This is a genomic window from Tessaracoccus sp. SD287 (assembly GCF_017355265.1).
Lineage (GTDB): Bacteria > Actinomycetota > Actinomycetes > Propionibacteriales > Propionibacteriaceae > Aestuariimicrobium.
In genome coordinates, this window is record NZ_JADIJQ010000027.1 from 1 (window position 1) to 44,495 (window position 44,495).

Sequence of the window (44,495 nt, forward strand, 5' to 3'; positions counted from 1 at the left end):
GGTCGGCCGGATGACCGGACGTTGTGCCCTGTGCGTCACGAGTGCTGCCGGGATTGGCCCGATCCGGACGTCGTACCCGTCCGCCACGTGTGGTTTGGACGACGCATCCGCATAGGGTGGCGGACGTGAAGATCCGCGAACTGCTCGGGTGGGCCCTGCTGCCGGCGCTGCTCGTCATGCAGTTCTTCGACCTGCGCCGCGGGCTGCTCGGCCCCGACTGGACGTGGAGCGCCTTCCTGCTCGGCTACGCGCTGGTCGTCGCCCTCGGGTTGCCGCTGGCCTGGGGGGCGCTGAAGGACCTGCGCCGGCCCGGCTGGGTCGGGATGGGCGCCTTCACGGCCGTCCTGCTGTATGCCGCCGTCTCGGCCCTGGTCAGCGGCGAGTCGCTGGTCACCTCCCGCACCACGCCCTCCGCCGTCCCACCCGACACCTGGACCCACCCGATGCTGGCGCACCGGCTCGTCCCGCTGCTGACGGCGTGGCTGACCATGGCCGCCGGTGTCATCGTGGTGGTGCTCATCCCGCCCGCCCAACGGGTGGCACGCCTGTGGTGGGCCGGCTGGCTGCTGATCGTCAGCTCGCTGGCCGCCTGGCCACGGGCTGTCGGGGTGCACGACTCACCACGGCTGGCCACCGGGATGGGCGGGTCGGCAACCATTCACCTGGTCTTCCTGCTGTGCACCGGACTGTTCCTGAGCGCCGCCTGGCAGGGACACCGGCGCCGCTGGTCGCTGGTCGGCGCCGCCGCCTCGATCCTCTGCCTGCTGCTCACCGGGTCACGCTCCGGCCTGCTGAGCCTGGCCGTGCTGGCCGTGCTGGTGCTGGTCTGGTTGGGCCGGCGGATCAGCACCCGGCTGGCCGCGGCCGCGTTGGCCGCCGTCGTCGCCATCGGCGCCCTGATGGTTGCCCTCGTCCCCGCCGCCCGCCGGCTGCTCGTCTTCGGCGACGAGCTGCGGGCCGACAACCTGGCCACGGCCTGGCACGTCTTCACCAGCGACCCGCTGACGGCAATTCTTGGCGTCGGCTCGGGACGGCTGTGGCCGTGGTACGCCTTTGACGCCCGCTACTGGACGGTGCCGTGGCGCGGGCAGGTGCACACCAGTGAGGGCGACGTGCTCACCAACCCGCACTCGGTGCTGCTCGGCGTCGGCGTCGAACTCGGGATCGTCGGCCTGGCCCTAATGGGGGTGCTGGTCGGGGTCATCCTGGCCCGACTGGCCACGGCATGGCGGCACCGTCCCGCAGCGGGGTTCGGCACCATCGGCGACGGACTCGTCCTGGCCCTGGTCGCCGGATTCGTGGCCTGGGTCTTCGACTACTACTTGTTCAAGAACTACGCCGTCAGTTTCTGGTGGTGGGCCTGCTTCACCGCGGTCTTCACGATTCCGCACGCTCCACCCGCAGGGGACGCGACCGCACGTCCACCTCACCCAGCACCCGAGTGATCTCACGGACGCGTCCGGCCCAGGAGTGGTCCTCCCGCACCGCGAGCACCCGTTCGCGGGCCTGGTCGATCAGCTCGGGGTGGGCGTCCAGCTCGCCCAGCAGCTCGCTGAACGCCTCCCGCCGGTAGGGGACCGTCCAGCCGAGCCCGTGCTCGGCGACGAACCGGCCCGCCAGCGAACCCTCACTGGCGATGATCGGCAGTCCGTGGCCCAGGTACTCATAGACCTTCAGGGGCGCGGCGAAGTTCCAGTACTCCTGGGGTTCGGTCGCCACCACCGCCACGTTGGCCGCCGTGAAGTACGGCGTGGTCTCGGGCCCATTGGCGTGCACGACGTTGATGTTGTCGGCCAGGAACTCCGCGTAGCCCGCCCGGGCGTTGGACCATTCCTCGGCCCGGGTGCACACCACCATGGACACCTCGGGACGCGCCTGCACCGCGGCCAGGAACTCGTGCAACCGGTAGTTCGACTTCGTGCCGCCGACGTAGAACAGCCGCACCGGATGGTTGGGCCGGTCACCGACCAACTCCTCACCGCTCTCGTGGCCCCCGTATTCGTGACCCGGGGGCAGCGCCGAGACCGGCACCGACCGGGGCAGCGGCACGTAGGCGGCCATCTCGACGCTCGGCAGGAACAGGTGGTCCACCGTGCGGCCATAGGCCAGCAGGTCGTAGCGGTAGGCCGCCTTCGCGGCCACCCGCTTGGGCAGACTGGTGCCCTCCTTGTACATCGGGAAGCGCCAATGGATGTCGCGATAGAACAAACCCACCGGCACGTGATGGCGGCGCAACTGGCCGAAGAATGAGAAGTCGAGCAGCGGGTGAGTGGGCAGGTGGTGGGTCTCGGTCAGCGCGGTCGGCATCGTCGATGACTCCGAATAGCAGAACTCATAGAAGACCCCGGCCCGGATGGAGGCCATCACTTCACCGATCGCGGCCCGGCGTTCGGCGGCGGTGCCGGCGACCACGGCAACCTCGTAGCGTTCCTGCAACGCCCGCAACATCTTCACCGGCCGCACCCCACCGCCGGTCGGGTTGCTGAACTGCAGCGGATAGGGCACGTGGTAGATGACGCGGGCCTTCGACATGGCCCGAGTCTAGGGGGCCGGGGCAGCCCAGCGATGTGCACCGCGTGAGCCTCATGGGCCGCCCTGCGACGAAAATCGCCCACTGGGTGCACGTTGCTGGGGGCCGCCGTCGGTTGATGTACGCCTCGGAGTCGGCGCCCGTGCGCATTCGTCGAACCGCATCGTCGAGCCATCCCCCCTGACGCGGAGGGCTCCGCACCCCCGGGACAGACCGTCACTAGACTCGAAACCATGTCGAGCGTCGTGTTCCTGCTGACCAATGTCTTCCCCTTCGCCAAGGGGGAGGAGTTCCTGGAGAACGAGATCGGCCATCTGGCGGCCCGTTTCGACCGGGTGGTGGTCGTGGCCACCCAGACCAGTCAGGACGCCACCCAGACCCGGGCCGTGCCCGACAACTGCACGGTGCTGCGCGCCGGGTCGCCCCGCCCCAGCGGCGTCGCCGCGGCCCCCGCCATCCTGCGTGGGCTCCGCCACACCGCAACCAGGGTGGCCCACAGCCCGCTGCATCCCGGCAAGGCCGCCATGGAGGCGCTGTTCGAGGGTCGCGCCCAGGACAGCCTGAAGCACCTGGTGGACCAACTCGACGGTCTCAAGCTCGCCGCCGGCGACCAGGTGGTCATCTACTCCTACTGGCTGCACGTCACCGCACGGGTCGGGATGCTGCTCGCCGAGGCCCTGCGAGGACGAGGCATCCCGGTCGCCAAACTGGTCAGTAGGGCCCACCGCTACGACCTGTACCCCGAGGAATCACCGTTCGGCCACCTGCCCGCGAGACGCCTGCTGCTCGAGGCCTACGACGAAGTGCATCCCGTCTCCGACCACGGCACCGACCTGCTGCGCCGCAGCCACCCGCGCTACGCACCCAAGATCACCACCCGGCGGCTCGGTACCAGAGACCCGGGCGCGCCGGTCCAATGCCAGCAGGACCCGGCCCTGGTGGTGAGCTGCTCCTTCGTGCTGCCCGTCAAGCGCGTCGACCGCATCCCCGCGATCCTGCACCGGGCCAGCGAGGCCGGCCACGACATTGGCTGGACCCATTTCGGCTCGGGTGACCAGGTGGCGGCGGTGAAGGCGGCCGCCGACCAGGTGCTGCCCCCCGACATGGTCGATCTGCCCGGGTACGTGCCCAACACCGAACTGCCCGACCGCTACCGCCAGCTGCGGCCAGTGGCCTTCGTGAACGTGTCGGAGTCCGAGGGGGTTCCGGTCTCGATCATGGAGGCGATCGCCCTGGGCATTCCGGTGGTGGCCACCGACGTCGGTGGCGTCGCCGAGATCGTCCGCGACGGGGTCAACGGCTACCTGCTGCCCAAGGAGTTCACCGACCTGGAGGCCGCCGCCGCACTGAACTCCCTGGTCACCGCGCCAGCCGAGCGGTACCAGGATTTCTGCCGCGCCGCCCGTCAGCGCTGGGAGTCCGAGTTCAATGAGGCGATCGTCTACCCCGCCTTCGCCGAGGAACTCACCCGTCCGGCGCTGCGCTCGGGCCGTCCGCTGCCCAACGTGGGCGCCTAGCCGCTCAGCGGTCCAGCGGCTCCTCGCCGGTGACCTGCTGCTCGGCCTGCTCCACCTCGACGTCGACCTCGTCGGCCCGGAACCCGAAACCGCGGTCGTACTGCCAGCTCACCAGCAGCGCCAGCAGCAGGAAGACCACCAGCAGCCCCGCCATCGCCCACGAGACCTGCGCCATGGTGGTCAGCAGGTCACCGGCGAAGAAGCCCAGGATGGACAGCGGCACCACCATGTAGGCGATGGAGAACAGCAGCATGGTGAGCTGGCGGTGCACGGTGACGAAGACCGTGCTGATCGGTGAGGTGATGAAGTTCAGGTACAGCCACGGCACCAGCACCCGCGAGATCTCGCCGGCCAACGTCCAGTCCCCGCCCAGCACGAACGGCAGGATCCACGGCCCCAGCGACCAGATCAGCGCGAATGGGACGATGCCGATCACCATGGAACGCACGATCGCCATCCGCACGATGCCGGTCATCTGGCCGCGCTCCACGGTGGCCAGGCGCTGGAAGAAGACCTGCGCCACGGCGGCATTGATCAGCCCCATTGGCGCCTGCAACAACCGCCACGCCATGCCGAACTGGCCCACCGGGCCGGCTGCGTAGTTCGCACCCACGAGGGCGTTGATGCCGTTGAGGCGCACCGAGTCGACCACCGCATTCGGCCCGTTCAGGGCCGGCATCTTGACGTAGCGCCGGGCCAGTTCCCGCTTGCTGCGCGCCGGACCGTCGATGCGGTACTGCCCCCGGGTCTTGCGCAGCAGGTTCCACAGCGACGCGGCGTAGCCGACGATGGTGGCGATGACCAGACCCGAGACGCCCATGCCGACCGCCCCGGTGCCGACCTGCAGGCCCGAGACCGAGACAGACTGGTAGATCTTGTTCTGGGCCACCTGGCGGAAGTTCCGGGTGCGGGTCAGCCAGTACGACATCACCCCCAATTGGGTGACCAGGAAGACCATGGGCCCGGTGAAGTACAACCAGAAACGCAGCCCCGCCTCAATGCTGGCGGCATCTGCCTGGGACTGGTCGGTCATCAGGCGCGCCAGCCAGGGGCTGATCACCAGCATCACGGCGATGGTGGCCAGGCTGACGGCGACATTGATCCAGGTGCACAACCGCAGCAACTGCCGGGCGTCGTTGTCGCGGCGCGGCAGCACGATCGCCAACTCGTAGCGTCCGGCAGCGATCGGCACCACCGCCGAGACCGCCGACATCACCAGCACGTAGACACCGAACTCGGCGGCGGTGAACAGGCGTCCGACGAAGATCATGGCCAGGAACTGCAGCACCTGCGCCGACGCCGTCCCCGTCATCAGGGTCAGCACGTTCTTGAGGAAGTCCTGACCGGCGAGCCTGGCCCGAACCCTGCCGATGACCCCGGACGGCGCCGGTGGGGGCGTCTCGTCGACGGGCGGGGCCACCTCGGTCGGGCGGGAGTCATCACTCACCTCGCCATGCTACTGGGGTGGCAGACTGACACCCATGCACGTGCTCGTCGCGACCCGCGCCTTCCCGTACCCGCCGGGGGAGCAGTTCGTCGCCGCCGAGGCGGCGCACTGGGCCGAGGGCGGTCGCACCGTCACCGTCATGCCCTGGTCGGCCCACGGTGAGGCCGCGGACGTGCCGGGGGTCGCCGTCGACCTGACCCTGGCCCGCGCCGGAACCGCCGCCAGGCTGCGGGCAAGCCTGAAGGCGCTGGTCAGCCCGCTGTGGTGGCGCGACCTGAACTGGTTGCGCAGCAACCACCGATTGACGATGGCGACGGCGAAGGAGGCGCTGCAGGCCACCCGCAATGCCCTCCTCGTGCGTGACCTGCTCATCACCTGGGCCCGCCGCCACCACCCCATCGACGTCGTCTACAGCTACTGGTTCGACGTGTGGACGCTGGGGGCGCTGCTGGCCAAGGGACGCGGCGTGCATGCCGTCGCGACCCGCGTGCACGGCTACGACCTGCACGAGAGTCGGCACCCGGCGGGGTTCCATGGGCTCAAGCGGCAACTCGCGCCCGGTCTGGACGGGTTGTTCGCCGTCAGCCGCAGCGGCGCCCGCCTGGCCGTCGAAACGTTCGGGGTGCCCGCCGAGGTCGCCCACCATGCCCCGCTCGGCACCCGGGTCCCGGACGCGCCGAGCGCCACCTCGCCAGCGGGTCAGCTGCACCTGCTCAGCGTCGCCAGCGCGCTGCCCGTCAAGCGCATCGACCGGCTGGTCGACGCCTGCCGCGCCCTGGCTGCATCCCGTCCCGATCTCACCATCGCCTGGACGCACCTGGGCGGGGGACCGCTGCTGGCCAGCCTGCAGGCCAGCGCCGCCGACCTGCCCGCCAACCTGCGCATCACCTGGGCCGGTCAGGTCAGCCCCGACCAGGTGCGCGCCCACCTGGCCGGCCAACCGGTGGACCTGTTCGTCAACACCTCGGAGTCCGAAGGCGTCCCGGTCTCGATCATGGAGGCCATGGCGCACGGGGTGCCCACCATCGCCCCTCGGGTCGGGGCCATCGACGAGATCGTCCCCGGGCAGGGCCCCGGCGGTGCGCTGATGTCGGCGACGCCCACCGCCGACGAAATTGCCGCCACGTGTGCGGACTGGGCCGAGCGATCCAAGGACCCGGCCCAGCGACAGGCGGCCCGTAGGATCGTGGCTGACCGTTACGATGCCGACGCCAACGCCCGGCAGTTGATGACCCTGCTGGACGACCTGGGCCAGCGCCCCAGCAGGAGGAACCCGTGAGCCAGACCAGCCTGCCGATGGTGCGCCGGCGCCGTGACGCCACGATCCTGCTGGCGGTGGTGGCCGTGTTCCTCATCCTGCGGCTGCCGCTGAGCGTGGTGCTGGCCGGGCTGCTGCCGATCGCGGTCCTCGTCTGGGACGGCATCCGCTGGCCGTCGCGCCAGTCGACTCTGATGTGGGTCTTCCTGCTCACCGCCTTGGTGCTCTCGACCTACGCCTGGCTCAGCAACCCGGGCGTCCCGCTGGTGAACAACGCCACCATCATGCTGGTGATGATGGCGATGGTCGCCGCCGTCACCTGCACCTCGGCCACCCGCAAAGCGTTCAAGCACCTCATGGACGGCATGCTGCTGGGATTGTGGATCTGCCTGCTCAGCGCCATCTTCGAGGTCGTCTCGGGAATCAAGCTGCTGCCGCTGATCTATCCCGACGCCAACACCGCCGCCGCCGTCGCCGGCAACCGGTTCATCGTCGCCTCGTTCTTCCCCAACTACAACGACTTCTCGGTGGCCATGGCGATCTTCGGCGTCATCCTGACCGCCCAACTGCTGCTGGGCACCCGCAAGGGGCCGCTGGTCAAGATCTGTCGCATCGGGGCCCTGCTGGTGCTGACCTTCTTCATCGTGGTGATCGGTTCACGTGGCGCGCTGATCGGTCTGGTCGTCGGCATGGCGCTGGTCGCGTTCATCGCTGCCCGGATGACCCGACGGCGGCTGCTCTCGGTGCCCCACATGCTGCTGCTGGTGCTGTGCGCCCTGGCGGCCGGCATGTTCCTGATGGCCACCCCGTTCGTCCAGAACTCCTCGACGGCGCTGCGCGGCGACATTATCGGCAACACCATCGAGATGCTGCTCGCCGAGCCGGCCCGGCTGTGGGCCGGGTGGAGCAACATGGTGCTGTTCCGCGAGGACGCCGGGGCGCTGTACCCGAACATGTTGATGGACCCGCACAACCTGCTGCTGGAACTGGTCACCATGTACGGGCTGCCCGCAGCCATCACCTACCTCCTGGTGTGGGTGCAGATCGCCTACCGCGGCCTGTGGCAGTTGCGCATCACCGCCGGTTGGCGGGAGGTCTCGGCGGTGGCCGTCAGCGTGCTCATGCCCGTCATCGGCATCGTCCCCAGTTCGTCGCTGCGCTACTACTGGGTGTTCCTGTTCATGGCGGCCGCGATCGCCGCGCTGCAGATGCAGGCCAAGCGCCGCGAGACCCTCACTGCCACCGCCCGGACGCTGGTCAGGCAGCCCTAGCCCGGCGGCGCTGGCGGCGTCCCACGGTCACGTCGAGGGCGACGGCGACCAGGAAGCCCACGGCGATGGCTCCCACCAGCGAGACGGCCAGCAGTTCCGGGGTGGTGGACGGCTCGGGCTCGACGGGGCCCTGCTGCAGATAGATCACCTTGGCGCCCAGGGCGACCCCACCGGTGGCCTCGGTGGCCTGCGGCACGGTCTCGACGAAGGTGTTGGCGATGGTGGTGACCCGTCGGATGGCCTCCTGCGACGAGTCCGCCTTGACCGCAAAGGTCAGCACCAGCGAGTTGCTGGGCCAGCCGACGGTCAGGCCCTGCTTGAGGAGCCCGCCGGTCATGTCGCCGGAGGGGTCCAATTGCTTGGCGGCGGCGTCCAGGACCAGTGGTGAGTTCGCCAACTGGGAATAGCTGCGCGCCACCATCGGCAGCATCGCCGCCTGCTGGGTGGCGTCGGCCTCGGTCTCGACCGGTCCCGGCACCAGACTGACGGTGGCCTCGGCGACATAGGTGTCGGGGCGGGTCAACGCGAACGCGCTGCCCAGCACCAGCACCAAGGCGGCGACGATGGCCGCCGGCACCAGGTAGCGCTTCAGCGACATCAGGTAGCCGATGACGTCCAGCGCCTTGTCGTCCTCGTAGAGGGTGTCAACGGCCGAAGGAGTTGCCGGGGTGCGGGTCACGTCAGTCACCCCGCCATCGTAGATGCTCGCCCGTCGTGGCGGGGGACCGGCACGTCCGTGCACCCGGTGACGCCGCCGAGGTGGCGTCCGGTCATCGGTTCACTGCCGCGCGTGGTTGGGTCGTACCCTTGTCCCCATGGCCAGGCGACCGCAGCTTTCGCACAGCAGTCCCCTGGCGCAGGCCATCACCTGGTACGGGTGGGCCTTCGTGGCGTGGCTGTCGGTCATGTCCCTGGTCAACTTCGAGTCCCCGGTGTGGGGTCTTGGCCAGGTGACGATGTTCACGGTCGTCTCCCCCCTGTTCGTCCTCGTCGGCGTCGTGCTGATGGTGGTCCGGTTCCGCCAGGAGCAGGGCGGGGCCCTGGGACGCATCTCGGTGGCGGCGTGGGCCTGCCTGGCCGCGGCCACCGGCCTGTTCGGTTATGCGATGCTGACCACGCTGTGGAGCGATCCGATCATCTGGGTCGGCCAGGCCCACGTGGTCACCCCCGTCCCCGAGGCCACGGTCCTGGTGCCGCTGCTGAACGCGTTGTTCGGCATGTGGGCCGGGTTCGTGGTGATGGCGCTCACCCCCCGACTCGGACGCCTGCGGCTGCTCTGGTGGGTGTCATTGGCGCTGATCCCGTTCTCGGTGCTCGGCTGGCTGCGGGTCTCGATCACCCAGGGCGACCTGGAGCCGCGGTTGTGGACACAGGTCGGCGGGTCGGCGGTCTATCCGGTGGTGCTGGTCATCGCCGGCGCCATCGCGCTGGCCAACTTCCTCAACCAGTACCGGCCGCGGCTCTCGTTGTGGATGACGGTGGCCCACCTGGTCCTGGTGCTGCTCACCGGGTCCCGCGGTGGCCTGCTGATGGTGGGCGTGCTCGTCGTCCTGCTGGTCATCCGTCTCGGTCGCCAGCACACCGGCGCCGGTGAACGGCTCCGCAACCTGCCGCCCAGCGTGTACGTCCTGGGTGGCATCGCGGTGCTGGTGGCGATTGTCTCGTCCCCGATCCTGGGGCGCCTGGACGAGCGTTCGGCGGGGCGCCTGATGACCTGGCGGGTCGGCATCGACAACTGGGACAACCATCCGCTGACCGTGCTGTTCGGGCTCGGCAGCGGCGTCATCTGGCCGTGGTTCAGCTACGAGTCGGGGTGGCAGCCGCACCCGTGGCGAAGCCGGGTCACCTCGCCGCTGGGCTACACGCTGTACCACTCGCACTCCTTGTACCTCGAGGTGATCGCCGAACTGGGGATCCTCGGCCTGATCCTGTTGATCGCGGTGGTCTGGCCGCTCGCGGCGCGGTGGCTGAAGGGTGGCAGCGCCGCCAATGTGGTGGTCACCTCGGCCGTGTGCGCGTGCCTGGTCGGGTTCAACTTCGACCTGTTCCTGTTCAAGAACTTCGCGGTCTCGCTGGTCTGGTGGTGCGCGGCCTTCGGAGTGCTGCTCAGCGGCATCGACACACGGGCCACGACAGCCCTGCCAGCGCGTTCCGAGGGGGATGTCACCCCGGCGGCAAAGGCGACGTGACAGAATGACTCGCGTGCCAGGGGCTGCCCGGCCGCGTGGAAGTGGAGGAACTGTGAGCAACGCTCGAATCCAGCCGTCGGCTGATCTTGATGATGGCGTCCAGATCGGTGATGGCTCATCGGTGTGGCATCTCGCGCAGGTGCGCGGCGGAGCGGTGATCGGCGAGAACGTCGTCATCGGTCGTGGCGCCTACATCGGCAGCGGTGTGCACGTCGGTGACAACTGCAAGATCCAGAACTACGCCCTGGTCTACGAACCGGCCCACCTCGAGGACGGCGTGTTCATCGGCCCGGCGGCCGTGCTCACCAACGACACCTTCCCGCGCGCCATCAACCCCGACGGCACCGCCAAGAGCGCCGACGACTGGGAGGCCGTGGGCGTGACCCTGAGGCAGGGCAGTTCGGTGGGCGCGCGCGCCGTGTGCGTCGCGCCGGTCACCATCGGGCGCTGGGCCACCGTGGCCGCCGGCGCCGTCGTGACCAAGGACGTGCCCGACTACGCTCTGGTGGCCGGTGTCCCTGCCCGCCGCATCAAGTGGGTGGGCCGCTCGGGCCTGCCGCTGGAGGCGGTCGGCGAGCGCCGCTGGCAGGACCCCAGGACGGGCGATGAATTCGTCGAGGACAACGAGCAACTCACTCTGGTGGAGGAAACGAAGTGAACCCCATGAACCACGCAGCCCAGCCGATTCCCGCAGCCAAGCCGATCATCGGTGACGACGAGCGGGCCGCCGTCGATCGGGTGCTGCGCAGCGGCATGATCGCCCAGGGCCCCGAGGTGAAGACCTTTGAGGAGGAGTTCGCCCAGGTGATGACGGCCGGACGCACCTGCGTCGCCGTCAACTCCGGCACCTCCGGTCTGCACCTGGGTCTGTTGGCCAACGGCATCGGCCCCGGCGACGAGGTGCTGGTGCCCTCGTTCACCTTTGCCGCGACCGCGAACTCGGTGGCCATCACCGGCGCCACCCCCGTCTTCGTCGACATCGAGCCTGACTACTACTGCATGGACCCGGCCGACGCCGAGGCCAAGATCACCGAACGCACCAAGGCGATCATGCCGGTGCACCTGTACGGCCACCCCTTCAACGTGGACGCCTTCCAGGCGTTGGCCACCAAGCACGGCCTGATGCTGTTCGAGGATGCCGCCCAGGCCCATGCCGCCAGTTGGAACGGGGCGCCGGTCGGCACCTTCGGAGAGTTCGGCATGTTCTCGCTGTACCCGACGAAGAACATGACCTCGGGTGAGGGTGGCATGGTCTCGTGCGCCACCGACGAGATCGCCCGCCAGGTGCGGCTGCTGCGCAACCAGGGCATGGAGAAGCAGTACGCCAACGAGGTCGTCGGACTGAACAACCGGATGACCGACGTGCATGCCGCCATCGGACGGGTGCAGTTGACCAAGGTGCTGGGCTGGACGGCGACCCGCCGGGCCAATGCCGCCTTCCTGGACGAGAACCTGCAGGGCGTCATCACCCCGAAGGTTGCCCCCGAGGCCACCCACGTCTACCACCAGTACACGATCCGCGTCACCGAGGACCGTGACCGCATCGTCGAGGTGCTGCGCAACGAGTACCAGGTCGGCTGCGGGGTGTACTACCCGATTCCGAACCACCGCCTGGAGACGTTCAAGAGCCCGGAGCACCTGGAGCAGACTGAGCGTGCCGCCGCCGAGGTCATCTCGCTGCCGGTGCACCCCTCGTTGTCCCAGGATGATCTGGAGCGCATCGTCACCGCCGTGAACGCGGCAGTGAAGGCAGGTGCCTGATGGCGAACCTTCGCGCCGGACTCATCGGCATCGGCTCGATGGGCAAGAACCACGCCCGCAACCTGCGTGCCATTGACGGGGTCGAGCTGGTCGCCGTCGCCGACGCCTCCGGACAGGACCCGTTCGGGGTGGCCGGCGACCTGCCCGTGCTGCCCGACGTCGATGCCCTGCTCGAGGTCGACCTCGACTACGTGGTGGTCGCCGCGCCGACATTCACCCACGAGGAGATCGGCCTGAAGCTCGCCGAGGCCGGCGTGCATGCCCTGATCGAGAAGCCACTGGCCGCCTCGGCCCAGGCCGCCCGCAGCCTGGCCGAAGCCTTTGAGTCGAAGGGACTGATCGGCGCCGTTGGGCACATCGAACGCTTCAACCCTGCGCTGCAGAGCCTGCGCAAGCGGCTCGAGAATGGTGACCTGGGCGACCTGTACCAGATCGTCACCCGGCGTCAGGGTCCCTTCCCCAACAGGATCGCCGACGTCGGCGTCATCAAGGACCTGGCCAGCCACGACATTGACCTGACCGCCTGGGTCACCCAGCGCAAGTACGAAATGGTCGCCGCCCGATCGATGTTCAAGTCGGGCCGCCAGTACGAGGACATGGTCAGCGCCACCTGCACCCTGTCGGGAGGCCTGATGAGCAACCACCTGGTCAACTGGCTCTCGCCGACCAAGGAGAGATTGACCGTGGTCACCGGTGAACGAGGCATGTTCGTCGCCGACACCCTGACCGCCGACCTGACCTTCTTCAGCAACGGCACCGTCGAGACCACCTGGGACGACATCGCCAACTTCCGTGGCGTCTCCGAGGGTGACATGACCCGGTTCGCCATCCCGAAGCCGGAGCCGCTGCGCACCGAGCACGAGAACTTCCGCGACGCGGTGCTCGGCAAGGAGGGCGCGACCATCGTCACCCTCGACGAGGGCGCACGGGTGGTCGAGGTCTGCGAGGCGATGATCGAGTCGTCGCGCACGAACCAGTTCGTCGCCATCAGCTGAGAGACCCGGACCGGCGGGCCTGTGGTCCGCCGGCGCCATTTTCTGAGTCCATTCGGTGCAATTCTCAGGCCCCGATTAGGATTGCCCCAGCACGGTCGATTACCCTCAAAGGGCGGTTCCCCTCATCCCCTCGGAGTTTTTTTCATGCGTCGCGCCCTCGCCCTGTTGGTATCCCTGTGTCTCTCAATCGGCCTCTTGGCCGGCTCACCGCTGCCGGCGCCCGCGCTGACAGCCGGTCCATCCGTGTTCGGCACCGGAGCCCAGGTCGGTGAGGTGGGCGGTGGTCGCGTGCTGTCGCCGGTCACCGGTTTCGGCAAGGACGCCTCGGGCCGTCACCTGGCCTACTTCGTCACCTCCGGCAACGCCCAGGTGACCGCCAACTTCCAGGTCATTGACGTGGTCACCGGTGACCGGGTGTTCATGGCCCGGGTGCCGGAGGGCATCGACGCCTGGGGCCTGGTCGTGGTCGGACGCACCGTCACCTTCGCGGTCAACACCGCCACCGGTGCCCGGTTGTACAGCTGGACGACGGGCACCAGCACGCTCAAGGACCACGGCTCCCCGTTCGGACGCGACACCGTCTGGTCGATGAGTGCTGCCCCCGATGGCGCCATCTTCGTCGGTACCTACCCGTCGGGTGCCCTGTGGCAGTGGACCGGTTCGTCAGCGGTGAAGCTCGGCGTGCCCAACAAGGGTGAGATCTACGCCCGTTCCATCGCCGCCGACGCCACCACCGTCTACGTCGGCTCGCTGGGCACCGGACGACTGGCCGCCTACAACCGCAGCACGAAGCAGTTCAGCTCGATCACCATCCCGTCCACCGGGACCGGCACCAACGAGCAGGTGATGGGGCTGGAGCGCCGCGGCAAGTGGTTGACCGTCTGGACCCAGACGTCGAACAACATGTACTTCTACGACACCACCACCCGTCGGTTCTCGAGCACCGTGGTCACCAACGTCTCCTCCGGTGAGGTCTCGCCCGTCGACCCCAGCGGGAAGTACATCTACCTGCAGCGTGCCAACTTCGGCATCGGACGGCTGTCGCTGTCGGACCTGTCGCTGGTCCGCAGTGGGTACAGTGCCCAGCCGTCGGTGCGTGACTGGGCCTGGATCGCCCTGCCCGGTGCCAACTACCCTGAGCCGACCTTGGCCGCAGCGGGTGCGACCGGCAGCCTGTGGGCCTACGACATGTCCCACGACCCGACCCGCACCAGCATCAGCCAGCCGCACTCCATGTCGCTGACCGCCATGGTGGTCGGTGCCCCCAGCGCCATCCGGTCGCTGGGCGCCGGGCCCGACGGCAAGGTCTACCTGGGTGGCATGCAGAACCCCACCGGCCTGCGCACCTACGACCCCGACACCAACACCTTTGACGAGATCCTCGGCGTCCCCCAGATCGAGGCCTTCGGCAGCCAGGGCAGCAAGCTGTTCGCCGGCGGCTACCCCGGGGGACGCATCTTCGTCCACGACACCTCCCAGTCGGTGACCTACGATCCGCGGACCGCGGCCGCCGACGACCAGTCGCAGAACCCCTTCTTCCATGTGCTGTCGCCGAGCCAGGAGCGTCCCTTCGCGTTCGCCGACGTCGGCAACCGGCGCATGGCCATCGGAACCGTCGCCAACAAGAACACCAGCGGCGGGGCGCTGTCGTTCTGGCGTCCCGGCGCACCGGCCCAGGTGATCCGCAACCCCGTCGGCGACCAGAGCGTCGTCTCGCTGCTGTCCAAGGGATCCATCCTGGTGGCCGGCAGCTCGATCCACGGCGGCACCGGCTACGACCCCACCACCCTGCGGGCGCAGGTGTTCACCGTCAACCCGACCACCGGGGCCGTCATCGACCGCCTGGTGCCGTCCTTCGAGGGGAAGGTGACCTGGATCAACGGGTTGACCACCAACCCCCACGACGGCACCGTCTGGGGCATCGCCGGCGCCAACCTGTTCCAGGTGAGCGTTGACGGGGCCGGCAAGCTCACCCTGCTGCGCACCGAGCCGATCTTCACCGGCAACGCCGGGTGGTACGGCAATGACTACTCCCTGCAGTTCCACAACGGCATCCTCTACGCCGCCGCTGGCGGCGACCTGGTGGCCATCAACCCCGAGACGTTCGCGAAGACCACCCTGGCCGAGAGCGGCATCACCGACATGGTCAAGGTCGGCAATGCGCTCTACTTCGTCAAGGACGAGGGCTCCCTGTACCGCTGGAATCTGCCGGCGTCCGCTTCCTACGCTCCGCAACTGGGCTCCCACGCCGAGGGCGACGACTACGTGCCCGGCCCGACCAGCATCTCGGGTGTCGGCCAACCGGGATCGTCGGTGACCGTGCGGATCGACGGCACCCGCGTCGGTTCGGCCACCGTCGGCAGCACGGGACGCTGGAGCCTGTCCAATGTCGACGTGGCCCGTGGGACGCACACCGTCGCGCTGTCCTCGGTGATCTCCGGCAGGACGAGCCCCACGGTCAGCTACAGCGTGAACTTCAACGCCGCCCTGATCGAGCCGCCCCGCACGCAGCCCAAGGTCACCGGCATGACCGGCGACCACACCGGCGAAGGCCTGGCCGACGTCTACGGGGTGGACGGCCAGGGCCGGTTGCAGTTCTACGCCGGCACGGCCACCGGTACCTTCCGCTACCAGGGCCAGGTCGACACCGGCTGGGACGACAAGACCCACCTCGCCCAGATCGCCGACATCAACGGCGACCGCCGCTCCGACGTGCTCGCCCGCCGTGGCAGCGACCACTCCCTGTGGATCCATCACGGCACCGGCTACGGCTGGCTGTCGTCGGGACAGCAGGCCGGCAAGAACTGGGGCGGGATGGACCAGATCGTCCCGGTTGGCAGCCTGACCGGCGGCTCGACCCAGTACGTGGTGGCGCGCCGTGCCAGCGACGGGGCCCTGTTCCGCTACACCCTGACCCCCAGCGGGTTGACCGGCATCGCCCAGATCGGGTGGCGCTGGAACGGTATGCGCCAGATCCTGGGCGTCGGTGACTTCTCGGGTGACGGTCGCGGTGACGTGCTGGCCATCCGCAATGACGGCACGCTGTGGGTCTACCTGGGCACCGCCTCGGGCACCATCGGGTCGGGACGCCAGGTCGGGCATGGCTGGAACACGTTCGCCCGCGCCTTCAGCCCCGGCGACTTCACCGGTGACAAGAAGTTCGACCTGATCGGCCAGCGACTCGACGGCACTGTCTATGCCTACAAGAACCTGGGTGGCAGATGGGACGCCGCGCGGCGCGTCATGAGTGGAACGCAGGACTGGAAGCTGATGGCCTGAGACCGGGCACCCCCGGTTCAGGTCGCCAGCAGATCGCTTCGACCACGGCGGTGCGCCTTCGACCACGGCGGTGCGCCTTCGACCACGGTCTAGCCTGGTCGAGGCGCACCCATCCTGTTCGAAGCGTCGGCAAGCGCGGTCCTCAGCCAGGCCACGATCGCGCCGGGCCGGCGCAGCAGGTCGTCCCAGGTCCATCGGACGACGCACAGGCCACGACGCCGCAGCCTGTCCTCGCGCAGTTTCTCGCGCCACACCACCTCCTCAGGTGTCATCCCGGGCCGAGCGTTCGACTGGTACTTGCCCCTGCCATCGAACTCACCGACGACGCCCACGTCCCACCAGAAGTCGACGCGGTCGATTCCTGCGGCGTGGGGGAACTCCTTCTGCACATCGTCTGGTGCCAGCCCCGCGTTGACGAGCAGCCAACGGCTCAGCGACTCACCCGGGCTTTCCGAGCGCTCGTCTGCCACACCGATGACCCGACGCGCGGCCCGCACCCCCGGGATTCCGCCGGCACGGTCAAGGGCCGCGTGCATCTCGTCCAGCGCACACATCCCGTCGGACAAGGCGAGGTCGGCGGCGGCCAGGGCCCATCCCGGGTCCGCATCGCGCCCGAGGTCGACGATCGTTCGGGCAACGGAGGTCACCGTGAGTGCGTTCACCGTGGTGAGGTCCGCCGGTGTCAACGAGGCAGTGGTCACTCGGATCCCGGGCCGGTTGCCGCCGCCCGGGCGTCCGGGCTGGATGAGGTTGACGTGTGACAGCCTCTTGCGCTGGACCGGAAGGCCGTGGACGACGGCAGCCGAGGTGTGTCCCACCACGACTGGTGTGGTGGCCGATCGCACCACCGCCTGGGTCAGCATCAGGTGACGGTGGTTTTCGGGATGGGCGGCAGGCTCGGTGCTGAGGTGGCTCCATGCGTACGTCCCTCGATGCAGGCGCACCAGGGTTCCGGTCCGGAGCATTCGACGAATCTCTGACGGTGCGTAGCCCTGTTGCTTGAGGTCGGCCCAGCCGATCAGTGTGGTCATGACTGCATCCTGACCGTCCGCAGAGGGTAATCCGAGGACGGGCCAGCGACCTGTGGACGACGACGGGCCGGGCACGCTGACCTGTGGACAACGCTGATTGATCGCTCCGATGTGCTCGCTGACGCGGCGTCGAACACGCTGCTGCCGCCTCGACCAACGTCTACCGGTGTCGAACTGGCAGTACCGTGTTCGAAGCCCACGAACGCCGCCGTGCACCCCCACGGTAGGCTGAGTTCGCTCATACCACCCGCACAAGGAGTGCCGAATGAAGATCGCTGTTGTCGCCCTGGGCAAGATCGGCCTGCCACTGGCTGTGCAGTTTGCCGACAAGGGCCATGAGGTCATCGGCATCGACGTCCAGCAGACGGTCGTCGACACGGTCAACGCCGGCAATCAGCCCTTCCCCGGCGAGGCACACCTGCAGCAGAAGCTGTCCGAGTTGGTGCCCGCCGGCAAGCTGCGCGCCACGACGGACTACGCCGAGGCCATTCCCGGGGTGGACGCCATCGTCATCGTGGTGCCGCTGTTCGTCAACGACGAGACCTGGCAGCCCGACTTCGGCTGGATGGAGGCCGCGACCCGCAGCTTCAGTGAGCACATCACCCCCGGCACCCTGGTCAGCTACGAGACCACCCTGCCGGTCGGCACCACCCGCAACCGCTGGAAGCCGATGATCGAAGAGATCTCGGGGCTGAGCGAGGGCACCGACTTCCACCTGATCTTCAGCCCCGAGCGGGTGCTCACCGGCCGGGTGTTCGAGGACCTGCGCAAGTACCCGAAGCTGGTCGGTGGCCTCTCGGATGAGGGCGCCGCCAAGGGCGTGGAGTTCTACCAGCAGGTGCTGGACTTCGACGAACGCCCCGACCTGGCCCCCCGGACCAACGGCGTGTGGGACCTTGGCAGCGCCGAGGCAGCTGAGATGGCCAAGCTCGCCGAGACCACCTACCGCGACGTCAACATCGGGCTGGCCAACCAGTTCGGCAAGTTCGCCGAGAAGAACGGCATCGACGTCTTCAAGGTGATCGAGGCCTCCAACAGCCAGCCCTTCAGTCACATCCACCGTCCCGGCATCGCCGTCGGTGGCCACTGCATCCCGGTCTACCCGCGGCTGTACCTGTACACCGACCCGGACGCCACCATCGTGCGCACCGCCCGCGAGGCGAACATGACCATGCCCGAGCACACCATCAGCAAGCTCGAGGACGGCTTCGGCGGTGACCTGGCCGGCAAGCGTGTCGTCGTGCTGGGAGCCTCGTACCGCGGCAAGGTCAAGGAGACCGCCTTCTCGGGCGTCTTCCCCGCCGTCGCAGCGCTGGTGGCCCGTGGCGCCGAGACCCTGGTGCACGACCCCATGTTCACCGCCGAGGAGCTCGCCACGTTCGGTTTCACCGCCTACGAGATGGGCCAGCCCGTCGACGGCGCCGTCATCCAGGCCGATCACCCGGAGTACCAGGAACTGACGTCCGCGTCGCTTCCCGGCATCCAGGTGCTGGTCGACGGTCGCAACATGACCACCGCGGCCAACTGGCCCGGCGTCACCCGCTTCGTGATTGGCGACGGGCAGGCCTGAGCAGCACCTGATGATCCTGATCGACCCGCCGGTGTGGCCGGCGCACGGGACGGTGTTCAGCCATCTGGTGTCCGACACCTCCCTGTCCGAACTGCACGCCTTCGCGTCCTCCGCCGGGCTGCCCGAGCGGGCCTTCGACCATGATCATTACGACGTCCCCCTGTCACGCCACGATGACCTGATCGCTCGTGGGGCAGCGCTGGTGCCGGCCTCGGAGTTGGTGCGTCGGCTGATCGCCTCCGGTCTGCGGATGCGCACCTCCGAACGCACCCCCAAGCGCGGCGTGGCGCTGCAGCGGTTGGGGGAGTCCTGGCAGGCCCTGCTGCCCGGTCACGAGGCGCTCGGGGCCGAGTTGGTCGAACGCTGGACCGAACCGCACCGGTACTACCACGACGTCCGCCACCTGCACCAGGTGCTGCACGCGCTCGACCTGCTCGGGGCGGGCCCGGACGGCCGGCTGCTGCGGTTGGCGGCCTGGTTCCATGACGCGGTCTACCAGGGCAGCCCCGACGACGAGGAGCAGTCCGCCCAGCTCGCCGAGACACTGCTGGCCCGGGTGCTGCCCGTCGACGAGGTGGACGAGGTGGCCCGGTTGGTGCGGCTGACCCGCACCCACGACCCGCACCCCGACGACGCCAGCGGGGCGCACCTGGTCGATGCCGACCTGTCCATCCTGGGCCTGCGTCCCGGACGCTATGACGTCTACGTCCGTGATGTGCGCTCTGACTTCGCCCATGTGGACGATGACCAATGGAGGCTGGGTCGGGTGCAGGTGCTCGACCATCTGCTGGGACTGGAGCCCCTGTTCCGCACCGAGGTAGGACAGGAGTTGTGGGCGCGGCAAGCCGCTGCGAACCTTCGGGCCGAACGGGAGCGCTGGCTGCTCCGTTGAGTGGTGTCGGTGCCGGCGGGACGTCGCCGGCTCCGGATCGTCAGCCCTTCAGGGCAGCCAGGAAGGTTGCGGCCAGCTTGTCGTAGGCATGGTGCTCCCGGACGAAGGACGTCTCCTTGGCGCGGATCTCCACCCGCTGGGTGGCATCCAGGTTGACCACCTCACGGATGGCGCGGGCAATGTCGACCGGGTCCTTCGCCCGCGCCGTCACCGAGCAGTCGGCGTAGCGCAGGGGAGTGTGCTCGGAGTCGAGGGCGTCGATGATCGGCACCCCGGTCAGCATGTAGTCGAAGATCTTGTTGGCGCTGAACCCGTAACGGTAGAGCCGCGACTTCTCTGAGCCGATGTAGAGGCCGTCCATGGCCGCCAGGGTGCTGTGCACGGCGGCCTTCGGGATCGAACCGGTGAAGTACACGTTGCCCAGGTCCAGTGAGGCGACCAGCGCCTCCAGGTCGGCCCGGTCCTTGCCGTCGCCGACGATGACCGCCGAGATGGGCTCCTGGCGCAGCTCGGCCATGGCCCTGACCAGGTCGTCCATGGCATTGGAGACCGACAGCCCACCGGCGTACCCGATGACGTCGTGGCCGCTGGCCTGCAGCTTCTTCACCAATGCCAGCACCTGCTCGTCGCCGGCCGCATGCTCGCCGTCGAGCTGGACACCGTTGGGGACGTTGACCACGCGGGTGTCGATGCCCAGGCTGCGGACGTGCTCCTCGGCGTTCGGCAGGATCGAGACGATCACGTCGGAGTTCTCGTAGGCGGAACGTTCCGCCCGGGCCATGGTGGCGATGAACGGGTGCCGGTCGGAGTAGCCCCCCAGTTCCTGGGGGGTCAGCGGCCACAGGTCGTGGATCTCGTGCACCAGTCGGGCGCCGGTGAGCCTGGCCACCTTCTGGGCGAGGTAGGTGTCGAAGGGGTAGGTGGACGACGCGATCACCGCGTCCGGCAGGGTGGCGTGAGCGATCCGGGTGGCGTCGCGCAGACCCTTGCCGACGAACTCGGCCATGCTGACCACCCGCTGGGCGCCGTTGCCCTGGTAGGCGCGGGTCCGGATGAACCGGAACGGCACACCGTCGATGACCTGCACCTCACCGGTGCGTTCCACCGTCGGGTTGACCTTGCGTAAATGGCTGTAGGAACCGGCCAGGATCGTCGTCCGCACCCCGAGCTTGGCCCATTCCTGGGCCATCAGGTGCGGCCGGAACTCCATGCCCAGCGTCGGTGAGCCCGCGTAGTGGTCGATGTAGAGAACGCGCACATTTCCTCCAGGGTTGGCTCACAGTCACTCTAGTGGGCACGGACCGTCAGTTATCCTGAGCGCGAGGGGGCAGTCATGAAGGCATGGAAGATGGTCGCGGGGGCCCTGGTGCTCGCGCTCATGGCCGTGCTGGCGTTGGGATGGTCGGGACGACTGCCGCACTCCCTGGACCCGTTCGCGGACCCCAACGAGTCGAGCAACACCCAGGTGGTCCACGCCGTGCAGCGGCAGGAGAAGGTGGTGTTGCTGAGCCTGGGCGTCCAGGGGCTGGCCGAGGAGAACACCCGCAGGACCATCCTGGGCAAGGACGTCCCCGGGACGGGCCGCACCATCTTCCTGCAGTACACCTACAAGGCCATGCTGGGCATCGACGGCAGCGACGTGACCGTGGAAGCGACCGGCGAGAACAGCTACCGGGTGATGATCCCGGAGTTCATCTTCATCGGGTCAAGCGAGCACACCTTCAAGACCGCGATCGAGGACAACGGCATCCTCAGCTGGGTCACCCCCGAGATCGACACCACCGCCATGATCGCCCGGATCCTCGACGACCAGGCCAAGGACAAGCACATCAACGACAACGTGTCCCTCTTGCAGGAGCAGGCACAATCTTTCTACGGCGGCATCATCAGGGCCGTCAGCCCCGAGGCCACCGTCGAGTTCAGATTCGTCACCGCCCGATAGGGTCACCCGCCGACCGCAGGGTCACCCTCGGGTGCTCGCCGCCTATAGTGACATGCAGTGATGACCCAGCCCCAGCCCCCATCGGCCGCCACCCCGGCCCAGGACCTGCCCGAGCACGTGCAGGTCCTGCACCTGTCCACGGTGCACCACAGCCACGACAACCGGGTCCGCAACAAGGAGACCCTGGGACTGGCCCGGGCCGGCATCGACGTAGGGCTGGCCATCCAGTGCCCCACCGACGAGGCCCACGGCGCCTTCCCGGTCTACTCGCTGCCGCGGCCCCGCCAGCGCCTGGCCCGGCTCACCGGCAGCCAGTTCAAGGCCTGGCGGCTGCTGCGCCGCCTGCGGCCCGGTCTGGTCCACATCCATGACCCCGAGCTGGTGCCGATGGCCTGGCTGTGGGCCCGGACGCACGGTGCCCACACCATCTACGACGCCCACGAGGACCTGGTCAAGCAGATCGAGACCAAGCGCTACCTGCACCCCCAGCTGAAGCCGTTCGCCCGGATCGCCGCCAAGGTGTTGGTCGGCTGGGCCGACAGGGGCATGGATGCCATCGTCGCGGCCACCCCGGAGGTGGCCGCCGGCTTCACCAACTCCAATGTCACCGTGGTCCGCAACTATCCGTGGCTCTCGGACTTCGCCGCCGCCCCCCAGCCGGTTCCCGGCCGGATGGTCTATGTCGGTGACCTCACCGAGGAACGCCGACTGGGCCTGATGATCGCGGCCACCCGACGGGTGCGGGAGCAGGTGCCCACCGCCCACCTGGTGCTGGCCGGCCGCGCCCGGGGCGAGGCCGCCGCGACCCTGCAACGCGAGGCCGACGGTGAGGTGATCCAGTACCTGGGGCTGCTGGAGCCCACCGGCATTCCGGCGGTCGTGGCCAGCGCCCAGCTGGGACTGATCCTGCTGGCACCGCTGCCGAACTACGTGAACAGCCTGCCCACCAAGCTCTTCGAGTACATGGCCGGCGGTGTGCCCTTCCTGGCCAGCGACTTCGAGGGATGGCGCACGATGTTCCCGGCCGGGGGACGATTCGTGGACTCCGAGAGCGAGGACGCCACGGTCGCCGCCATGGTCGACCTGCTGCAGGACCCGGACGGCTGCCGGCGTCTGGGGACGGCGGGGCGCGCCCACCTGGAGCAGCACTTCACCTTCGAGGAGCAGGCCGAGGCGCTGGTGGCGCTGACCCGCTCACTGCTGCCGTCCCCGGTCAGGACCGCTGGCTGAGCGGTTCACCCGACGCGTCGAGCCCGGCCTGGGCCAGGTTCTCCACCCGGGCGGCCTCGGCGTTCGACTGGGCCGTCAGCACGCCCATGGCCGACGGGTCCGAGCCGTCCACGCCCTCGAGCCTGGCCGGGTCCAGTGCCGGCACGTGCACCCGCTCGATCATCGGGTGGGTGGTGGGTCGCGCCGCCTCGTCCCCGCTGAACAGCACCTCGTGCATCTTCTCGTTGGGGCGCAGACCGGTGAAGACGATCTTGATGTCCTTGCCGGACCGGGCGATCAGGCCCTTGGCCACGTCCAGGATCTTCACGGGCTCACCCATGTCCAGCACCAGCACGTCACCGGGCTCACCGATGGCACCGGCCTGGATGACCAGCTCGCAGGCCTCGGGGATGGTCATGAAGTAGCGGGTGATGTCGGGGTGGGTGACCGTGATCGGCCCGCCCTGCTCGATCTGGTTGGTGAAGGCGTGCAGCATCGAACCCCGCGACCCCAGCACGTTGCCGAACCGCACGCTCAGGTAGGTGCGTCCGGTCTTCTGGGCGTAGAAGGCCGTCAGCTCCTCGGCGATGCGCTTGGTCTTGCCGAGCACCGAGGTGGCGTCGGCGGCCTTGTCGGTGGACACGTTCACGAAGCGGGAGACCTCGTACTTCTCGGCCATCCGCAGCAGGTTCGCCGAACCCTCCACGTTGGTCTTCCAGCCCTCCAGCGGGTACTGCTCCAGCATCGGCAGGTGCTTCAGGGCGGCGGCGTGGAAGACGACGTCGGGACGATGTTGGGCGAAGACCTTGTCCAGGGCCGCCTCGTCGCGGATGTCGCACAACACCATGTTGGGGGTGTCCAGCAGGCCCTGCTTGTAGATCGACAGCTGGACGCCGTGCAGCAGCGACTCGTCGCGGTCGAGCATGACCAGTTCCTTGGGCCCGAACTTGTGCACCTGGCGGGCGATCTCCGAGCCGATCGAACCGCCGGCGCCGGTGACCAGCACCACCCGTCCGCTGAGGTACCCGGCGATCTCGCTCAGGTCGGTCTTGATCTGCGAACGGCCCAGCAGGTCGGCGACGTCCAGCTGGTGGAGCTGGTTGAGCTGCACCTGCCCGTTGATCAGCTCCCGGGTGTTCGGCATCACCAGCACCTTCATGCCCTGGGGCTCGGTGGCCTCGGACACGCGGCGCATCAGGTCACGCTTGGCAGTGGGGATCGCCACCACCACGGTCTGGACGCCGTGGCGTTGGGCCATCTTGACCAGGTCCTCGCCGGTGCCCAGCACCGGCGCGCCATTGATGCGCAGGTGACGCTTGTCGCGGTCGTCGTCGACGAAGCCCACGATGCGGTAGGGCGCGTCGGGGTCGTAGGCCAGCAGCCGGGACAGCTGCTGACCGGCGTTGCCAGCGCCGTAGACGATGATGTTGTCGGCCTTGTCACGGGTCGAGGAGTTGAGGGAACTGAAGATGGTGCGCACGACGAATCGGGCCGCCGTCATCAGCACGACGGCGCCGAAGGGCACCAGCAGTGTCACCCCGCGCGGGTAGCCCGGCGGCGCGAAGAAGTAGAAGTAGCCCAGCAGTCCGGCACCAATGATGATGGTGACCGCGGCAATGTTGACGGCCTCGTCGAAGCTGCCGACGGTGTGGCGGCCGCGGTAGAGCTTGGTGATGAAACCGATGACCACCTGCAGCAGCATCGCCACCACGGCGTACTGGTAGATGACGGTGCGTTCGGCCGAGGTGAGGACGTGGAAGTTGTAGCGCTCGGCCACCATGAACGTGGTCGCCAGAGCCCAGGAGGCCATGTCCCACGCTGCGAGTCCGGCGCGCATGAGACTCGTCCGCGCAGAAGGTCGTGCCATGGGCTGCCTCTTCCTGAAGACTGGGGGCCAGAACTCACGGCATTCTACCGTGCTGGCGCCGGGGACTAGTTGTCGTCGATGACCTGGTCGACGGTCGCGGTGGTCAGTCGCAGTTCGACGGGCACCTCGTCACCGAGGGCCACGCTCCCGGCCCCGGGCAGGAAGACCAGGCTGGACTGCATGTGCGGCGGCTCGACGAACATCCGTTTGCGGCCGGCGATGGTGTAGGGGCTCAGCGCGTGACCCGACGCGTCCAGGGCGCCGGAGGCCACCGTCACCAGCCGCTGCCGCAGGGTCGCGGCCGCGGTGGGGGCACTGAGGGCCACACCGTTGGCGGTGCCACCGGAGACGACGACCACCCAACCGTCCTTGGGGGCGCGACGCTGCCAGTAACCGATGTGCTGCCCGCGCCGGACGGGGTGCACATCCAGCACCCGGGCGGTGATGCGGCGACTGTCGGGGGCACCGAGCCACAGCGGGGTGCCCATTCGCAGCCGGGACTCGACGTTGAGTTCGGCGCGCAGCCGGGTGTAGTCGGCCGGCGGCAGGTGGCTGAGCCAGACCGGCGCCCCGATCGTGGCGGTGGCGGCCTGGGCCAGGTCGCGGGCCTCGGCGAGCAGGTCGGCGCCCCGCATCGGCAGGTGGATCGTCCAGCCCTCGAACTGCAGGTCGTGGGTCAGGCCGCGCAGCTTGGTCAGGTCGCGACGGGCCAGGCCGTGGCGGCACATGGAGGTGAGCAGTTCGCACAGGATGCGCGCCTGCGGTGCCCGGGTGCCGATGTCGGCCAGGTCGTCGAGGCGGCTGACGGTGGTGATCACCAGCGGGTCAGCCAACAGGTCGACGGCGACGGGGTCGTGGCGTGACCAGGGGGTCAGCACCACGATGTCACGGTCCCAGCCGCCGGCGCGCACCTCGGCCACCTCCGCGGAGGTGCCGACGGCGAGCGTGTCCAGGTCGAGCAGCAGGGCCTCGGCGGCCAGCCTGCGCAGGCCGAAGCCGTAGCCATTGCCCTTGGCCACGGGGACCAGCCCGGGGACGTCGTGGCGGACGGTCTGCAGGTGCTCGCGCCAGGCGCGGGTGTCCAGGTGCAGGGTGAGGCTCATCACTTGCGCCGTTCCATGTAGGCCATGAAGGCTCGGTAGAGGACGGGGTTGATCGGCTTGTCCCACTCACCGACATAGCTGACGGCCTGCCCCCCGGTGCCGACCTTGAACTGGATCAGGCCGATCTCGGGGTGGTCCTCGGCGACGGCAGGGGTGATGCCGCGCAGGTCGTAGACCTCGGCGCCGGCGGCCAGCGCGTCGGTGATCATCTGCCACTGGATGCGGTTCGAGCCGCGCACCTCACGCTTGGCGTTGGTGGAGGCGCCGTAGGAGTACCAGGCGTGGCGTCCGACCTGGACGTAGGTGGTGGCCGCGACCAGGTCGCCCTCGTGGTGGGCCAGGTACAACGTCATGCGCTGCTCGTCTTCACCGCGCAGCGCGTCCCACATGGTCTCGAAGTAGCCCAGCGGACGTCCGGTGAAACCGTCGCGCTCGGCCGTCTCGAGATAGACCCGGTGGAAGTCGGCCAGGTCGGCGCGGGTGCCCTGGCGCACCTGCACCCCGGCCTTGTCGGCCTTCTTGATGTTGCGGCGCCACTGCTGGTTCATCCCGGCCAGCACCGCCTCGGCGGTGAGCGGCGGGTGGCCCTCGGCCGTCCGGTCGGTCAGCGGCAACTGGAAGTTGTACTGCGGCTGGCCGGCGGTGAACCCCTCGGCGTCGCGGGGGGCGCGCCAGCGCAGGTGGGTGAGGGTGTTCGCGAGCCGGGTGGCGGCATTGGCCGTCTCGTCCGGGGTGACCTCGGCCAGGGTGGTGATGGCCGGGTCGGCGATGGCGGCCTTGATGGTCTCGGTGTGCCAGCGGTGGTGCACCAGGGTGGGACCGATGCGCACCGCGAAGGCACCCTGCTTTCGAGCGTGGCCGACCAGGGCGTCGAGCAGTTCGGGGACGTCGCGGCGCCCCCAGTCAAGGACGGGGCCTTCTGGCAGGTAGGCCAGGTAGCGCTTGAGCCGGGGCAGCTGCCGGTACAGCACAAGCCCCACGCCAATGAGTTGGGAGCCGTCGAACCAGCCCAACAGCTCCGGCATCCACTCGGGCTTCACCTTGGCCCACGCCGGGGTCTGCAGGAAGCTGACGGTGGTGGCGAAGTCACTGCCCGGCGCCGAGACGCGGTTGATGAACGCCAGGTACTCGGACGCCTGGAGCTGCCTGATCTGGATCACGCGACCAAATCTAGCGGTCCACCGTTGGGCGCGGCCGAACGCAGGCTCCGGTGGTGGCGCACCAGGCGGGACGCGGCAGATGTGCACGAGTCTCCACATCCAGCGTGTGCGTCGCTGCGGGCGCGTACGAGTCTCCACATCCAGCTTGTGCGTCGCTGCGGGCGCGTACGAGTCTCCACATCCAGCTTGTGCGTCGCTCTTCGGGGATGTGCGTTGCTGCAGGTCCGCATGAGCGCGAGGTCCGACGCACAAGCGCGTGAAGGGGCGGTGTTCACACGCGGGCTCAGGAAGCGCCCAAGTACTGGTTGCGCTTCCTTGCTTCACGAAGCGCCTGCTGCAGCCAGCCGATGACCACCTCGGGTCGACGGATCAAGTCGTCCCAGACCCATCGAACCACGATCAGGCCCAACCGCCGGAGCCGGTCCTCCCTGCGCTTCTCGAGCCAGACGATCTTCCCAGGAGTCTGGCCACTGTGGGCGTTCGCGTGGTACTTCGCTTGGCCGTCGAACTCACCGACGACGCCGTCTGCCCACCAGAAGTCGACCCGGTCGGTGCCCTCGGCGTGGTGGAACTCCTTCTGCAGCGCATCCGGCGCCAGACCCGCCTCGATGAACACCATCCTGCTGAGTGACTCCGCAGGGCTCTCGGCACGTGGGTCACTGGACTCCAGCACCCGACGCGCATTGCGGACGCCGGGGATGCCCCGCATCCGAACGAGCGTCTCCTGCACACCTGCCGGCGTGCTGAGCAACTGCCGGAATGCCTGGTCGTGAGCTGCCAACGCCCAGCCTGGTGCCACGGTGCGGCCGAGGTCTGCAAGCGTCCGCGCCACCGAGGTGACCGCCATTCCCTTGACGTCGGTGACTTCGTGGGGCAGGAGCGAGGTGCGCGTCAGTCGGACTCCCTCCACGTGGCTACCGCCCGTCCCGTCGGGTTTGATCATGTGGACGTGGGCGAGTGAGGCGCGGGGGACGGGAAGGCCGTGTGCGACTGCAGCAGTGACATGGCTGAACACGAGGGAGGGGTCCCCGACCCGGGCGGCGGCGCGGGCGTGAAGCAGGTGTTGTTCTTCAGTGCCGGGGTCACCGGCATCCGGGTCGGCACTCGAGTAGACGCCACGGAACAATCGTTGCAGCGTCCCGGCCTTCACGCGTCGGCGGATCTCGTCATCGTCGTAACCCTGCAGCAGGAGTTCGGCCCGGGTGGTCAGAGGCAGCATGCCTCGACGATGTCAAGGGGTGCCATCGGACACCAGAGCCAGTCGTCCAGCTGTGGACAACTGGGGCCCGCGAGACTGCCCCTGTGGATGACTCACAGGCCGGACAAGCCGGGTGGGTCACGCCGGAGTGTCGGCCTCGAACCCAGCCTAGGCCGCCGCGCTGCTCAGCGACGGCGTCCCAATCCTGCGCCTGTGCGTCGCTGTGCGGCCCTGTGCGGTGCTGCAGGAGCGCACAAGAACGAGCTGCGACGCACAAGTGGGAGACCGGGTGGTCGTGCGTGCCTGCAGCAGCGCACACGTGGGAGGCGGGGTGGTCGTGCGTGCCTGCGGCAGCGCACGAGTGGGAGACGGGCCCCCTCAAGACAGGGGGGTTGTGCTCGCTGCCCGGCCCCGCGTCCTACGCTCCCGGCTGCTGGGAGTTGCTGGACACCCCCGGCAGGCCGTCGTGGATGATCTTGCCCGGGTTCAGGTTGTGGCCCGGGTCCACGCCCTCGAAGAGCACCTTCTGGACGTGCACCCCGGCCTCGGAGATGTCCTGGGCCATCCACGGGGAGTGCTCCTCGCCGACCCCATGGTGATGGCTGACGGTGCCGTGGTGGTCCATGAACGACTGCTGCACGGCCTGCTTGACCGCGTCGTAGGTCTCCAGCACGGTGTCGGGGTTGTTGTCGGCCACGGCGAAGGTGAAGTACTGGCAGGCACCGATGCGGTAGCTGTGCGAGATGTGGCACATGATGAAGCCCTTGTGGCCGGTGGCGTCGAAGGCCTCCTGGGCGCGCTGGACGGTCTCATCGTGCATGGTCAACGCATTGGCCCAGGTCGACGTCGTCTCGGACACGTCGGCGGGAATGCCGCGGTCGAGCAGGAAGTCACGGATGTAGGGGATGTCGAACTTCTTCTCGTCATACATCGAGCCGGGGCCCTTGCCGACGCCCATGCCGCCCCACTTGCGCACGATCTTGGCGACCAGCCCCTTCTGGAAGCGGACGTTGACCGCCGAACCCTCGAAACCGATGAAGCTCAGGCAGATCTCATTGAGGTCCCAGCCCTTGGCGACCATGACCTTCTCGACGGCCTTGTTCACGTACTTGCTGACCGTGGACTTGCCGCCGGAGCTGTTCGCCATCGAGAACCGGGTCTCGTTGGCGTCGGAGACCCGCACCATCACCGGTGAGGCGTCGGAGTGGCAGATCTCTTCGGCAGCCTTCAGGCCCGAGGCGTAGTCGGGGAAGAAGTAGGCCTGGATCTCCTTGTGCTCGGCCAGACGGTGCACGTTCATCGAGACCTCGGTGATGACGCCCAGACGTCCCTCGGAGCCAATGAGCATCTCGCGCACGCTGGGACCCGACGAGGACGAGGGCAGCGGGTTGAGGTGCAGCACCTGGGTGCACTGGCCGGGCACCCGGTCGGTCGCGGTTGCCGAGGGCAGCACCACGCGCATGCCGCGGGTGATGTCGGCGATGTCGCCGTACTTGTCGGACTGGTTGCCCGAGGAACGGGTCGCCACCCACCCGCCGACGGTCGACCAGAGGAACGAGTCGGGGAAGTGGCCCAGGGTCCAGCCGCGGGCGTTGAGCTGCTTTTCCATGTCTGGCCCGTAGGTGCCGGCCTGGATGCGGGCCAGCCCCGAGACCTCGTCGATCTCGAGCACCTTGTTCAGCCGTCCCATGTCCATCGAGACGACCTGACGGGTCTCACCGGGCACGGCCTCCAGCGCGGCAACGATGTTGGAGCCGCCGCCGTAGGGAATGAGCACCCCGTCGGCTGCGATGACGGCGTCGACGATCGCGACCACCTCGTCCTCGGTGCCGGGGTAGACGACCACGTCGGGGATGCGTCCCAGGATGTTCTGGCGCAGCCGCACCAGGTCACGCACGCCCTTGCCGTAGCAGTGGGCCACCCGGACCTCGTCGTCGAGGAAGACGTTGGCCTCGCCGGCTGCCTCGACCAGGCGTGCCCGCAGGTCGTCACTGAGTTCGCTGGCCGGCACCGTCAGCTCGTCGAACTGGGGTCGCTTGACCGGGATCGCGTCGAGGTCGACGTCCATGACGTCCAGGACGAAGGGCTTGAACTTGGGCTTGTTGCCGATGGAGAAGGCGACGCCCTCGTCGCCCCACCCCCACCACTTCTGGTTCTTGACGCCGGTCACTTGGTCTCCTCGTTCCTGGCCCGCGACTTCTCGATCGCGACCGCTCGGGCGTACTCAGCCATGGTCTTCATCCCGTAGGCACGGGCCGTTGAGTCGTGCAGTTCGATGATCTTGCGGCGCACGCGCTCGTTGAAGTGGTGGGTGATCTCGCCCGGGTTGGGGCGCATCGGGTGTCCGTAGACGACGTGGACCGGCGGGCGCCCCTTTGGCATGCCCTTCTGGTGCGGCGGCCAGGCGGCGAACCCGCCGACGATGGCGAAGGGGACGATCGGCACGGCACGGCTGATGGCCAGCCCGGCAGCCCCGGGGGTGAACACGCCCATCGCGCCGTTGTAGGTGCGCCCACCCTCGGGGAACAGCAGGATCGGGACGCCGTCGCTGAGCAGCGCGGCGGCGAGCCCCCGGTGGGAGGCGGCCTTGCGCTTGGCCTTGATGTCCTCGGGGGACTCCGGGGCCCCGGCAGCCTTCCTGGCCTTCTCCAGGGCACGTTCCTCCGGTGACTTCTTGGCGCGGCGTTCCACCGGAAAGGCGTTGAACAGGTGCGAGACCGACGCCGACTTCCACCAGTTGGTGAACCAGAAGTCGGCGGCGGCACCCGCGGACAGGTACCGGGCCAGGCGCGGCGGCAACGACCCGAAGACCAGTGGCGTGTCGAAGTGGCTGGAATGGTTGCCGACGGCGACGAAGGTGTCGGGGCAGTCGTCCAGGTTCTCGACGCCGTGCACCGAGACGTTCAGGATGCGCCACACGTAGGGCTTGACCAGCAACATCCTGGTGGCCCGCCGGGCCGCTGCCTGCAGCGGGTTGTTGTACTTGCTGCTGCGTTCGTCGCTGGTCCTGGTGGCCTGCTCGTCAGATCGCCCCATCACACATCACTTCTTGCGACGACTGGACGACAGCCGACGGCTGAACCAACGGATGAATCCCTTCGGGCCGTAGGTGGCCACGGCGATGGCCAGCTTCCACTTCAGCGTCGGGATGGAGACCAACTTGTTCTTGTCATTGTCCCGCAGCGCCTCGCTGACGAGCACGTCGATGTCGACCCAGACGATCTCGGGCAGGTTGGTCTTCTTGATCTGGGCACGGTCGTGGAACTCGGTGTGCACCCACCCGGGGCACAGGGCGGTCACCTTGATGCCGGTGTCGTACAGTTCGGCGGCCAGCGCCTCCGAGAAGGTCAGCACCCACGACTTGATGGCGGAGTAGTTGCCACTCATGATCCACGCCGAGGTGGACGCGACGTTGATGATGTTGCCCTGCCCCCGGCTCTTCATGGCGCGGCCTGCGGCGGCGCTCAGTTCCAGGACGGCCCACACCATCACGTCGAAGGCCCGTCTCTGCAGGTCGAGCTTGGACTTGTCCAGCAGGTCGGCGTGCAGCCCGAAGCCGGCGTTGTTGACGAGCATGTCGACGGGGGACTCGACCGATTCGAGGCGGTCGGCGACCCGGGTGACGTCGGCAGCGACGGACAGGTCTGCCGCGAACACCTCGGCTGAGACGCCGTACTGGCGTTCGAGCTCACCCTTCAGCGCGGTCATCCGCTCGATGTCCCGGGCCACCAGAACCAGGTCGTAGCCGCGAGCCGCGAGATGTCGCACGAACGCGTGACCGATTCCGGCAGTTGCGCCGGTCACCAATGCAGTTGCCATGGGCCCCAACTTACAAGATCTCGAGACCTCGCGGGATTCGGCCCATCCAGAGGCCCCGGTGACCCCCACCCGGGTAGTTTGCGTGGTGCGCCCAGCGGCGCATCCCCCTCATGCTCGACCAAGGAGCACCTTCGGTGAAGCGTCGTGGCCTCCTGGCCGTGGTTCCCCTGGCCTGGCTGGTCGCCGCCTGCGGTCAACAGCCCGACCCGAAGTTCAGCGTCGAGACCCCGCGGGTCGAGACGGCTGCCCCCGGGGAGTTCGCGTTCCGCCGTGGCGTGGTGCCGACCGACCAGTTCGTCGCCCGGGTCAAGACGGTCAATGCTGCCCAACACTCCTACAAGCTGACCGTCGAGATGCCGGACCAGGGCGGTACCCGGACGGTGCAGGTGCGCGAACGCGACGACGCAGGCAGCTGGCGGTCGCACGCGCACGCCGTGCTGGGCGGCACCGACCGTGAGCTGATCACCATCGGCGACCAGCAATGCTCAAGACCGATGGCACCTGGCAGCTCGCGGCCGGCGTGATCCTGTTCGGCGGTGAGGGGGACAAGGTCGAGATCTTCACCGACATGCTCACCCAGGTCACCTACCAGGGTGCCGACGAGCACGGGCACCGCTTTGCCGGCGTGATGGACGTGAAGGGCTACCAGAACCAGGAGAACCACGACCACGGCCACGGCGAGGACGAGCACGGCCACGGCGAAGACGACCACGAGCCCGGCGATGGCGACGACCACGACTACGAGCACGGCGGTGGCCCGGTGCTGGCGCCGGTGACCTTCTGGTCGGACGCCCAGCTGCGGATCGTTCGACTGACCCACGCCCTCGACGACCCCGACGCCGACGACGGCGAGCAGCAGCTGACCGTGGAGTCGCGGACGGCCTTCGGTCAGCAGTTCGAGATCACGCCACCGTTGTGAGGCTCACAGGTCGTCGAGGTCGTCACGGAAGCGCTCGTAGGCCTCTTCCCATTCGGCGGCACGCACCGGGTTGTTGAGCGCCGCCACCAGGTCGCTGGTGGTGTCACGATCGGTGTCACCGTTGATCAGCACGGCCCGGACGCCGCCGGGGGCGACCTCGTCCAGGGTGCCCTCCTCGACCAGGTACTGCAGCGCGGCCAACACCGCCTCGACGGCGTCATCACCGCTCAGCCCGACGGTGGCCAGGGCCTCGGGAAGGGTGGTCGCGTCGTGGCGTTGGTGGGCGCGTGGGTTCCACCGCATCTCGAGCAGGGCACCCTCGTCCTCGACGATGTGCTCGGCGCCGCGGGCCAGCATGGCCCTCACCTCGTGCACGCCGGTCTGCACGCTGAGCGTGGCGGTGGTGGCGTCGCCACCGCCGAGCAGGCACCCCAGCGCCGTCACCTCGGTCTGGTCGGCGACCAGCGCGCGGTAGGTGTCGGCGATCACGTCATGCAGTTCTGCCTGTGCCTCGGTTCCCATGACACGACGATAGCCGTATCTCAATCGCCGATGGTGGCGACCACCTGCCGCGCCATGGCCAGCTCCTCATTGGTGGGCACGACCAGCACCGGGACCTTCGACGAGGCCGTCGTGATGGCCCGGGGGTCCTTGGAGCGGACGGCGTTCGCCGCAGGGTCCAGGGCCACCCCGAACGGGGCCAGGCGCTCCACGACGCGGGCGCGGATCCAGTCGGCGTTCTCGCCCACGCCAGCGGTGAACACCAGCGCGTCCAGGCCCCCCATCAGGGCGGCGTAGCTGCCGATGTAGCTGACCAGGCGGTGCACGTAGACGTCCACCCCCAGCGCTGCGCGCTCGTCGCCGGCGTCGACCAGCGCCTTGACCTCACGCATGTCGATCTTGCCGGTCATGCCCAACATGCCCGACTTCTTGTTCAGCACGTCGTCGATCTGGCTGATGTCCCAGCCCTTCTTGCGGGCCAGGTAGGCCACCAGGCCGGGGTCGATGTCGCCGCTGCGGGTGCCCATCACCAGTCCCTGCAGCGGGGTCAGGCCCATGGACGTCTCGATCGGGCGTCCCTGGTCGACGGCCGAGGCCGACGCGCCATTGCCCAGGTGCAGCACGATGAGCTTGAGCTCGTCGCGGCTCCTGCCCAGGAACTCGGCAGCGGTGGTGCTGACGAAGTCATGACTGGTGCCGTGGAAGCCGTACTTGCGGATGCCGAGTTCCTCGACCAGGTCGGTGGGCAGGGCGTAGGTGTAGGCCTCGGCCGGCATGTCGGCGAAGAACGAGGTGTCGAAGATGGCCACGTGCGGCACGTCGGGCAGTGCCACCTGCGCCCCCTGGATGCCGGCGACGGCCGCCGGGTTGTGCAGGGGGGCCACCCCGTAGAGGTCGATCAGTTTGTCGACCACGGCGGGGGTGACCGGGGTGGTGTGCTTGAAGGTGCGTCCCCCGTGGACGGTGCGGTGGCCGACGGCGATCACCTCGTCCAGGTTCGGGCCGTGCGCACGGAACTGCTCCATCACGGTGGCCAGCGCCTCGGTGTGGTCGGCGAAGTGCTGGTCGACGTGGAACTCACCCGCATCGACGGTGTGGTCGAGGGTGCCGACCGAGTCCTGGCCCACCTTCTGCACCAGGCCGGTGGCCACGACGTCCTCGGTGTCGGCGTCGATCACCTGGTACTTGATCGAGGAGGAGCCGCAGTTCAGCAGCAGGATGAGACGGGCCATGACGGCGCCTTTCTGGGGAATGGTGCGGGGTTCAGGAGTGCTGGGCGTCGTCGTCGGGACGCGGCAACTCGGTGATGTCGGTGATCGGCTGGTAGTCCTTGCTGGCCGGGGCCTCGGACTGGCCGCCGGCCGCGGCGAGCGCGGCGTCCATCTGGGCCTGGATGGCGGTGATGGCGACAGTGTTGACGATGTCGTCGACCAGGGCGCCGCGGGACAGGTCGTTGACGGGACGGTTCAGGCCCTGCAGCACCGGCCCGATGGCCACCGCGCCGGAGGTGCGCTGGACGGCCTTGTAGGTGTTGTTGCCGGTGTTCAGGTCGGGGAAGACGAAGACGGTGGCCTGGCCGGCGACCTCGGATCCGGGCATCTTCTTGGTGCCGACGGCCGGGTCGACGGCGGCATCGAACTGGATCGGGCCCTCGACCTTCAGGTGCGGCGCCTGCTGCTTGACCAGTTCGGTGGCGGCGCGCACCTTGTCGACGTCGGCACCCGAACCCGAGCTGCCGGTCGAGTACGACAGCATCGCCACCCGTGGCTCGATGCCGAAGGCCTCGGCGGTCTCGGCCGAACTGATGGCAATACTGGCCAACTGCTCGGCAGTCGGGTCGGGGTTGACGGCGCAGTCGCCGTAGACGACCACCTCGTCGGGCATGCACATCAGGAACGACGAGCTGACCACGGTGACGCCGGGCTTGGTCTTGACGAACTCCAGGCTGGGCTTGATGGTGTTGGCGGTGGTGTTGACCGCCCCCGACACCATGCCGTCGGCCATGCCGAAGTGCACCATCATCGTGGCGAAGTAGGACAGGTCCTTCAGCTTCTCCCGGGCCTGCTCCACGGTGACGCCCTTGTGGGCGCGCAGCCGGGCGTACTCGCGGGCGAACTTCTCGATCAGCACCCGGTTGTGGGGGCTGACCACCTGCGCCTCGCTGATGTCGAAGCCGAGCAGGTGGGCGCGATTGCGAATCTCGGTCTCGTCGCCGAGCAGGATGATGTGGGCCACGTCGCGGGTCAGCAGGATCGACGCCGACTCGATGATGCGCTGGTCGCTGGCCTCGGGCAGCACGATCGTCTTCTTGTCGGCACGCGCACGCTGCATCAGTTGGAACTCGAACATCAGCGGGGTGCGGATGTCGGCACGGTCAACCTCCAACGAGCGCAGGATGGCGTCGGCGTCGACGTGGTCGGCGAACATGCGCCGCGCCACCTCGATCTTGCGGGCCGAACTGGTCATCGTGCCCTGCATCCCGAACAGCCGTTCGGCGGTGCGGTAGGTGCCGGTGCTCGTGAAACCAATGGGCAGGTCGACGTCGGTGCCCGACATCAGTCGGTTGATGGCCGAGGGCACCGGGTAGCCACCCACCAGGATCACCGCGGCAATGGCTGGGAACGTGCCCGACCGGTGGGCCATCAGCAGACCCGGCAGCAGGTCGAGCCGGTCCGAGGGGGCCACGATGGTGAACTCGGGCTCGAGCCGGTCGAGCACGTTGGGCAGGGACATGCCGGCGACCAGGACGCCCAGCGACTCGCGGTCGAGCAGCCGCGGGTCCCCGGTCCACAGACTGGAGTGGGTCGCCTCGAACTGGGCACGGACCGTGGGTGCCGCCAGCACCCTGCTCTCGGGAATGGCCGCGGTGACGTACTGCTGGCCCAGGGTGGTGAGATGCTCGCGGACCTCGCGCACCTGCTGTTCGTCGACCCGGTTCGCCACGACGCCGATGACGTTCACGTGGTTGGCAACCAGTTCGCTCATCGAGACCCGGGCCGAGCGTTCGATGTTGGCGATGGACCGATCCCTGCCCGAGACCACCAGCAGGACCGGGGCGTTGAGGTTGGCCGCGATGCTGGCATTGAACGCCATCTCGGTGGGGGCAAAGACGCCGGCGAAGTCCGAGCCGACCACCACGATGGCGTCGTACTTGTCCTGGATGCGTCCGTACTTGTGCACGATCAGCGACATGGCCGCATCAGGGTCGGCGGTCATCTCGTCGTAGCTGACCCCGACCGCCTCGTCAAAGGTCTGGTTGATGCCGGGCAGGCTCAGCAGCGTCTCGGTGACCTGGTCGCGTCGCAGCGACTTCACCAGTGGCCGGAACACGCCGACGGATTGCACGGTGGTCGCGAGGGCCTCGATCAGGCCCAACGCGATCACTGACTTGCCCACTCGCCCCTCAGGGGATGCCACGTAAACGACCTTGGTCACGCAGGTGATCCTAACGGTGAGCCAGGACACATCAGGGGCGGGGGGTCCAGATGTGCTGGCGACAAATCCGGCGGCCCCGGTCTGCCTAGGCTGGACCGCATGCAGCCACCCCCGGCCCCCGGACGTCGACTCGCCCCCGACCTGGCCCGCGGTTTCATGCTGCTGTTCATCGCCCTGGCCAATGTGTCGTGGTACCTCTACGGCCACCCGCCAGGCCCCATCGGCCCGCATCCGGCGCCGGCGGGCGTGGTCGACAGCGTCATCCAGGTGCTCATGCTGACCATCGTCGACGGTCGGGCCTTCCCCATGTTCGCCTTCCTGTTCGCCTACGGAATGGTGCAGTTCTACACGTCACGTCGGGCCCGGGGGGTGCCCGACGCGGCGGTCCGTGCCATGTTGAACCGCCGGCACCTGACCATGCTGGTGATCGGCTTCCTGCACGCGCTGCTGTTGTTCGTCGGCGACGTCGTGGGCGCCTACGCGCTGGCGGGCCTGTTGGTCGGTGCCCTGTTCTTCTTCCGCCGGACCGCCATCCTGAAGACCTGGACGATCGCGATGGGTGCGCTGATGGTGCTGGTCGGGCTACTGGTGGCAGTGCTGGGGGTGTGGCTGCAGACCTCCGGCACGGGCACCGTCGGCACCGACACCAGCACGTCCGACCTGGTGGACCTCACCGCCGGCGAGGGCGACTACCTGATGGCGGCCCTGTGGCGGGTCAGTACCTGGGCCGGCAATGCGCTGGTTGCCGGTCTGGTCATCCCGATTCCGTTGCTGCTGTTCGTGGGCTGGATGGCGGGACGCGTCCAGTTGCTCGAGAACGTCGCCCGGCACCGTGTCCGCCTGGTCAGGGTCGCGACCGTCACCATCCCGGTCGGGTGGGTGCTGGGGCTGGTCACCGGTCTGCAGCAGGTGGGCGTGCTGACCCTTGAGCATGCCCCGTGGATGCTGGTGGTGCTGAACTCGGTGGCGGGCATGGGCACAGGCATCGGCTACGCCTGCGTGTTCGCCCTGCTCGGCGCCCGCCACGAGCAGCGTCCCCCGAGGGCGGTGCTGGCGGTCGCGGCCGTCGGCCAGCGCTCGCTGTCGAGCTACCTGTGGCAGTCGCTGCTGTTGGCGCCGCTGCTCAGCGCCTGGGGGTTCGCCCTCGGCGACGACATCGGCACCTGGCAGGCGATGGCCCTGGCCGCGGGCGTCTGGGCGTCCTCGGTGGTGCTCTGCGACCTGCTGGCTCGACGTGGCCGGCGCGGCCCGGTCGAGGTGGTGCTGCGCAGCATCACCTACGGTCGAGGTGCTCGGCCAACCAGGCCAGGTCCGCCGCCTGCCCCTCAACTCCACCCGGTGTTTCGACCACCACCGGGGCCCGGCTCAGCCTGACCACCTCGACGATGCCCTCGGGGTCACAGAAGCCCTCACCGAAGTTGGTGTGCCGGTCGGCCCCCGAGTCGAAGGCGTCACGGGAGTCATTGGCGTGGATCAGGTCGATGCGGCCGGTGATGGCCAGCACGCGTTCCACCAGACCGACCAGTTCCTCCCCGCCGGCATGGGCGTGGCAGGTGTCCAGGCAGAAGCCGATCCGGTCCGCGTTCGGGGAGCCGTCCAGTGCGGTCCACAGTTGGTCGATGCGCTCCAGCTTGCGGGCCATCGCGTTGGCCCCGCCGGCGGTGTTCTCGATGAGCAGCGGTACCTCGACCTCGAGCCCGTCGACCGCCTTGCGCCAGTTCGCGAACCCGACCGCCGGGTCCTCGTCGGCGGTGACGTGGCCACCGTGGACGATGACCCCCTTGGCCCCGATCGAGGCGGCCGCGGTCAGGGTCTGCTGCAGGGTCTTGCGGCTGGGGATGCGGATGCGGTTGTTGGTGCTGGCCACGTTCATCACGTAGGGGGCGTGGACGTAGAGGTCGATGCCCGCCGCAGCGGCGGCAACCTTCAGACCCTCGGCGCCGCCGGGGTGGGTGATCTTCGGGGCCTTCCAGCTCTGCGGGTCACCCAGGAAGAACTGGGCGAGGTTCGCCCCCCGAGCCTGCGCCGCGGCAATCGGATCGTCAGCATCAACATGGCCACCCATCACAGTCATGTCGAGGAGTCTAGGTGGTGCTCCGCGGACCCCCTGCCCGTGGCGTCGGTGACATCCCTAGACTGACGCGTGCGACCAAAGGAGCTCCCATGAACGCCGAATCACCCAGCGCCGCCGCCCCCCGCCCACTGGTGACCGACGGCTTGGCCGTCCGGCACCTCGACCACATGCTGCGCGCCACGGTGGGCAGGCACCCGAACCGCGCGGCCACCCGCATCCGCACCAACCCCGAGGGTGAGCCGACCTGGCGGACCCAGACCTACCGGGAGTTCGACGCCCGCATCCAGCAGATTGCCCGCGCACTGGTGCGCGACGGCATCGCCAAGGGTGACCGGGTGGCGCTGTTCGCGAACAACTGCCCGGAATGGAGCGAGGTCGACTTCGCGCTGCTGCGGGTCGGGGCCGTGCCGGTGCCGATTTATGCCACCTCGACCCCCGAGCAGATCGCCCACATCGTGCGTGACTCGGGTGCCCGCGGGATGGTCGTCGGTGGCATCAGCGAGGCCGGTCGGGTGCGCGAGGTGTGGCCGGAGCTGTCCGATTTGGAATGGATGGTCTCGATCCCCGCGATCCCCGACGAGGACGTCCCGGCCCTGGACGAGTGGCTCGTCGGTGACGGCGCCAATGACGAGGCCGCCGGGTGGGACGCCGAGATCTCCGGACGCCAGCAGGCCGCCACCGCCGACGACCTGGCCTCGATCATCTACACCTCCGGCACCACCGGTGACCCGAAGGGCGTGATGTTGCACCACGGCGCACTGGTTGCCCAGGTCGACGCGGTGGCCAGTCTGTTCCCGATCACCGAGCAGGACCACAGCCTCAGCTTCCTGCCGTTGAGCCACGCCCTCGAGCGGGCGTGGACGACGATCGTGTTCGCCCACGGCTGCCTGAACACCTACCTTCCGAACGCCCGACTGGTGGCCGCGGCGCTGGTGGAGGTGCAGCCCACCATGATCGTCAGCGTGCCCAAGCTGTACGAGACGGTCTATCGCGTCGCGCACGAGAAGGCGGCCGCGTCACCGGTGAAGAAGCGCGTCTTCGACTGGGCCTTCCGCGTCGGCGGGCGGGCCCAGCATGCCTACCGCAAGGGCCGCCAGCCCTCGTCGTGGACCACGACCCAGGTCGCCCTGGCCGACAAGCTGGTCTTCAAGAACGTCCGGGAAGCCATCGGCGGACCCAAGACCGTGCTGGCCTGCGGTGGGGCACCGATCCGCAAGGAGGTCGAGGAGTTCTTCTCGGCAGCCGGAATCCAGATCTTCACCGGCTACGGCCTGACCGAGGCCTCGCCGCTGGTCAGCTTCAACTCCCGCAGCGCCTGGAAGATCGGCACGGCGGGGCGCGTGATGATGCGCGGGGAGCTCGCAATCGGGGCGAACTCCGAGATCATGTACCGCGGGCCCAATGTGATGGCCGGCTACTGGAACGCTCCTGAGGCGACGGCCGAGGTCATCACTGCCGACGGCTGGCTGCGCACCGGGGATGCCGGCTACGTCGACACCGACGGCTTCCTGGTCATCACCGACCGCATCAAGGACATCATCGTCACCCTGGGCGGCAAGAACGTCGCCCCCCAGCAGATCGAGGGCCTCGTGCTCTCGGACCCGCTGTTCGAGCATGCCGTGCTGATTGGCGAGGGCCGTCCGTTCCTGACCCTGCTGGTGCGCCCCTCGATGCCGCAGTTGAAGGACCTGGCCGCACGGCTCGGGATCAACACCGAGAAGGATGACGAACTGGTCGAGCACCCCCAGATCCTGGCGGAGCTGAAGGCTCGGGTGGGCGCGCTGACCGCCAAACTGCCCAGCCACGAGCAGATCAAGGACCTGCGAGCCTCCATCGAGGAGTTCACCATGGACAACGGACTGCTCACCCCGACGCTCAAGGTGCGCCGACGGGAGGTCGAAAAGAAGTTCCAGTCCGCGATCGACGACATGTACGCCAAGCTGGCCGCGGCCCGTCGCGCCGTGCAGGGTCATGACAAGGACGCCGAGGCCTGAGGCTCGCGCGGACGGGGTCGGGCGGGGTCGGTGGGGTCAGGGACGCAACGGGTAGCCGTCGGAGTCCTTGACGTCACCGGCCAGCATGATGATGCCGTCGATGAGCGGCCAGATGGCCCCGAAGCCGAGGGTCACCCAGGTCACAATGATCTGGGCGACGGCGATGCCGTAGTGGCCGGTGTAGAAACGTCCCACGCCGAAGGCGCCCAGGAAGATCTGCAGCAGACCGGCAGCGATCTTGGTCTTCGACGAGAACGGGAGCCCCGTCTTGGGGTCGACACCGTAGGGGGCACCCGGGTGGGGAGCCAGCGCGCCGTAGGCGGCGTAGGGGTTGTAGGCCCCGTAGGGCTGGACCGCTGCCCCGTAGGGCTGGCTGGGTTGACCGTAGGGATCGGCGTACGGGGCGGCGCCCTGCTGGTAGGGGTCGCCGGCGTAGGGATCTGCGGAGTACGGGTCGTTCGCGTAGGGATCGCCACCGGGGGCGCTCGCAGACGGCTGGCCGCTCGCCGACGGCTGGCCGTACGGGGTGGCAGACGGCTGGCCGTACGGGGTGGCCGACGGCTGGCCGTACGGGGTGGCTGACGGCTGTGAACCGTAGCCGGAGCTCTGGTACGGGTCGGGTGACCCGGGCTGCTGGTTCCAGTTCGACATGATGCTCCTCGCGGACGTGACTACGACAAACTCTAGCCCCGTGGGGCTCGCGGCCCAATGCCCGGGGGAGGGGCGCGGGGACAGCGCCTGACCCGATGGCGCGACATTGCCCGCACGGTCCCGACAGGCCCTACCATCCGGCGTATGGAACCTAATGACGCCGCAGACGTCGCCGATGGTGCCGTGAAGGCACCGGTGGCACCGGCCGACGGACTGCCCGTGGCGGACGACCCCGGCACGGGCTCGCTGGCCCAGGGACCGGTGGACGAGCCGGAGGTGTCCGGCTTCGGCTGGCACACGGTGCGTCGGAACCCGGCGGCGGCGCTGCTGGCCGTGCAACTGGTCAGCATCCTGATCTACCCGTTCGTCGACCGGGTGGGCAACACCTCCCAGCGCAGCATCGTCGCCCTGCTGGGGTTGATCGCCCTGGTGCTCGCCACCAGGCTGGTGCCCTCGACCCCGGTCACGGTATGGGTCTCGGCCCTGGTGGGGGTGCCAGCCGTGGCGTTGACCATCGTGGACGCCGTCACGGCGTGGGCCCAGCCGTGGCACTTCTGGAGCGATGTGTCCTACACCCTGTTCTACGGGTACGCGGCGGTGGCGCTGGTGGTCTACATGGTCAAGGACGAGCACGTCACCGCCGACGAGTTGTTCGCCGTGGGCGCCACCTTCACCGTGGGGGTGTGGGCGTTCGCGCACGCCTACTCGGCGCTGCAGTACCTGCAGCCGGGCAGCTTCATCGCGGCGGTGCAACCGGAGGCGGCCCGCAGCTGGATGGACCTGCTGTTCCTGAGCTGCACCACCATGACGTCGACGGGGCTGTCCGACGTGGTGCCGGTGCGTCCGCTGGCCCGGGCGGTCGTGATGATCCAGCAGATCACCGGCATGTTGTACATCGCCATGGTGATCAGCCACCTGGTCGGGCTCGGCATCGGCAAGCGGGCTCGACGCCCCCGCGCGGTGGCCTGACCCGGGCACGCACGGCCGGAACGACCCAGCGGTGTGCATCCAGTGGGCTGGATCGCCCCGGAGGGGGCCGATCAGCGTCACTGGGTGCACACCGCTGGGCGGGCGTTCATCCCCCGGCGGAGGAGCATCAGGAGGTCGGAACCACCAGCACGCCCCACACCACGATCGGTGCGATGACCATGATGCTCATGCCCCAGATCATCAGCTGACGGAACACCGACTCCCGCTCACCGGGCTCGGCATTGGCGACCACCAGGGCGCCGTTGGTCGAGAAGGGGCTGCAGTCCACCACCGAGGACGAGATCGCCAGGGCGGCGATCAGGGCTACGGGGTTGACCTCGCCGCGCATCAGGAACGGCACGGCCAGCGGAATCAGGGCACCAATGATGCCGGTGGTCGACGCGAAGGCCGACACGACAGCACCGATGAGGCAGATCATCAGGGCCGCCATCAGCGGTGCGCCGACGCCAGCGACCTGGTCGCCGAGCCACTGGACCACGCCCTGGTTCTGCAGCAGGCCGATGTAGGTGACGATGCCGCCGATCAGCAGCACGGTGCCCCACGAGATCTGCTCGACGGCACCCTTGGCCGACTTCGGGAAGACCAGCGTCAGCACGACGGCGACGGTCAGGGCGGTGAAGCCGACGTCCAGGCCGAAGCCGAGGGCCCCGACGATCAGCGCGACCAGGCCCAGCAGGGTGAAGCTGCGCTCGGCGTTCAGCGTGTGGGTGTCGCCGGTGACGGCGGTGACCTGCTTCACCTGGCGGTCGGCCTCGACCTTGGAGTGCGCCTCGGTGGTGGCCGAGCTGCCGGTGACGTGGACCTCGTCATCGAGGGTGGCCAGGGTGTTGGCGTCCTCCTTGCCGCGGGCGATCAGCGCGCGGCCACCGAAGGCGAAGAAGGCGATCAGCGCGATCAGGAAGGCGGCGACGAAGGCCGAGACCATCAGGAACAGCGGGTTGCCGACCAGGCCGTTCTTGTCGACCACACCGTTGGTGATCGAGCCGAAGATGCCGATGGGGCTGAACGAGCCGGCAGTGGCGCCCTGCACGATCATCATGCCCATGAGCATCGGGTGGATCTTGTAGCGCAGGGCGAAGCCCATGCCCACCGGCGCCACGATGGCGACGGCCGCGGGGCTCACGGCACCGATGGCGGTGACCACGGCGCAGACCAGGAACATGGCCCACGGCACGAGCGCGACGCGTCCGCCGACCGCTCTGACGGCGCCGTGGACGATCCAGTCGACGGTGCCGTTGTTCTTCGCGAGCGCGAACAGGTAGGTGACACCGACCAGGATGACGAACAGGCTGGAGGGGAACCCGTCCAGGATGTCGGCGACGGTGGCGTCATAGACGGACAGACCCACCACGAAGGCCGCCACGAGTGCCAGGGCACCCATGTTGACGCCACGGATGGTGGCGACCAGGAATACGACAGCCAGGACGATGAGCGAGAGGATCTCGTGGGACATGGGGCAACAACTTCCAATGATCGACGTTGATCTCGAATGATCAGGACAGATGGCGGGCGCCAACGGCACCGAAAGTGTGATCGATGTCACACTCAGCGCCACTGGTTCATTATCCTGCCAGTGGACTAGCCACTTGACAACTGGTCCGACAGGTAGGATCCCCGCATGTCGTCAGAGAAGACCGGCCGTCGCCTTGCGCCGGTACGCCGCGAAAGGCTGTACGAGAGCCTGGCCGAGCACATCTCGACATTCATTGATGCCCAGGGTCTTGGCCCCGGCGACCGTCTGCCCAGCGAACGACAACTGGCTGCTGACTTGGGGGTCAGCCGGGCCACTCTGGCCCGCGCCCTGGCGTCGTTGGAGACCCGCGGTGTCATCGAGGTGCGCCATGGTGTCGGCGCGCTCGTCACCAGCGGTGGGGCGTCGGGACTCGCGGATGC

Annotated in this window: 37 protein-coding genes; 19 read left to right on the forward strand and 18 right to left on the reverse strand. The window is 68.5% G+C overall.

The window, feature by feature from the left end:
* Positions 1–125 precede the first annotated feature (125 nt).
* Complete coding sequence (locus tag IPV09_RS14680) at positions 126–1,445, forward strand: O-antigen ligase family protein (RefSeq protein ID WP_207475257.1); 1,320 nt, start codon at positions 126–128, stop codon at positions 1,443–1,445.
* On the opposite strand, the gene IPV09_RS10800 is transcribed toward IPV09_RS14680, so the two are convergent.
* Positions 1,378–2,532: a glycosyltransferase gene (locus IPV09_RS10800; protein WP_207475258.1), complete on the reverse strand. Its 1,155-nt coding sequence runs from the start codon at positions 2,530–2,532 to the stop codon at positions 1,378–1,380. The genes IPV09_RS14680 and IPV09_RS10800 overlap by 68 nt on opposite strands.
* Positions 2,533–2,763: 231 nt before the next feature.
* Here IPV09_RS10800 and IPV09_RS10805 point away from each other — a divergent pair, with 231 nt between their 5' ends.
* On the forward strand, positions 2,764–4,047 hold the full coding sequence (locus IPV09_RS10805) for a glycosyltransferase (protein WP_207475259.1): 1,284 nt from the start codon (positions 2,764–2,766) through the stop codon (positions 4,045–4,047).
* A 4-nt stretch (positions 4,048–4,051) separates the two neighbouring features.
* Here the strand turns inward: IPV09_RS10805 and IPV09_RS10810 are convergent, their stop codons facing one another.
* Positions 4,052–5,494: an oligosaccharide flippase family protein gene (locus IPV09_RS10810; protein ID WP_207475260.1), complete on the reverse strand. Its 1,443-nt coding sequence runs from the start codon at positions 5,492–5,494 to the stop codon at positions 4,052–4,054.
* A 34-nt stretch (positions 5,495–5,528) separates the two neighbouring features.
* Between IPV09_RS10810 and IPV09_RS10815 the strand changes: the two genes are divergently transcribed.
* Both IPV09_RS10815 and IPV09_RS14685 read left to right on the forward strand, forming a co-directional pair.
* Entirely contained in the window at positions 5,529–6,773 is a 1,245-nt protein-coding gene (locus tag IPV09_RS10815; protein ID WP_207475261.1) for a glycosyltransferase, read from the forward strand.
* On the forward strand, positions 6,770–8,023 hold the full coding sequence (locus IPV09_RS14685) for an O-antigen ligase family protein (protein ID WP_207475262.1): 1,254 nt from the start codon (positions 6,770–6,772) through the stop codon (positions 8,021–8,023). Before IPV09_RS10815 ends, IPV09_RS14685 begins: the two co-directional genes overlap by 4 nt.
* Here IPV09_RS14685 and IPV09_RS10825 read toward each other — a convergent pair.
* On the reverse strand, positions 8,010–8,711 hold the full coding sequence (locus IPV09_RS10825) for a hypothetical protein (RefSeq protein WP_207475263.1): 702 nt from the start codon (positions 8,709–8,711) through the stop codon (positions 8,010–8,012). The two genes, IPV09_RS14685 and IPV09_RS10825, sit on opposite strands and share 14 nt — an antisense overlap.
* 127 nt (positions 8,712–8,838) lie before the next feature.
* Between IPV09_RS10825 and IPV09_RS10830 the strand changes: the two genes are divergently transcribed.
* The 5 genes from IPV09_RS10830 to IPV09_RS14690 all read left to right on the forward strand — a co-directional run bounded on the left by IPV09_RS10830 (position 8,839) and on the right by IPV09_RS14690 (position 16,247).
* A complete protein-coding gene (locus tag IPV09_RS10830; RefSeq protein WP_207475264.1) occupies positions 8,839–10,212 on the forward strand; it encodes an O-antigen ligase family protein in 1,374 nt (457 codons plus the stop codon).
* A 52-nt stretch (positions 10,213–10,264) separates the two neighbouring features.
* Positions 10,265–10,870 (forward strand): DapH/DapD/GlmU-related protein, encoded by a 606-nt coding sequence (locus IPV09_RS10835; protein ID WP_370590293.1) that lies wholly within the window; start codon positions 10,265–10,267, stop codon positions 10,868–10,870.
* Positions 10,871–10,875: 5 nt separating this feature from the next.
* Entirely contained in the window at positions 10,876–11,973 is a 1,098-nt protein-coding gene (locus tag IPV09_RS10840; RefSeq protein ID WP_207475266.1) for a DegT/DnrJ/EryC1/StrS aminotransferase family protein, read from the forward strand.
* Positions 11,973–12,968 carry a Gfo/Idh/MocA family protein gene (locus tag IPV09_RS10845; RefSeq protein ID WP_207475267.1) on the forward strand — a complete coding sequence of 332 codons (996 nt, stop codon included), beginning with the start codon at positions 11,973–11,975 and terminating at the stop codon, positions 12,966–12,968. The genes IPV09_RS10840 and IPV09_RS10845 overlap by 1 nt, the downstream gene beginning before the upstream one ends.
* A 243-nt stretch (positions 12,969–13,211) precedes the next feature.
* Complete coding sequence (locus IPV09_RS14690; RefSeq protein ID WP_207475268.1) at positions 13,212–16,247, forward strand: VCBS repeat-containing protein; 3,036 nt, start codon at positions 13,212–13,214, stop codon at positions 16,245–16,247.
* An 89-nt stretch (positions 16,248–16,336) separates the two neighbouring features.
* Here IPV09_RS14690 and IPV09_RS10855 read toward each other — a convergent pair whose 3' ends face one another.
* Complete coding sequence (locus IPV09_RS10855; protein WP_207475269.1) at positions 16,337–17,278, reverse strand: type IV toxin-antitoxin system AbiEi family antitoxin domain-containing protein; 942 nt, start codon at positions 17,276–17,278, stop codon at positions 16,337–16,339.
* A gap of 265 nt (positions 17,279–17,543) precedes the next feature.
* Between IPV09_RS10855 and IPV09_RS10860 the strand changes: the two genes are divergently transcribed.
* Both IPV09_RS10860 and IPV09_RS10865 read left to right on the forward strand, forming a co-directional pair.
* Positions 17,544–18,848 carry a nucleotide sugar dehydrogenase gene (locus IPV09_RS10860; protein WP_207475270.1) on the forward strand — a complete coding sequence of 435 codons (1,305 nt, stop codon included), beginning with the start codon at positions 17,544–17,546 and terminating at the stop codon, positions 18,846–18,848.
* A 10-nt stretch (positions 18,849–18,858) separates the two neighbouring features.
* Positions 18,859–19,740: a DUF4031 domain-containing protein gene (locus IPV09_RS10865; protein ID WP_207475271.1), complete on the forward strand. Its 882-nt coding sequence runs from the start codon at positions 18,859–18,861 to the stop codon at positions 19,738–19,740.
* Positions 19,741–19,780: 40 nt separating this feature from the next.
* Here the strand turns inward: IPV09_RS10865 and IPV09_RS10870 are convergent, their stop codons facing one another.
* Complete coding sequence (locus IPV09_RS10870) at positions 19,781–20,998, reverse strand: glycosyltransferase family 4 protein (RefSeq protein WP_207475272.1); 1,218 nt, start codon at positions 20,996–20,998, stop codon at positions 19,781–19,783.
* Positions 20,999–21,073: 75 nt separating this feature from the next.
* Between IPV09_RS10870 and IPV09_RS10875 the strand changes: the two genes are divergently transcribed.
* Both IPV09_RS10875 and IPV09_RS10880 read left to right on the forward strand, forming a co-directional pair.
* Positions 21,074–21,682 (forward strand): hypothetical protein, encoded by a 609-nt coding sequence (locus IPV09_RS10875; protein WP_207475273.1) that lies wholly within the window; start codon positions 21,074–21,076, stop codon positions 21,680–21,682.
* 60 nt (positions 21,683–21,742) lie between these two features.
* A complete protein-coding gene (locus IPV09_RS10880; protein ID WP_207475274.1) occupies positions 21,743–22,912 on the forward strand; it encodes a glycosyltransferase in 1,170 nt (389 codons plus the stop codon).
* On the opposite strand, the gene IPV09_RS10885 is transcribed toward IPV09_RS10880, so the two are convergent.
* The 7 genes from IPV09_RS10885 to IPV09_RS10915 all read right to left on the reverse strand — a co-directional run bounded on the left by IPV09_RS10885 (position 22,896) and on the right by IPV09_RS10915 (position 32,038).
* Positions 22,896–24,758, reverse strand: a complete 1,863-nt coding sequence (locus IPV09_RS10885; protein ID WP_207475275.1) for a nucleoside-diphosphate sugar epimerase/dehydratase — start codon at positions 24,756–24,758, stop codon at positions 22,896–22,898. The genes IPV09_RS10880 and IPV09_RS10885 overlap by 17 nt on opposite strands.
* A gap of 65 nt (positions 24,759–24,823) precedes the next feature.
* On the reverse strand, positions 24,824–25,861 hold the full coding sequence (locus IPV09_RS10890; RefSeq protein ID WP_207475276.1) for an alanine racemase: 1,038 nt from the start codon (positions 25,859–25,861) through the stop codon (positions 24,824–24,826).
* Positions 25,861–27,021, reverse strand: a complete 1,161-nt coding sequence (locus IPV09_RS10895) for a lipid II:glycine glycyltransferase FemX (RefSeq protein WP_370590294.1) — start codon at positions 27,019–27,021, stop codon at positions 25,861–25,863. Before IPV09_RS10895 ends, IPV09_RS10890 begins: the two co-directional genes overlap by 1 nt.
* A 283-nt stretch (positions 27,022–27,304) precedes the next feature.
* The gene (locus IPV09_RS10900) at positions 27,305–28,240 is read right to left on the reverse strand and encodes a type IV toxin-antitoxin system AbiEi family antitoxin domain-containing protein (RefSeq protein WP_207475278.1); all 936 of its coding nucleotides are present in this window, start codon (positions 28,238–28,240) and stop codon (positions 27,305–27,307) included.
* A gap of 397 nt (positions 28,241–28,637) precedes the next feature.
* The gene (locus IPV09_RS10905) at positions 28,638–30,389 is read right to left on the reverse strand and encodes an FAD-binding oxidoreductase (RefSeq protein ID WP_207475279.1); all 1,752 of its coding nucleotides are present in this window, start codon (positions 30,387–30,389) and stop codon (positions 28,638–28,640) included.
* A complete protein-coding gene (locus tag IPV09_RS10910; RefSeq protein ID WP_242681530.1) occupies positions 30,386–31,255 on the reverse strand; it encodes a lysophospholipid acyltransferase family protein in 870 nt (289 codons plus the stop codon). Before IPV09_RS10910 ends, IPV09_RS10905 begins: the two co-directional genes overlap by 4 nt.
* Positions 31,256–31,261: 6 nt before the next feature.
* Positions 31,262–32,038 carry an SDR family oxidoreductase gene (locus tag IPV09_RS10915; protein WP_207475281.1) on the reverse strand — a complete coding sequence of 259 codons (777 nt, stop codon included), beginning with the start codon at positions 32,036–32,038 and terminating at the stop codon, positions 31,262–31,264.
* Between the two features lie 134 nt (positions 32,039–32,172).
* On the opposite strand from IPV09_RS10915, the gene IPV09_RS10920 reads away from it, so the two are divergent.
* Both IPV09_RS10920 and IPV09_RS10925 read left to right on the forward strand, forming a co-directional pair.
* Positions 32,173–32,562: a hypothetical protein gene (locus IPV09_RS10920; RefSeq protein WP_207475282.1), complete on the forward strand. Its 390-nt coding sequence runs from the start codon at positions 32,173–32,175 to the stop codon at positions 32,560–32,562.
* Positions 32,520–32,957 carry a hypothetical protein gene (locus IPV09_RS10925; RefSeq protein ID WP_207475283.1) on the forward strand — a complete coding sequence of 146 codons (438 nt, stop codon included), beginning with the start codon at positions 32,520–32,522 and terminating at the stop codon, positions 32,955–32,957. The genes IPV09_RS10920 and IPV09_RS10925 overlap by 43 nt, the downstream gene beginning before the upstream one ends.
* A gap of 3 nt (positions 32,958–32,960) precedes the next feature.
* Here IPV09_RS10925 and IPV09_RS10930 read toward each other — a convergent pair whose 3' ends face one another.
* The 3 genes from IPV09_RS10930 to pta are packed head-to-tail and all read right to left on the reverse strand — an operon-like array spanning position 32,961 to position 36,893.
* Positions 32,961–33,479 (reverse strand): hypothetical protein, encoded by a 519-nt coding sequence (locus IPV09_RS10930; RefSeq protein ID WP_207475284.1) that lies wholly within the window; start codon positions 33,477–33,479, stop codon positions 32,961–32,963.
* A gap of 20 nt (positions 33,480–33,499) precedes the next feature.
* The gene (locus tag IPV09_RS10935; protein ID WP_207475285.1) at positions 33,500–34,690 is read right to left on the reverse strand and encodes an acetate/propionate family kinase; all 1,191 of its coding nucleotides are present in this window, start codon (positions 34,688–34,690) and stop codon (positions 33,500–33,502) included.
* Between the two features lie 31 nt (positions 34,691–34,721).
* The gene (pta, locus tag IPV09_RS10940; protein ID WP_370590295.1) at positions 34,722–36,893 is read right to left on the reverse strand and encodes a phosphate acetyltransferase; all 2,172 of its coding nucleotides are present in this window, start codon (positions 36,891–36,893) and stop codon (positions 34,722–34,724) included.
* 99 nt (positions 36,894–36,992) lie between these two features.
* On the opposite strand from pta, the gene IPV09_RS14295 reads away from it, so the two are divergent.
* On the forward strand, positions 36,993–38,267 hold the full coding sequence (locus IPV09_RS14295) for a DUF418 domain-containing protein (RefSeq protein WP_242681522.1): 1,275 nt from the start codon (positions 36,993–36,995) through the stop codon (positions 38,265–38,267).
* On the opposite strand, the gene IPV09_RS10945 is transcribed toward IPV09_RS14295, so the two are convergent.
* Positions 38,167–38,967 carry a deoxyribonuclease IV gene (locus IPV09_RS10945; RefSeq protein ID WP_207475287.1) on the reverse strand — a complete coding sequence of 267 codons (801 nt, stop codon included), beginning with the start codon at positions 38,965–38,967 and terminating at the stop codon, positions 38,167–38,169. The genes IPV09_RS14295 and IPV09_RS10945 overlap by 101 nt on opposite strands.
* 89 nt (positions 38,968–39,056) lie before the next feature.
* Here IPV09_RS10945 and IPV09_RS10950 point away from each other — a divergent pair, with 89 nt between their 5' ends.
* On the forward strand, positions 39,057–40,961 hold the full coding sequence (locus tag IPV09_RS10950; RefSeq protein WP_207475288.1) for a long-chain fatty acid--CoA ligase: 1,905 nt from the start codon (positions 39,057–39,059) through the stop codon (positions 40,959–40,961).
* Between the two features lie 36 nt (positions 40,962–40,997).
* Here IPV09_RS10950 and IPV09_RS10955 read toward each other — a convergent pair whose 3' ends face one another.
* Positions 40,998–41,612, reverse strand: a complete 615-nt coding sequence (locus IPV09_RS10955) for a TM2 domain-containing protein (protein ID WP_207475289.1) — start codon at positions 41,610–41,612, stop codon at positions 40,998–41,000.
* Between the two features lie 144 nt (positions 41,613–41,756).
* Between IPV09_RS10955 and IPV09_RS10960 the strand changes: the two genes are divergently transcribed.
* Positions 41,757–42,581: a potassium channel family protein gene (locus IPV09_RS10960; RefSeq protein WP_207475290.1), complete on the forward strand. Its 825-nt coding sequence runs from the start codon at positions 41,757–41,759 to the stop codon at positions 42,579–42,581.
* Between the two features lie 127 nt (positions 42,582–42,708).
* Here IPV09_RS10960 and IPV09_RS10965 read toward each other — a convergent pair whose 3' ends face one another.
* Positions 42,709–44,055, reverse strand: coding sequence for an SLC13 family permease (locus IPV09_RS10965; protein WP_207475291.1), 1,347 nt, complete (start codon positions 44,053–44,055; stop codon positions 42,709–42,711).
* Positions 44,056–44,220: 165 nt separating this feature from the next.
* Between IPV09_RS10965 and IPV09_RS10970 the strand changes: the two genes are divergently transcribed.
* On the forward strand, positions 44,221–44,495 hold a 275-nt coding region (locus IPV09_RS10970), incomplete at its 3' end, for a FadR/GntR family transcriptional regulator (RefSeq protein WP_207475292.1).

Coding starts and splice junctions, on each gene's coding strand:
- IPV09_RS10800 (WP_207475258.1), bottom strand. CDS start 2,532: ATGTCGAAGGCCCGCGTCATCTACCACGTGCCCTATCCGCTGCAGTTC.
- IPV09_RS10805 (WP_207475259.1), top strand. CDS start 2,764: ATGTCGAGCGTCGTGTTCCTGCTGACCAATGTCTTCCCCTTCGCCAAG.
- IPV09_RS10815 (WP_207475261.1), top strand. CDS start 5,529: ATGCACGTGCTCGTCGCGACCCGCGCCTTCCCGTACCCGCCGGGGGAG.
- IPV09_RS10830 (WP_207475264.1), top strand. CDS start 8,839: ATGGCCAGGCGACCGCAGCTTTCGCACAGCAGTCCCCTGGCGCAGGCC.
- IPV09_RS10840 (WP_207475266.1), top strand. CDS start 10,876: ATGAACCACGCAGCCCAGCCGATTCCCGCAGCCAAGCCGATCATCGGT.
- IPV09_RS10845 (WP_207475267.1), top strand. CDS start 11,973: ATGGCGAACCTTCGCGCCGGACTCATCGGCATCGGCTCGATGGGCAAG.
- IPV09_RS10855 (WP_207475269.1), bottom strand. CDS start 17,278: ATGACCACACTGATCGGCTGGGCCGACCTCAAGCAACAGGGCTACGCA.
- IPV09_RS10860 (WP_207475270.1), top strand. CDS start 17,544: ATGAAGATCGCTGTTGTCGCCCTGGGCAAGATCGGCCTGCCACTGGCT.
- IPV09_RS10865 (WP_207475271.1), top strand. CDS start 18,859: ATGATCCTGATCGACCCGCCGGTGTGGCCGGCGCACGGGACGGTGTTC.
- IPV09_RS10875 (WP_207475273.1), top strand. CDS start 21,074: ATGAAGGCATGGAAGATGGTCGCGGGGGCCCTGGTGCTCGCGCTCATG.
- IPV09_RS10880 (WP_207475274.1), top strand. CDS start 21,743: ATGACCCAGCCCCAGCCCCCATCGGCCGCCACCCCGGCCCAGGACCTG.
- IPV09_RS10885 (WP_207475275.1), bottom strand. CDS start 24,758: ATGGCACGACCTTCTGCGCGGACGAGTCTCATGCGCGCCGGACTCGCA.
- IPV09_RS10890 (WP_207475276.1), bottom strand. CDS start 25,861: ATGAGCCTCACCCTGCACCTGGACACCCGCGCCTGGCGCGAGCACCTG.
- IPV09_RS10900 (WP_207475278.1), bottom strand. CDS start 28,240: ATGCTGCCTCTGACCACCCGGGCCGAACTCCTGCTGCAGGGTTACGAC.
- IPV09_RS10910 (WP_242681530.1), bottom strand. CDS start 31,255: ATGGGGCGATCTGACGAGCAGGCCACCAGGACCAGCGACGAACGCAGC.
- IPV09_RS10915 (WP_207475281.1), bottom strand. CDS start 32,038: ATGGCAACTGCATTGGTGACCGGCGCAACTGCCGGAATCGGTCACGCG.
- IPV09_RS10925 (WP_207475283.1), top strand. CDS start 32,520: ATGCTCAAGACCGATGGCACCTGGCAGCTCGCGGCCGGCGTGATCCTG.
- IPV09_RS10930 (WP_207475284.1), bottom strand. CDS start 33,479: ATGGGAACCGAGGCACAGGCAGAACTGCATGACGTGATCGCCGACACC.
- IPV09_RS10935 (WP_207475285.1), bottom strand. CDS start 34,690: ATGGCCCGTCTCATCCTGCTGCTGAACTGCGGCTCCTCCTCGATCAAG.
- IPV09_RS14295 (WP_242681522.1), top strand. CDS start 36,993: ATGCAGCCACCCCCGGCCCCCGGACGTCGACTCGCCCCCGACCTGGCC.
- IPV09_RS10945 (WP_207475287.1), bottom strand. CDS start 38,967: ATGACTGTGATGGGTGGCCATGTTGATGCTGACGATCCGATTGCCGCG.
- IPV09_RS10950 (WP_207475288.1), top strand. CDS start 39,057: ATGAACGCCGAATCACCCAGCGCCGCCGCCCCCCGCCCACTGGTGACC.
- IPV09_RS10955 (WP_207475289.1), bottom strand. CDS start 41,612: ATGTCGAACTGGAACCAGCAGCCCGGGTCACCCGACCCGTACCAGAGC.
- IPV09_RS10960 (WP_207475290.1), top strand. CDS start 41,757: ATGGAACCTAATGACGCCGCAGACGTCGCCGATGGTGCCGTGAAGGCA.
- IPV09_RS10965 (WP_207475291.1), bottom strand. CDS start 44,055: ATGTCCCACGAGATCCTCTCGCTCATCGTCCTGGCTGTCGTATTCCTG.